This window comes from Paenibacillus hubeiensis (genome assembly GCF_032334105.1).
GTDB lineage: Bacteria > Bacillota > Bacilli > Paenibacillales > Paenibacillaceae > Paenibacillus > Paenibacillus hubeiensis.
This window is the reverse complement of record NZ_JAVYAE020000024.1, coordinates 1-55,304: the sequence shown is the minus strand read 5'-3', so window position 1 is coordinate 55,304 and position 55,304 is coordinate 1. Positions and strand designations below refer to the sequence as shown.

Here is a 55,304-nt window from a genome sequence, read left to right as displayed (position 1 = left end):
CTGATATCGGCAACCCACTTTCCATCCCCGCGCCGGATGGCGACAGGCATCGATCATCATCGTTTAAACCTGATCATTGCCGTGCTGGAGAAAAGGATGGGCATGTTTTTGCAAACGCAAGACGCCTATCTGAACGTGGCGGGCGGAGTCCGTCTGGATGAGCCGGCTGTTGACCTGGCCGTCGCGGTCAGTATAGCATCCAGCTTGCGGGATGTGCCGACCAAGCCGGATGACGTCATTTTTGGCGAAATCGGCCTGACGGGGGAGGTCAGAGCGGTATCGCGTGCAGAACAGCGCGTAAAGGAAGCGGAGAAGCTTGGATTTAAACGGGTCATTTTACCCGAAAAAAGTTTGAAGGGATGGAAGCATCCCCGCGGAATACAGTTGATCGGTGTGAATACTGTGGCAGATGCACTAGCGGTTGCTTTAGATTAGGGGGCATAAGAGATGAAGGATTCGAGCCAACTGGATAAAATGAATGATTTATTAAGGCTGATCGCGCCAGGCACACCGTTCCGGGAAGGGTTGGAGAACGTGCTGCGCGCCAAAACGGGAGCATTGCTGGTCGTCGGCTACAGTCCCGAGGTTATGGAAGTGGTGGATGGAGGATTCTCCATTAATTGCGACTTCTCCCCGAACTATTTGTATGAGCTTGCCAAAATGGACGGCGCCATCATTCTTAGCGAAGATTTGAAGCGCATTTTATATGCCAATACTCAGCTGATCCCGGATTCATCGATCTCGTCCTCAGAGACGGGCATTCGTCACCGGACGGCGGAACGTGTGGCAAAGCAAACGGGAAAACTCGTCGTTTCCATCTCCCAACGGAGAAATATCATTACTCTTTATCAAGGAACGCTGCGATACTCTCTCAAGGAGATCGGAGTCATTTTGACGAAAGCGAATCAGGCCATCCAGACGCTGGAGAAATACAAGGCGGTTCTCACGCAAGCTCTGACGAATCTTAGCGCATCGGAATTCGAAGAGCTGGTGACGATTCCGGAGGTGGTCAATGTCATCCAACGGACCGAGATGGTCATGCGCATCAAAATGGAAATCAAACGTTACATCCACGAGCTTGGCAACGAAGGACGGCTGATTTCGATGCAAATGGAGGAACTGGTCGGCACAACGGAGGAAGAAGCCTGGTTGCTCTATAAGGATTATGCGCGCGACGATAGCGATGAAAAAATCCGCGATATCATTTTGGGATTGAAACGGTTGTCTGACGACGAATTGCTGGACGCGCATCATATCGTGCGTTTGTTAGGTTATCCTTCCTCCGCTGCGACATCCGAAGAATCGGTTGCGCCTCGCGGATTCAGGGTATTGAATAAGATACCTCGTCTTCCCAACGTGATCATTCACAATTTGGTGGAACGGTTCGAACAGCTTCCGCACGTGATCATGGCAACGATCGAAGAATTGGATGAGGTGGACGGCATCGGTGAAGTCCGTGCCCGCACGATCAAGGAAGGCCTGAAACGTCTGCAGGAGCAGATGTTCATTGACAGACAGATGTAACCTTTAACTCCACGGTGCCGTAAACAGGTAAGAATGGAATATTTGAACGTGAATAGGGTTCTGCGAGAATGGTTCCAAGACGATGAGGTGAACAACGATGATAACAAGATTCATTCCGAATCTCTTTACCCTGGGCAATCTGTTTCTTGGAATGATGGCGATTCTGCTGGCAATCAACGAAAGTTACAGCTTGGCTGCCATTATGGTCATCATCGCCATGCTGCTGGATGGTTTGGATGGCAGGGTGGCCCGGGCTCTAGATGCTCAAAGCGACTTCGGGAAAGAATTGGATTCCCTTTCGGACATGGTTTCGTTTGGAGCAGCGCCAGCGCTGATCATGTTCATGGTATCGTTTCAGGACACCCTGCCCATGCTGGCATGGATCGCCACGGCAAGCTTCCCCATCTGCGGCGCGATCCGTCTGGCTCGCTTTAACGTACGTCCCGGAATCCCGGGGTATTTTACGGGTCTTCCGATTCCGGCAGCCGGAGGCGTGCTTGCAACGCTGACGTTGTTCAATAAAGACATCAGTCCGGTCAGCATGATGATTGCCACGCTCTTGTTGTCTTATCTTATGGTCAGCTCCCTCAAGTATCCCAATTTCAAAAAAGTGGGCTTTCCGCGAAAGGCGATATGGATCGCACCCTGGGTTGTATTGCTGGCCGTGGGGATGGCGGTGATGTTCCCGGAGCAGTTATCCAAACTGATTTTTATCCCCTTGGTGTTATACGCACTCTACGGAATGAAACATAACATGCGAACCACCGCGTCCCGAAACCGGGCCAAAAAGCGCAAGGACGAAAAATCCTCCCGGTGATTCCAATTGACGTTGTGCCGTTCATTATTATTGCATAGCCGATCCAAGAAACATGAGAAAAGCACGCATTTTCCGAAAGGAAAGAGGCGTGCTTTTTTGAATTTATTTTCCATGCCACCTAGGTGCCAGGAAATGATTTATGCAAGTGATATTAATTTAACGATTTGCAAGCCGTGTGATCTGTATTTTACTTAAGACAAATTAAACATGCCAAGCGTCGAGCATTTCTGGGACTCGCTTTCGACGACGTCTTCCATGCTAATGTTCAGCAGATTGCAGAGTGCCGACATATAAAACAGGTTGCGGCCCAGTTCGGAGCTGATAACCTCCTTGCAGTTTTCGCACAATTCACCTTCCACATGGGTCTCGAGCAAGGGCGTATTTTGCGCAATATTGCGCTCGGGAGCATACTTCTGCTTGGTGGCGTGCAGTTCAATGCAGCCACACTCGGTAATGGCCTTGGACACGGCACGGTTCACGGAAGCACCGGCTTGTCCCGTTTTGGACAGTACATCAATCAGACTGCGATGACGAAGCAACAGCTCGGAAACCTGATCCTGAAATGCCTGTAAACTTGGCGTACTCATTTTGCCCACTCACCTCGGTTATGAATTGAATTCATTATATGCCAATAATTTACCTCCTTCAACCAAGGATTGCTTCACTTCCAAAAAGTTCTTGTTTAACGGATTAGCAATCCACGAATTGGATCATACTGGATATGAGAAAACATTTGAAGGAGGTGCAGGGGACTTATGTGGAAAAGAGGCATTTTAACTTTTACGGGATTGTGCGGTGCATGGTTTGGTTACACGGCATATCAACTGGCTGGAAAATCGGTCCCTTGGATGGCGGAATGGATTCAATCGGCAGGATTGTTGGGCGCGGGCATAGCGACCATTCTCGGTGCGGTGCTGTTCATCGCATTATGCAGCATTGGAGGAACAATGCTTGCCGCGAAATTGAATCATGGCATTGATGCACTGGCCAAAATTCCGATGAACGAACTGGCTGCTGGTGCAGCCGGCATCCTCACAGGACTTGTCGTTGCGCTGCTGCTCTCCCCGTGCCTGGCATGGTTGGGAACATCCGGGGAAGTGCTTCAGCTGGCTTTGACGATGATCAGTGCGTATTCGGGATATATGCTGGCCATGGCAAAGAAAGAGGATCTGGCAGCCTTCTGGATGTCCGGACGCTGGGGACACGGCGATGGTGCAGAAGAAGAGAGACGGCTCGAGGAGCACAAAATTTTGGATACGAGTGTCATCATCGATGGCCGCATCGCGGATATCTGCAAAACCGGATTCATTGAGGGAACCATCGTCATTCCGGAATTCGTGCTGGAGGAGCTGCAGCATATTGCCGATTCCTCGGATCTGCTCAAGCGTAACCGCGGCCGGCGTGGTCTGGACATTCTGAACAAAATCCAGAAAGAGCTCGACGTTAAAGTTTTGATCTACGAAGGAGATTTCGAAGAGATTTCCGAGGTCGACAGCAAGCTGGTCAAGCTGGCCAAAGTACTGCAGGGCAAAGTGGTAACCAACGATTTCAACCTCAACAAAGTGTGCGAGCTTCAAGGGGTTTCGGTGCTGAACATCAACGACCTTGCCAATGCAGTGAAGCCGGTGGTGCTGCCTGGCGAAGAGATCATGGTACAGATCATCAAGGACGGCAAGGAAAACGGTCAGGGCGTCGCTTATCTGGATGACGGCACCATGATCGTAGTTGAAGGCGGGCGCGATTACATCGGCCTGATGATGGAGGTGCTCGTCACCAGCGTACTGCAGACTTCTGCGGGACGAATGATTTTTGCGAAACCGAAACTGTTGGAAAAAGCCCAATAAAGCGGTATGATGGGTAGTGTGTCGTTTGGCGATAGCCCGAACGCGTCCCGAGGCGCGGGAATATCGATCAGCGATAAACTGACAGACAAGGCAGGGATCGCGGCATGAGGAAAGAATGGGGCGTTGTCGTTGTGGCAGCAGGACGGGGAACCCGAATGGGTACCGATGAGAGCAAGCAGTTTCTGCTGCTGCAGGACAAGCCCGTTTTCATACATACGCTTGAAGTGTTTGCCGCTTTGGACGACATTGGCGAAATCGTGCTGGTGACTGGAGCGGCGGACGTTGAACGCTGCCTGAAATGGGTAAAGGAATATCGTCTGGAATCGCGCGTACGCGTCATCCCCGGAGGGAAGGAGCGGCAACATTCGGTGCATGAAGGCTTAAAAGCTCTGGGCACCGAGTGGGTCCTCGTTCACGACGGGGTTCGTCCTTTTGTGAGCGGGGAACAGATTCGGACTTGCATGCAGGCCGCGATAGACATTGGAGCTGCCGTGCTGGCTGTACCGGTGAAGGATACGATCAAACAAGTCAATGCTGAGGGCATCGTCATTGCAACGCCCGAACGCAGCAGTCTGTGGAGCATTCAGACCCCGCAGGCTTTTCGTCTTTCTTCCCTGCTCCATGCGCACGAGTCGGCGGAACGGGACGGATTTCTGGGAACGGACGATGCCATGCTGGCGGAGCGCCACGGCATGTCCGTCAAAGTTGTGGAAGGCAGTTATACCAATATCAAATTGACTACACCGGAAGATTTGCATTATGCCGCATTTGTGCTGGGGGGAGAGAAGAAACAATGATACGCGTAGGACAAGGGTTTGACGTACACCAACTGGTAGAGGGGCGCCCGTGCATTATTGGCGGAGTCACGATCCCGCATGACAAAGGTTTGCTGGGGCATTCCGATGCCGACGTGCTGCTGCATGCCATCAGCGATGCCATTCTCGGGGCGCTTGCGCTGGGAGACATCGGCAAGCATTTCCCGGATACGGATCCCGAATTCAAGGATGCCGATAGTCTGAAGCTGCTTGAGCATGTATGGAAGCTCGCCAAAGAGCGTGGATACCGTCTGGGTAACATTGATTCGACCATCATTGCCCAGAAGCCGAAAATGGCTCCGTATATCCCTCAAATGGCGGAGATCATTGCCAAGGCGCTTGAAGCGGACGTGGAGCAAGTCAACGTCAAAGCGACGACGACCGAGCAGCTTGGATTCCCAGGCCGAGGAGAAGGCATAGCTGCCCAATCCGTGGTTTGCCTGGTTCGGGGACCCGTGGTATCATCAACGAATTAGAGACGGAGGAGATAGTATGAGCACGGAAGTTCGTGTGCGCTATGCGCCGAGTCCGACGGGGCACCTGCATATCGGGAATGCCCGGACCGCGCTGTTTAACTACTTGTATGCCAAACACAATAACGGAAAATTCATCATCCGTATCGAGGATACGGACGTGAAACGCAACATTGCGGGCGGGGAAGAAAGCCAGCTGAAATATTTGAAATGGCTGGGCATGGATTGGGACGAGAGCATTGATGTGGGCGGCGAATACGGACCGTACCGCCAAACCGAGCGCCTTGACATCTACCGGAAATATACGCAGGAATTATTGGATAAAGGGCTGGCATACCGCTGCTACTGCACGGAAGAAGAACTGGAGCAGGAGCGTGAGGAGCAGACCGCGCGTGGCGAAACGCCGCGTTATTCAGGCAAGCACCGGAACCTGACTCCGGAGCAAATTGAGGCGTTCGAGGCCGAGGGCCGCGTGGCTAGCATCCGTTTCCGCGTACCTGAAGAGCGGGTATACACGTTCGATGACATGGTGAAGGGCACTATTTCGTTTAACAGCAAAGAGAGCGGTGACTTCGTCATCGTAAAAAAAGACGGCATTCCCACGTACAACTACGCCGTTGCCATTGACGATCATCTGATGAAAATCACCCACGTGCTGCGGGGAGAGGATCATATTTCGAACACGCCGCGTCAGCTGATGATTTACGAAGCGCTCGGCTGGGAGCCGCCGATATTCGGCCACATGACGCTGATCGTAGGCGAGAACCACAAAAAGCTGAGCAAACGCGACGAATCCGTCATTCAGTTCATCTCGCAGTATGAAGAGCTCGGTTATTTGCCCGAAGCGTTGTTCAATTTCATTTCCTTGCTTGGCTGGTCTCCGGAAGGGGAAGAGGAAATTTTCTCTCAAGAGCAGCTGATTTCCATTTTCGATACGAAGCGCCTGTCGAAGAGCCCGGCAGTTTTCGATACGAACAAGCTGGCCTACCTGAACAACCATTACATCAAAAATGCCGATCCGGAACGAATTGCCGAAATGGCCATTCCGCATTTGCAAAAAGCGGGCCGCCTTCCGGCCGAATTGTCGTCCGAGCAGCGGGAATGGGCGCACGCGCTTGTACGTTTGTACCAAGAGCAAATGACGGCTGCTTCCGACATCGTGGCCTTGTCTGAGGTGTTTTTCCGCTCGAGCCTGGAACTGGACGAGGAAGCAAGTGCCGTTCTGGCAGAGGAGCAAGTGCCGACCGTGCTGAAGGCTTTTGCCGATAAGGTACAGGACAGCGATGAATTCACGCCAAGCAAAATGGCTGCTTTGATCAAGGAAGTGCAGAAGGAAACCGGGTTTAAGGGCAAACAGCTCTTTATGCCGATTCGTGTAGCGTTGACCGGTCAAACCCATGGTCGCGATTTGAACCAAACGATCGTGCTGCTGGGCAAGGATACGGTCATCGAGCGTCTGCACGCACAGGTTCAAGGCGCGTAACTCGTTTAACATTTTGTGCGTCTGAGGCAAGGAACGTTATTGTCAGTCTCTGTCCTTTTCGCTATAATAGCAACACAAAGGCATAAGTTTTGATTTTAGATGTTTAATTTATGTTAATCATACAAACGGCAAGGACCGGGAGGAGTACGCTGAACCGGACAGCACCAGAGAGGATGGTCCCGTTCGCAGGGTGGTTGAAAAGGCCTGTGAGCGGTGGCTGCGAGCCATCCGCTGTCCGTCAGCCGAATTGCGCCCGTGAGCCGCACAGCCGAATCCGGCCCCGCCTGAGCACGAATAGATCAGGAAAACGTCAGGATAGGTTATGCCGAGTGGTTCCCGTTACCGGACCGCAAGAGGGTTCTTGCGTGCGTTACGCATATTTTGCGTTGCTTACGAAAGAACCAAGCAGAGTGGGACCGCGACCAACGCCTCTGCAGCTTCGGGCTGCAGGGGCGTTTTTTTATTGCACCTGGGAGCGCGGACTCGCGATTATCCTGGGGAAGCCATTAGGGTGCGCGATGGTGGTTCGCTTTAAAAATCCCGGTACACCAATGCATGAGAGAGGATTCGAGCTTGGCGCACGATCATGAAGATCCTGTTTCCTGCGCAAGCGGGAGAACGCAGAACTGAACAAGAGGGGAAGAACATGTTCAAAAAGATCAGATCGGATATTCAGGCGGTATTTGAAAACGATCCGGCGGCGCGCGGTTGGTTTGAGGTGGTGTTTACCTATTCCGGCTTGCACGCCATATGGGCACACCGCATGGCACACGCGTTGTACAAACGGAAATGGTTTTCTTTGGCACGGGTTATTTCGCAAGTCAGCCGCTTTATGACAGGTATTGAGATTCACCCTGGTGCAACGATCGGCGAGCGGTTGTTCATTGACCACGGCATGGGCGTCGTGATTGGCGAAACGTGCGAGATCGGCGATGATGTCGTCATTTACCAGGGGGTGACCCTCGGGGGGACCGGGAAAGAAAAGGGAAAGAGACACCCCACAATTGGCAATAATGTGGTTATCTCGTCAGGTGCAAAGGTGCTGGGTTCATTTCGCGTCGGCGATCAGAGCAATATCGGCGCCAATTCGGTCGTGCTGAAGGAAGTTCCGCCAAATAGTACGGTGGTGGGCATTCCGGGTAAGATCGTCAAACGGGATGGCAAACGGGTGGATCGCTTGAACCAGCAGCTTCCCGATCCGGTCGTTGACTCCTTGCGCAGCATGCAGCAGGAAATCGAACGATTGCGGGACGAAATGCGTACAATGCAATCAGCGCGCGAAACCGAGCGCGAGCGTGATACAATTAACGGGGGAAGCAAAGGTTAATTTGGCGGAGGCTTGCATCGGTTAGGCGGCAGTTGATACGATTGCTCTCCCGTGCCAAAGAACGGTGATTAACGTTCAGAATTTTAGGTTCAGGTTTTATATACGGAAACGGACGAAAGGAAAGTGACTATGACGCTTCATATTTATAATACGATGAGTCGTGCGAAGGAAGAATTTGTTCCCCAAGAGCAGGGGAAGGTAAAAATGTATGTATGCGGCCCGACCGTATATGATTATATTCACATCGGGAATGCCCGGCCGGTGATCTTTTTCGACGCGGTTCGCGGTTATCTTGAACAGATCGGCCATGAAGTGAATTATGTCGTGAATTTTACCGATGTCGACGACAAGCTCATCCGCAAAGCAGAGCAGCTTGGAACGGATGTGCCTCATGTCGCCGAGAAGTTCATCGCGGCGTATTATGAAGACCTTGAAGGATTGGGCATTCCGAGAGCGAGCAGCAATCCGCGCGTAACGGAGAACATGCCGCTTATCATCGATTTTATCCGTGAGTTGGTCGACAAAGGGTATGCCTATGAAAACGGAGGGGACGTCTATTATCGCACGGGCAAGTTCCCCGAGTATGGCAAATTGTCCAAGCAAAACCTGCAAGAGCTGCAGTTCGGCATCCGCATCGGCGTGGATGAGCGCAAGGAACATCCCGAAGATTTCGTGCTTTGGAAGGCTGCGAAGCCGGGAGAGATTTATTGGTCGAGCCCATGGGGAGACGGGCGTCCGGGCTGGCATATCGAATGCTCGGCCATGGCGCGCGAATATTTGGGCGACACGCTTGATATCCATGGCGGAGGACAGGATTTGCAGTTCCCGCACCATGAGTGCGAATGCGCGCAATCCGAAGTGCTGACCGGCAAGCCGCTAGCCAATTATTGGATGCATAACGGCTTTATCCGCATCGATAACGAAAAAATGTCGAAATCGCTCGGGAACGGCGTGTTGGTCAAAGATTTGCGAACACAATACAAACGCGAGGCCATCCGTTATTTCATGTTGTCGACGCATTATCGCAATCCGTTGAACTTTACGGAGGATACGATGGAGCAAGCTCAGAAAAGCGTAGACCGGATCGCGAACGCTGTGGGCAACCTCAAGCACCGCCTGCAGGCCGTGACGGTGGAACGGGAAACTTCGGCGGAGCTGGCAGCCCGCCTGGAACGGATTCGCAGCCAGTATCATGAAAAGATGCAGGACGATTTCAATACGCCTGACGCGATCACGGCATTGTTCGAATGGGCAGCCGAAGCCAATCTTCTGCTGCAGCAGGATGTGGTCAATGCGGGAGACATTCGCGCGCTGCTGGAATTGTTCGCGGAATTGAACGCCGTGCTCCGCCTTTATACGGAAGCGGAGCCGGAGCTTCTGGACGAGGAGATCGAGCGTTTGATCGAAGAGCGCACCGAAGCGCGCAAAGCGAAAAACTGGGCAAGAGCCGATGAAATTCGCGACATTTTGTCGGCAGAAGGCATTTTGCTGGAGGATACGGCACAAGGCATGAGATGGCGGCGCAAATGAGTGAGGGCCTGAAGAAAACGTCCATAGACTCCACCGCTTCCAACGTGGCTGAAACGACTGGACACGACGCGGATCTGCAGGTCGAGCCGGCAGGCGGGGCGGCGGATTCGTCCGGCGGTCGTTCGGCGGAACGCTCGGCCGGGGGCTGGTTCCCGTATCCCCCTTCGCGTCCGGCCCACCTGATTCCTCCGATCGCTCTTGCTTACATCGGCGATGCGGTTTACGAAGTCGCGGTTCGACAATATTTGCTGTCCAAGCCCAATATGCGACCCGCTCATTTGCATCGAAGTGCGACGGGGCTGGTGTCGGCCAAGGCCCAGAGTCGAATTTTGGCAGGCATCGAAAGTTTGCTGAACGAAAAAGAACAGGATATCGTCCGGCAGGGACGCAACGCCAAGTCGGGCAGCGTTCCGAAAAATGCAGACGTGCTCGAGTACAGGCATGCCACGGCGCTGGAATGCCTGATCGGCTATTTGTACAGCAGCGGACAACATGAACGGATGATCGAGTTGATTACACAGGGCATCGAACACGCCCAAAGCTTGACGAAATAAACGGAAAATCAACGAAATGCGCGAAGTTGAGCATGGGGACCGGCTGTCGAATCGGCCCGACCCAACAACTTGGCGCTACAGAGAGGATCGAACGAAGTATGGAAGAAGAATGGATTGCCGGTAAACACTCCGTCACGGAGGCGCTGCGTTCAGGCCGGACCATCAACAAAATATGGATTGCAGATACGGCGCAAAAACATTTGACAGGACCGATCATTGCGGAAGCCAAAAAACTGGGGATCGTTATCCAGCACGTGGACAAACGCAAGCTGGACCAAGCGGTTCCAGGCATTCAGCATCAGGGCGTGGTGGCCCAAGCCGCTCCCTACGCTTACGTCGAAGTAGAAGACATTTTGGCCGCGGCTGCGAAAAAGGACGAGCCTCCTTTCCTGATCTTGCTGGACGAGATTGAAGATCCGCATAACCTGGGTTCCATCCTGCGTACGGCAGACTGCACGGGAGCCCATGGCGTCATTGTGCCCAAACGCCGCTCGGCGGCCGTTACGGCAACCGTGTCCAAAACCTCGGCAGGAGCGGTGGAATACGTGCCTGTAGCCCGGGTCAGCAACCTGGGCCAAACGATTGATCGGCTGAAAGAGGCAGGGGTATGGGTAGTCGGCACGGACGTTGCCGCGACAGAGAACGTGTTTGGCAACGGCGTGTTCACGGGTCCCGTAGCGCTTGTGATCGGAAACGAAAACAAAGGCATGGGCCGGCTCATTCGCGAGAAATGCGACGTGCTCATCAAACTGCCGATGCAAGGCCAGATCAATTCGCTCAACGCTTCGGTAGCTGCGGGCGTTGTCATGTATGAAGTGCTCCGGTCGCGCCAAGCGCAAGGATAACAGCCATGGCTGATTCCCGTGATGTGCTTCTTGTGGACGGGTACAACATGATCGGTGACTGGCCGGAACTGACCCGATTGGCGGAAAGCGGGCTGGAGGAAGCGAGGAATCGGCTTCTTTCCCGCCTTGCGGACTATCAGGCATTTTCCGGCCGCCGGGTCATCGTGGTGTTTGACGCATACCTCGTGCCCGGACTCGGCAAGTCGTATTCCCAGAGCAAGGTTCAGATTTATTTTACCAAGGAAAAAGAGACGGCCGATGAATGCATCGAGAGACTCGTTCGGGAGTTGAGCACGCGAAGACGCCAAATCTACGTAGCTACCAGCGATATGGTGGAACAGCATGTCATTTTCGGTCAGGGAGCGCTAAGGGTATCTGCCAGGGAGCTGCTCATCGAGGTCGAGCAGAATGAAAAAGAACTGCAAAAGCGGCTCGAAGAAGATCAGGCGAAATCCACGCGAAATACGCTTGGGGCCAAGCTGAGTCCCGAAATATTAAAGCAATTCGAACGCTGGCGCCGGGAGTGATCCGGGGAAATTCGGCGATGTCTGGCATAAATTTCAATCTTGAAACTCTTGACAATTATGTTATTCATGATCTTTTTTAGGGACGGCGTGGTTGACGGTGTGAGGTGGCATCATATATACTGTCGGATATTTCATAGAGTAGAGTAACGGGGGTACCTTGCGTTGCAGCCGGAGGGATTGTCTGTGAGTGTCGACCTCAAAGATATCATGTTATCCAAGTATGATTACCAAAGCGACGAAGACATTGTCGAAGCGGTCCGTGAAGGTGAGAGCGAAGCGCTGGAATATCTGATCAACAAATATCGGAATTTCGTACGCGCCAAGGCGAGATCTTATTTTCTGATTGGGGCTGATCGGGAGGACATCATTCAGGAAGGGATGATCGGCCTCTACAAGTCTATTCGGGACTTCAAAGGGGACAAGCTGGCCTCGTTCAAAGCGTTTGCCGAGCTGTGCATTACCAGGCAGATTATTACGGCAATCAAGACAGCGACGCGGCAGAAGCACATTCCGCTGAATTCCTATGTGTCACTTGATAAGCCAATTTATGACGAAGAATCCGATCGTACGTTACTCGACGTAATTTGTGGAACACAGGTTAGCGATCCAGAGGAACTGATCATCAACCAGGAAGAGTTTGTTGGCCTGGAAGACAAAATGTCGGAGATTCTGAGCGACCTGGAACGAAAAGTGCTGATGCTGTATTTGGACGGAAGATCCTATCAGGAAATTGCCGTAGACCTGGATCGGCATGTGAAATCGATTGATAATGCGCTTCAGCGCGTCAAGCGCAAGCTGGAGAAGTATTTGGAAGTTCGTGATCATTGAGCTGGATAAGAAGTTGTCGTTGACGGAAAAGGCTCGGAAGTTGAGTCTTTTTTTGCTTGTCTTTCGTTTAGAAAATTTGAAAATGACTATACTAGTAATCGCTTGGTTCGAGCAGGAGCAGAGGAAAAAAAGGAGAGGTGAAGCGGCTGCGTAACGGCCGGAACTTTTACCAGGTTCTGAAAGGTGATTCTTTCGTTGACATGGAAATACCCTTATGATAAAGTGTTTTAGGTAGGCCTAAATTCGCGGCTTTTTTTTAGGTTCAATTAAGAGACTCTGCTTCAAAGTGGAAGTCTTCGGGAGGTGTACATCATGCGGGTAATTATTACTTTGGCTTGTACAAATTGCAAACAAAGAAATTACACAACGACAAAGAACAAGCGTAATCACCCCGACCGCATGGAGATGAAGAAATTTTGCAAGTTTTGTAACGAGCAGACTTCTCATCGCGAAACCAGATAGTTTTTGGGAGGTGTAGTCGGCGTGAAACGCAGTTTCAAATCTCTGTTTTCCTTTTTCTCCGAAAGCTGGGCTGAACTTAAAAAGGTTCGCTGGCCTAATCGTAAAGAGCTGACCAACTACACATTGATCGTTCTAGGCACTGTTGTGGTTATGACGCTGTTTTTTTGGGTCGTTGATATCGGCATCTCCGCTGTGATCGAAGCGATTATTTAAGAAGGGTCCCAGGTGGCTTGATATGGAAAAAAGATGGTACGTTGTTCATACCTACTCCGGGTATGAGAATAAGGTCAAAGCCAATTTGGAAAGACGCGTAGAGTCCATGGGCATGGAAGACAAAATTTTCCGCGTTCTTGTTCCTATGGAAGAAGAAGTGGTAAACAAGGACGGCAAGAAAAAAACCGTCATGCGTAAAGTTTACCCCGGATATGTTTTGGTGGAAATGATCCAGACGGACGATTCTTGGTATGTTGTTCGCAACACGCCAGGGGTTACGGGATTTGTCGGTTCGACAGGTTCCGGGTCCAAGCCAACCGCCTTGCTGCCCGAAGAAGTGGAACAAATTCTGAAGCATATGGGCATGGTTGAACCGAAGCCGAAAATTGAATTCGATATTAAGGAATCCGTGCGCATCAAAGTGGGTCCTTTTGCGAATTTTGTGGGCTCCGTGGAAGAAATTTTGGTAGACAAAAGCAAGTTGAAGGTTCATGTGAACATGTTTGGACGGGAAACGCCGCTTGAGTTGGAATATACCCAAGTGGAGAAGATATAGCTCTTCAAGTTTCTTGTGGGAGGACCGGAAGGTCCGGTAACCACTATTTCGCAAGGAGGTGTCAATCATGGCAAAAAAGGTAATCAAAATGGTAAAACTGCAAATTCCAGCAGGTAAAGCGAATCCAGCGCCTCCAGTAGGTCCGGCTTTGGGTCAAGCGGGTGTCAACATCATGGCATTCTGTAAAGAGTTCAATGCGCGTACAGCTGATCAAGCGGGATTGATTATTCCTGTTGAAATTACAGTATTCGAGGACCGTTCCTTTACGTTCATCACCAAAACTCCACCAGCAGCAGTCCTGCTGAAAGTTGCGGCGAAAGTCGAAAAAGGTTCCGGCGAACCGAACAAGAAAAAAGTTGCTACCGTTAAACGCGACACAGTTCGCCAAATCGCGGAGCAAAAAATGCCTGACCTGAATGCAGCGAACGTTGAGTCCGCTATGCGTATGGTCGAAGGTACTGCCCGTAGCATGGGTATCACCATCGAAGACTAATTTTTCTTAGGAAACATGGCTTCGTAAAGCCGGCCGATTCGCGGCCGGTCAATGTGGGAGGTATATCCGCTAAAACCACAAAGGAGGAATATAACATGGCTAAACACGGTAAAAAATACCTGGAAGCTGCCAAGCTGATCGACAGCGAAGCAACTTACGAGCCTTCAGAAGCTGTTGAGCTTGTGAAAAAGGCAGCCACTGCTAAGTTCGATGAAACCATCGAAGCTGCAGTGCGTTTGGGCGTAGACCCTCGTAAACAAGACCAGGCTGTACGTGGTGTTGTTGTCCTGCCGCATGGTACAGGTAAAACACAACGCGTATTGGTATTTGCAAAAGGTGACAAAGCGAAAGAAGCGGAAGCGGCTGGCGCGGATTATGTTGGCGATGCAGATATGATCAACAAAATCCAACAAGGCTGGTTCGAATTCGATGTCTGCGTAGCGACACCTGATATGATGAGCGAAGTAGGTAAATTGGGCCGTCTGCTCGGCGGTAAAGGCCTGATGCCTAACCCTAAAGCCGGAACGGTAACTTTCGACGTAACCAAAGCTGTTCAAGAAATCAAAGCTGGTAAAATCGAATACCGTCTGGATCGTGCAGGTCAAATTCATGCACCGATCGGTAAAGCCTCTTTCACTGCAGAGCAACTGAACGAGAACTTGAAAGCTCTCATGGACGCTCTGAACCGTGCTAAACCGGCGGCAGCAAAAGGTGTTTATCTGAAGAACGTTTCTCTTTCTTCCACGATGGGCCCTGGCGCACGCGTGAACGCAGCTGCTTTTAGATAATATCTGTTGACAGACTTGTTCTGTTCTGATATGCTATAAGAGTTGTGAGTCCGAGTGACTGACCGTTGATATTTGAATATGCTTACCGTAGACAGTAGGTGCCTCAGGGCTTAATTTCCTACCGAGGTGTGATTATAGAGCTTAGACTGATTTCGGATCGGTTATGAGTATATATCAAGCCTTCGTGATTCTACGGAGGCTTTTCTTATTGGGATAAGTCCGGTGTGCCGGACGTGAAATTTGACAGGAGGTGTACAGTTTGGCAAATGCAAAAGTGATTCAAGCAAAAGAAGAGTCCGTTGCAGTAATTACGACAAAATTGCGCGAGAGCGCAACGACAGTTGTGGTTGACTACCGCGGATTGAACGTTGCTCAAGTAACTGAGTTGCGTAAGCAACTTCGTGAAGCCGGAATCGAATTCCAAGTGCTGAAAAACACGTTGCTTCGCCGTGCGACTGCTGCAGCAGAACTGACTGAACTCGATAGCGTTCTGACAGGTCCTACTGCGATTGCATTCAGCGGAGAAGACGCTGTGGCTCCAGCCAAAATTCTGAACGACTTCGCTAAAAAGAACGACAAGCTGGAACTTAAAGGTGGAGTTGTTGAAGGTCGCGTAGTGGGTGTAGAGGAAGTCAAAGCGCTGGCAGAACTGCCATCCCGCGAAGGTCTCCTTTCCATGCTCCTCAGCGTGCTTCAAGCGCCAGTGCGCAACTTCGCGCTTGCGGTTAAAGCTGTTGCAGAAAAAGAAGAGCAAGGCGCGTAAGCTTCTTGATCTGAATGCTGCTTAAGCGGTAATGAAATAAAAAAATCTAAACTATATATGGAGGTTCAATCATGAGCAAAGAGCAAATCTTGGAAGCAATCAAAGGCATGACTGTACTGGAACTGAACGATCTCGTTAAAGCAATCGAAGAAGAATTCGGCGTAACTGCTGCAGCTCCAGTAGCTGTTGTAGGCGGCGGCGCTGCTGCAGCTGAAGCTGAGCAATCCGAATTCGACGTAATCCTGGCTAACGCTGGTGCGTCCAAAATCAACGTAATCAAAGCAGTTCGCGAAATTACAGGTCTGGGCCTGAAAGAAGCGAAAGAAGTAGTAGACAACGCTCCAAAAGCGCTGAAAGAAAAAGTAAGCAAAGAAGAAGCTGAATCCATCAAAGCTAAATTGGAAGAAGCAGGCGCTACAATCGAAGTTAAATAATTTAGCTTATTCTAGCTAACATTATTAAACAAAACAACAAACCCCTTGAACTACTTCAAGGGGTTTGTTGCTGTAATTGTACATGGAAAGCGAGTGAGGACATGTCCAATCATTATTATTCGGATAAACCGCAAGTGGCGCATGACAGAAAAGTGAATGAATCGCTGCTGCGCGGGTTTGGAATGCGGTTCGTTTCGGACGCAGGGGTGTTTTCCAAAAACGGAATTGATTATGGCAGCAGAGTATTGATCGATGCGATGGAATTGCCTGCAGGTGCGCTTGTCTTGGATGTTGGCTGCGGATATGGGCCGATCGGGCTCACGGCAGCAAAGCTTGTGCCGAATGGACATGTCACCATGATTGATATCAACGAGAGAGCGGTTGAGCTTTCCAAGGAAAATGCACGGGCGAATGGCGTTGCCAATGTTACGGTGATGCAAAGCAATCTACTTGCTGAAGTGGAGAGAACGGATTTTGACGTCATTCTGACCAATCCGCCCATCCGAGCCGGCAAAGACACGGTTCATGCTATTTTTGAGCAGGCGTACGATCATTTGAAGATGGGTGGTTCACTATGGGTGGTCATTCAGAAAAAGCAAGGAGCGCCGTCGGCCAAGGCTAAACTGGAGTCTTTGTTTGCAAGGGTGGAAGAGGTTACGAAGGACAAAGGTTATCGCATTTTTAAAGCTACAAAGGACGAAGTGGTGGTTTCATAATCTTTTCTTCGTTTTTTGTAAAGTAAGCAGGCATAAGATTTTTTAGCAATAGGACTATTGACTTGAAAAACCAGTCGTGGTATTATTATAAAATGTCAGTATTAAGATGCCCTACTTGGCTTTAGCTAACTAAAAATGTCCACCTTTTTTGCGCCGAACGGGCATATTATGCCTACGTTTGGCGTATAATATGTACATTTTGGGCAAACTGGGGATAAGTATGATTGGCAAGATATCCACCGAATACAAGGTTGCTCTTTTTTCGAACGACATTCGAGTAAGGGCTTTTCTTTATTTGTGGATGCATTGCTTTGCTCTGTATGTGTACCATTATAAGGTTACAAACAGAGGTTCGCAACGAAATTTTTATGTGAGTAGACATTGAGGGGTGAGTTTAAGTTGGCAGGACATCTTGTTCAATATGGTCGACGCACTCGGCGCAGTTATGCACGAATTAACGAGATACTCGAAGTTCCGAACCTGATTGAAATCCAACAAAAATCTTACGATTGGTTTTTGGAGGAAGGGTTGCGCGAAATGTTCCAGGATATCTCGCCGATCCAGGATTTCACAGGCAACTTGATTTTGGAATTTATCGATTACAGTCTCGGTGAACCGAAGTATACAGTAGACGACGCCAAAGAGCGTGACGTTACTTATGCAGCACCGCTTCGGGTCAAAGTCCGGCTCATTAATAAGGAAACCGGCGAAGTCAAAGAGCAGGAAGTATTCATGGGAGATTTCCCGCTGATGACCGAAACCGGCACATTTATTATTAATGGTGCGGAACGGGTTATTGTCAGCCAGTTGGTTCGCTCTCCTAGCGTTTACTTCAGCACAAAAGTAGATAAAAACGCCAAAAAAACGTATACCGCTACAGTGATTCCTAACCGTGGCGCTTGGCTGGAACTTGAGATGGACGCGAAGGACATCGTTTACGTCCGGATCGACCGCACACGCAAAATACCGGTGACGGTTCTGCTGCGTGCACTTGGTTTCGGCACAGACGCTGAGATTCTGGATCTTCTCGGTAATGACGAATATATTCGCAACACACTGGACAAAGACAACACGGATTCCACGGAGAAAGCACTCATCGAGATTTACGAGCGTCTCCGTCCGGGCGAGCCGCCAACGCTGGATAACGCGAAAAGCTTGCTCGTAGCGCGCTTCTTTGATCCAAAACGTTATGACCTCGCCAACGTAGGTCGTTACAAAATCAACAAAAAGCTTCACATCAAAAACCGCTTGTTCAACCAGCGTCTTGCGGAGTCCTTGATCGATACGGACACTGGCGAGATCATCGCTGAAGCGGGCCAAATGGTAGACCGCCGCTTGTTGGATGAAATTATGTCCTACCTTGAGAAAAGCGTCGGGTTCCGCACATACCATGTGGCAAACGGTGTATTGGATGCCAATGATATTCCGGTACAGACGATTGATGTATTCTCTCCGATTGAAGACGGCAAAGTAGTCAAGCTGATTGCTAATGCGAACATCGATAAATCGGTTAAAAACATCACGCCTGCGGACATCATCTCGTCCATCAGTTACTTCCTGAACTTGTTGCATGGCATCGGAAGCACGGATGACATCGACCATCTGGGTAACCGTCGCTTGCGTTCCGTGGGCGAGCTCTTGCAGAACCAATTCCGCATCGGTCTTTCCCGTATGGAACGCGTTGTGCGCGAGAGAATGTCCATCCAGGACGCTAACGTGATCACGCCGCAGGCTTTGATCAACATCCGTCCGGTCATTGCATCGATTAAAGAGTTCTTCGGTAGCTCTCAGTTGTCGCAGTTTATGGATCAAACGAACCCGCTGGGTGAGTTGACGCATAAACGTCGTCTGTCCGCACTCGGACCGGGCGGTTTGACGCGTGAGCGTGCCGGCATGGAAGTCCGTGACGTCCATCCATCCCACTATGGCCGGATGTGTCCGATCGAGACGCCGGAGGGACCGAACATCGGTTTGATCAACTCCCTGTCGACATTTGCCCGCGTGAACGAATATGGCTTCATCGAAGCGCCGTATCGTTGGGTTGACCCGAAAACAGGCGTAGTCACGGAGCAAATCGACTACCTGACGGCAGACGAAGAAGATAACTACGTTGTCGCTCAGGCGAATGCGAAGTTGAACGAGGACGGAACGTTTGCCGAAGAGTCGATCATCGTGCGTTACAACAAACAGTCGGATAACATCCTGACGATGCCGAGCGAGCGCGTTGACTACATGGACGTATCTCCGAAGCAGGTCGTATCCGTTGCGACGGCGCTCATTCCGTTCCTTGAGAACGATGACTCCAACCGCGCGTTGATGGGATCCAACATGCAGCGTCAGGCCGTTCCTTTGCTCGTGCCTAAAGCTCCGCTTGTCGGAACGGGTATGGAACACAAAGCCGCAAAAGATTCCGGTGTATGTATTGTTTCCAAATACGACGGGATTATCGAACGTTCTTCTGCCAATGAAATCTGGCTCCGTCGCATAGAAGCGATCGATGGCCAAGAGGTCAAGGGCGATATCGTTAAATATAAATTACACAAATTTATGCGTTCCAACCAAGGAACATGCATTAACCAACGTCCAATCGTCAAACGCGGCGACGTCGTCAAAGCGGGAGATATCCTTGCTGACGGACCATCCACGGAAATGGGCGAATTGGCACTGGGCCGCAACGTAGTCGTTGCCTTCATGACTTGGGAAGGTTACAACTACGAGGATGCGATCCTGCTGAGCGAAAAACTCGTGAAGGAAGATGTGTACACTTCCATCCATATCGAGGAATACGAGTCCGAGGCACGTGATACGAAGCTTGGACCGGAAGAAATTACGCGTGACATCCCGAACGTCGGCGAAGAGGCTCTTCGCAATCTGGATGAGCGCGGAATTATCCGCATCGGTGCCGAAATCGCAGCCGGCGACATCCTGGTTGGTAAAGTAACGCCTAAAGGCGTAACGGAACTGACTGCCGAGGAACGCCTCTTGCATGCGATCTTTGGTGAGAAAGCACGTGAAGTTCGTGACACTTCCCTGCGCGTACCTCATGGTACGGACGGTATCGTAGTCGACGTTAAAGTGTTTACACGCGAAAACGGCGACGAGTTGCCTCCAGGCGTTAACCAGCTGGTCCGTGTCTATATCGCTCAGAAACGTAAAATCTCTGAGGGTGACAAAATGGCCGGACGTCACGGTAACAAAGGGGTCGTGGCACGTATTTTGCCTGAAGAGGATATGCCGTTCCTGCCGGACGGTACTCCGGTACAGATCGTTCTTAACCCGCTGGGCGTACCATCGCGGATGAACATCGGTCAGGTGCTTGAGGTCCATCTTGGTATGGCTGCGATGCAGCTGGGTATTCACGTGGCAACGCCTGTATTCGACGGAGCGAAGGAGTATGACGTCTTCGATACGATGGAAGAAGCAGGCATGCAGCGCAATGGTAAAACGGTTCTGTACGACGGCCGCACGGGAGAACGCTTCGAACGTGAAGTTACGGTCGGTGTCATGCACATGATCAAACTGGCGCACATGGTTGATGATAAAATCCATGCCCGTTCCACAGGTCCTTACTCTCTGGTTACGCAGCAACCGCTGGGCGGTAAAGCCCAATTCGGTGGCCAGCGTTTCGGGGAGATGGAGGTTTGGGCGCTTGAAGCCTACGGCGCAGCCTACACGCTTCAAGAAATCCTGACCGTCAAATCCGATGACGTTGTAGGTCGTGTGAAAACGTATGAGTCCATCGTCAAAGGCGAGAACGTTCCGGAACCGGGTGTTCCTGAATCGTTCAAAGTTTTGATCAAAGAGCTGCAAAGCTTGGGTATGGACGTCAAAATCCTGAGCGAAGACGAACAGGAAATTGAAATGAAAGAAATCGACGATGAAGATGACGCTGCGAACGACAAACTCAGCCTCAACCTCGAGGGTGCAGAGGTCGGAGCGGAATAATCGCCTTCGGGCATAGCTGACCGGCGTTTTTTCATCAGGCTCGCGTCTTTCTCCGGCTTCGGCCGGGGAGGGCGTAACCTAGAATACAGGACTTGGTTAAGGAGGGTTGCTCCTTGTTGGACGTCAACAATTTCGAATACATGAAGATCGGGCTTGCTTCCCCTGAAAAAATTCGTTCTTGGTCCCGCGGAGAAGTGAAGAAACCGGAAACGATCAACTATCGTACGTTGAAACCGGAAAAAGAAGGGCTGTTCTGCGAAAAGATTTTTGGCCCTACGAAAGACTGGGAATGTCATTGCGGTAAATACAAACGCGTTCGTTATAAAGGCGTCGTCTGTGACCGTTGTGGCGTTGAAGTAACACGTGCGAAAGTACGTCGCGAACGGATGGGGCATATCGAGCTTGCTGCTCCGGTATCGCATATCTGGTACTTCAAAGGTATTCCAAGCCGTATGGGTCTTGCTTTGGATATGTCTCCAAGATCTCTTGAGGAGATTATTTATTTTGCATCTTATGTAGTAACCGATCCAGGAGAAACTCCACTGGAGAAAAAACAACTGCTGTCCGAGAAAGAATATCGCAGCTACCGTGAAAAATACGGATATGGATTCCAGGCCGGCATGGGTGCAGAGGCAGTCAAAAAACTGCTTCAAGACCTTGATGTGGAAAAAGAGCTCGACTTCCTGAAAGAAGAGCTTCGCACTGCGCAAGGACAACGCCGCAACCGTGCAATCAAACGTTTGGAAGTCATTGAAGCTTTCCGCAATTCCGGCAATAAGCCTGAGTGGATGATCATGGATGTTCTTCCAGTGATCCCGCCAGAACTTCGTCCAATGGTACAGCTGGACGGCGGACGTTTCGCAACGTCTGACCTCAATGACCTGTATCGCCGTGTAATCAACCGTAACAACCGTCTGAAACGCCTGTTGGATCTTGGCGCACCGGACATTATCGTGCAAAACGAAAAACGGATGCTTCAGGAAGCGGTTGACGCATTGATCGACAACGGCCGTCGCGGACGCCCGGTAACGGGTCCTGGTAACCGTCCTTTGAAATCCCTCAGCCACATGCTGAAAGGTAAACAAGGACGTTTCCGTCAAAACTTGCTCGGTAAACGTGTTGACTACTCCGGTCGTTCGGTTATCGTCGTAGGACCTTACCTGAAAATGTATCAGTGCGGTCTGCCTAAAGATATGGCGCTTGAACTGTTCAAGCCTTTCGTGATGAAAGAGCTTGTGAATAAAGGGCTTGCCCACAACATCAAGAGCGCTAAACGCAAAGTCGAACGCGTAAGCCCGGAAGTTTGGGACGTTCTTGAAGAAGTCATTAAAGAGCATCCGGTTCTGCTCAACCGTGCCCCTACGCTTCACCGTCTTGGTATTCAAGCATTTGAACCGATTCTGGTTGAAGGTAAGGCAATTCGTCTTCACCCGCTCGTATGTACGGCGTATAATGCCGACTTTGACGGTGACCAGATGGCCGTGCACGTTCCTTTGTCTGCGGAAGCTCAAGCAGAAGCGCGGATTCTGATGCTTGCATCGGGCAACATTTTGAACCCGAAAGACGGTAAACCGGTTGTTACCCCTTCCCAGGATATGGTCCTCGGTTCTTACTACCTGACCATGGACAACAAGGAAGAAAAGGGAACAGGCATGATTTTGCGTACGGTGAATGAAGCTGTATCCGCATATCAACGCGGTACTGCAGGTTTGCATGCACGCGTGGCTATTCCTGTTAAAGCACTGGGCAAAACAAGCTTCACGGAGAAACAACAAGAGGCGATGCTGCTGACAACGGTCGGCAAAATCATCTTTAACGAAATTTTCCCTGCGAGCTTCCCGTATATCAACGATGCTACACGTGCTAACCTTTATCAAGGTACTGCGGAGCACTCGTTTGTATATGAGAAAGGTGCCGATCTGAGAGAAGCAATCATGAATGCTCCTCAGGCTGGCGGTGTCGGAAAAGAGTATCTCGGTTCGATCATCGCGCGTTGTTTCGAAATTTATCACACAACGGAAACAGCCGTTATTCTGGATAAAATCAAACAACTCGGATTTACGTATTCGACCCGTGCCGGTATTACCGTGGCCGTGTCGGACGTTGTCGTGCCTGATGAAAAAATCGATATTCTCAAGCAGTCCGAAGAAAAAGCCCAAATCGTTACGAATCAGTACCGCCGCGGTCTGATCACGAACGAAGAGCGCTATGACCGCATCATCGATATCTGGTCGAAATCGAAAGACGATATCACCGATATCCTGATGAAGTCGATGGACCGTTACAATTCCATCATGATGATGGTTGACTCCAAAGCGCGGGGTAACAAATCGCAGATCACCCAGCTGGGCGGTATGCGTGGTCTGATGGCCAACCCATCCGGCCGGATTATCGAACTCCCAATCAAATCGAACTTCCGTGAAGGTCTGACGGTACTCGAGTACTTTATCTCGACGCACGGTGCCCGTAAAGGTTTGGCTGATACGGCCCTTCGTACAGCGGACTCCGGTTACTTGACTCGTCGTCTCGTAGACGTAGCCCAAGATGTCATCGTACGCGAAGACGATTGCGGTACGGATAAAGGCTTCACTGTTAGCCGTATCCAGGACGGCAAAGAGGTTATCGAGGATCTCTATGACCGTATCGAAGGCAGATACTGCTTTGAGACGGTTCGTCATCCGGAAACGAATGAAATCATTGCGCACCGCAATGAATTGATCGATTCCGATAAAGCGGAAGCGATTGTCAAAGCGGGCGTAACGAAACTGCAAATCCGCTCCGTACTCAGCTGCCGTGCTCGTCATGGTGTCTGCAAAAAATGTTACGGTCGCAACCTGGCGACAGGTAAACATGTGGAGATCGGGGAAGCAGTCGGTATTATCGCTGCACAATCCATTGGTGAGCCAGGAACCCAGTTGACGATGCGTACATTCCACACCGGTGGTGTAGCCGGAGACGATATCACGCAAGGTTTGCCGCGTATCCAAGAGCTCTTCGAAGCCCGTAACCCTAAAGGTCAGGCCACGATCAGTGAGATTGACGGTGTCGTTAAAGAGATCCGCGAGGCGAAAGATCGTCGCGAGATCGAAATCCAAGGTGAAGCGGAGTCCAAAGTATACTCGGTTACCTATGGTTCCCGTGTGCGCGTAAGCGAAGGCATGGAGATCGAAGCGGGCGACGAGTTGACGGACGGTTCCATCGATCCGAAAGAAATGCTGCGCATCAAAGGCGTACGTGGCGTGCAGAACTACATTTTGCAGGAAGTACAGCGCGTATACCGTAACCAGGGTGTAGAAATCAACGATAAACACGTTGAAGTCATGATCCGTCAAATGCTGCGCAAAATCCGCATCGTAGATGCAGGGGACACCAACTTGTTGCCAGGATCGTTCGTGGATACCCACGAGTACGAAAAAGCAAACAAAGCGGCATTCCTCAGCAACAAAGAGCCAGCGGTTGCCAAACCGATCCTGCTCGGGATCACCAAAGCATCCCTGGAGACCGATTCCTTCCTGTCCGCGGCATCCTTCCAGGAGACGACACGTGTCCTGACAGATGCAGCGATCAAAGGAAAAGTCGATCAGTTGCTCGGTCTGAAAGAAAACGTAATTATCGGTAAACTGATTCCTGCAGGTACGGGTATGAACCGTTACCGCAGCATCGAGTTTGCCGGTCCGGAAGACGGCGAATCTTCGGTAGAAGAGCTGGAGCCGGTATCCGTAGATTAATCGCTTTTTCTAGCACCTGAACAAAGAAATAGAGTTTTGGGCATCAGGGGATGACGGCATGAGCGTGCCTATACGTCCTCTGATGCTGCAAACTTTATGATAAATGTTTGTGATTAGCATTGACAATGCTTGCGCTAGATGCTAATATATCAAAGGTGCGTGAGCAGATGATTGTATTTGATCCAATTTCGGAGGAATGTACGATGCCTAATGAAAAAGGTCTGCAAGATGCTCATGTCAAGATTGGTACCAAACAGACCATGCGGATGGTTCAGTCAGGAATGGCTTCCGAAGTCTATGTGGCTGAGGATTGCGATCCGCAGCTTACTTCCAAAATCATCGCTTTGTGCGAAGAGCACAATGTCAAGTACACGAAAGTGGACACGATGAAAAATCTCGGCAAGGCATGCGGGATTGGAGTAGGGGCAGCGATGGTAGCTGTCGTTAAATAATGTTAGGAACGTTTTTGTCAGGGAACATTTTTATGGATTCTCAAAGGCAAAAACTTTTCATTTGTCTTTTTATGAACCGCCTGGGTCTGTGGGCTTAGAGTAAAGGTTTATAAAGAAACATGAATAATTGAGGAAGGGGGTGGCAATCACATGCCAACTATTAACCAACTGGTTCGTAAAGGACGCCAAGCTAAAATCTACAAGTCCAAATCGCCAGCCTTGCAAAAAGGGTTCAACGCTCTGAAACGTGAAGCTACTAACATCAGTGCCCCACAAAAACGTGGTGTCTGCACTCGTGTAGGTACAATGACTCCGAAAAAACCGAACTCCGCGCTTCGTAAATACGCTCGTGTTCGCTTGACGAACCGCGTAGAGGTGACGGCTTACATTCCGGGTATCGGACATAACTTGCAAGAGCACAGCGTTGTGCTGATCCGTGGCGGTCGTGTAAAAGACCTTCCGGGGGTACGTTATCACATCGTTCGTGGCGCTCTTGATACTGCAGGCGTGAACAACCGTATGCAAGCTCGTTCCAAATACGGCGCGAAACGTCCAAAAGCTAAAAAAGCCTAATTGAAGAATAGCGGCAATCTCGGCATGATTCTGGCTGCTGCCAGATAAGCCGGATTAGCCGAACAAGAAAGAAAGGGGGATATCCATGCCACGCAAAGGTCCAGTTACGAAAAGAGACGTGTTGCCAGATCCGGTATACAACAGCAAGTTGGTTACTCGTTTGATCAACCGCATCATGCTCGACGGAAAACGCGGTGTTGCTCAAAGCATCCTGTACAATGCGTTCAAGTTGATTCAAGAACGTACGGGTAATGACCCGATGGAAGTATTTGAAGCAGCAATCAAAAATATCATGCCAGTCCTGGAAGTTAAAGCTCGCCGTGTCGGCGGTGCCAACTACCAAGTACCAATCGAGGTAAAACCAGAGAGACGTACTTCCCTGGGATTACGTTGGCTCGTGAACTACTCCCGCAACCGCGGTGAGAAAACGATGGAAGAGCGTTTGGCGGCTGAGATCATCGACGCTTCCAACAACACAGGCGCTTCCGTTAAAAAACGCGAAGACACGCACAAAATGGCTGAAGCGAACAAAGCGTTTGCTCACTACCGTTGGTAGGATTCAGTTCATACTAAAAACTTCAATTTTGAAGGGAGACCCATTTCATGGCAAGAGAGTTCTCCTTGAAAAATACACGTAATATCGGGATCATGGCTCACATTGACGCGGGTAAAACCACTACAACTGAGCGGATCTTGTTCTACACAGGCCGTACGCACAAAATCGGTGAAGTTCACGAAGGCGCTGCGACAATGGACTGGATGGAACAGGAACAGGAGCGCGGGATCACGATTACTTCCGCTGCGACTACCGCTTCTTGGAAAAACCACCGCGTCAATATCATCGATACCCCGGGACACGTTGACTTCACTGTTGAAGTTGAACGTTCCCTTCGTGTATTGGACGGAGCAGTAGGTGTATTCAGTGCGAAAGAAGGCGTTGAGCCTCAGTCCGAAACCGTATGGAGACAGGCTGACCGTTATGGCGTACCTCGGATCGCATATGTAAACAAAATGGATATCATCGGTGCCGACTTCTTGAACGTTGTTGCTGACATGCGTGATCGCCTTCAAGCGAACGCTGTTGCAATCCAACTGCCAATCGGCGCGGAAAATGATTTCAAAGGCATCATCGATATCATTGAGCAAAAAGCTCATATGTACCAGGATGACCTGGGACAAAATATCGATGTTGTGGACGTTCCTGCGGAATTCGCTGACCAAGTCGAAGAACTCCGTAACGAACTGATCGAGCGCGTTGCAGAACTCGACGAAGATTTGACGATGAAATACCTGGAAGGCGAAGAGATCACAGTTGATGAGATCAAAGCCGCTCTCCGTAAAGGTGTAGTCGAAGTTAAAATCTTCCCGGTTATCTGTGGTTCCTCGTACCGCAACAAAGGTGTTCAGCTGATGCTGGATGCCGTAATCGACTTCTTGCCAGCTCCAGTTGACGTACCGGACATCAAAGGTGTTCTGGAAGACGGAACTGAAGCGGTTCGTAAATCTTCTGATGAAGAGCCATTCTCCGCATTGGCTTTCAAAATCATGACAGACCCTTACGTTGGTAAGTTGACGTTCTTCCGTGTTTACTCCGGCGTACTTCAATCCGGTTCTTACGTATTGAACGCTACTAAAGGTAAACGCGAACGTATCGGCCGTATCCTTCAAATGCATGCGAACAGCCGTCAAGAGATCACTGAAGTTTACTCCGGTGATATCGCAGCTGCCGTAGGTTTGAAAGATACTGGTACAGGTGATACACTGTGTGATGAGAAACATCCGGTTATCCTGGAGTCCATGAACTTCCCTGATCCGGTAATCGAAATCGCCGTAGAACCTAAAACTAAAGCTGACCAAGATAAAATGGGTGTTGCTCTCGGTAAGTTGACTGAAGAGGATCCAACTCTTCGCGCACATACTGATGAAGAAACAGGCCAAACCATCTTGGCTGGTATGGGTGAGCTTCACCTTGATATCATCATCGACCGTATGCGTCGTGAGTTCAAGGTTGAAACGACTGTGGGTAAACCGCAAGTAGCTTACCGCGAAACATTCCGTGCGCCAGCTCGGGTCGAAGGTAAATTCGTTCGTCAGTCCGGTGGTCGTGGTCAATACGGTCACGTATGGGTTGAGTTCGAACCTCTCGAGCCAGGTACAGGTAACCAATTCGACAGCAAAATCGTCGGTGGTTCCGTTCCTAGAGAGTATATCGCACCAGCTTTGGCAGGGATCGAAGAGCAAATGAAAAATGGTGTCATTGCAGGCTTCCCGGTAGTAGACGTTAAAGCTACCATCGTGGATGGTTCTTATCATGATGTCGATTCCAACGAGATGGCGTTTAAAATCGCCGGTTCGATGGCACTGAAAGCGGCGAAAGATAAAGCACAACCAGCACTGCTTGAGCCAATCATGAAAGTTGAAGTAACCGTTCCGGAAGAGTACATGGGTGACGTTATGGGTATGTTGAATTCCCGTCGTGGCCGCATTGAAGGTATGGATTCCCGTGGTGGAGCCCAAATCATCCGTGCTAAAGTACCTTTGTCCGAAATGTTCGGATACTCTACAACTCTTCGTTCCGGTACGCAAGGACGCGGCGTGTTCTCGATGGAGCTTTCTCACTACGAAGAAGTTCCTAAATCGATCGCTGAAGAAATCGTATCCAAGAACAAAGGCGGCGAATAGTTTCTCCACATCAGGTGAACGTGTGCTCACGGCTCTATGAGCGTGTGAGTCCATACCACCTGATGCAAACATAAATCAAATTATTATAAGGAGGCCACGTTCAAATGGCAAAGGCTAAATTCGAACGTAATAAACCACACGTTAACATTGGTACTATCGGTCACGTTGACCATGGTAAAACAACTCTGACTGCTGCAATCACTACTGTATTGTCCAAAACTTACGGTGGCGCAGCGATCGCTTTTGATCAAATCGACAAAGCTCCAGAAGAGCGCGAACGCGGTATCACAATCTCCACAGCACACGTTGAGTACGAAACTGACGCTCGTCACTACGCTCACGTTGACTGCCCAGGTCACGCCGACTATGTTAAAAACATGATCACTGGCGCGGCTCAAATGGACGGAGCGATCCTGGTTGTATCCGCAGCTGACGGCCCAATGCCACAAACTCGCGAACACATCCTGTTGTCCCGCCAAGTAGGCGTTCCTTACATCGTCGTATTCTTGAACAAATGCGACATGGTTGAAGACGAAGAGTTGCTTGAACTGGTTGAAATGGAAGTTCGCGACCTGTTGAACGAATATGAGTTCCCAGGCGATGACACTCCAATCACTCGCGGTTCCGCTCGTGAAGCTCTGCAAAACCCAGAAGGTCCTTGGGCTGAAAAAATCGTTGAGATGTTCAAAGAAATCGATACTTACATCCCAACTCCAGAGCGCGACACTGAAAAACCATTCTTGATGCCAGTCGAGGACGTATTCTCCATCACTGGTCGTGGTACAGTTGCTACTGGCCGCGTAGAGCGTGGTACAGTTAAAGTCGGCGACGAGGTTGAAATCGTTGGTATCCACGAAGAAACTAAAAAATCCGTCGTTACGGGCGTTGAAATGTTCCGTAAATTGCTGGATTCCGCTCAAGCGGGTGACAACATCGGCGCATTGCTGCGTGGTGTTGACCGTACTCAAATCGAGCGCGGACAAGTATTGTCCAAACCGGCTTCCGTTAAGCCACACACTGAGTTCACAGCTCAAGTTTACGTCCTGACTAAAGAAGAGGGTGGACGTCACAAACCTTTCTTCACAGGATATCGTCCACAATTCTATTTCCGTACAACTGACGTAACAGGTATCATCAACCTGCCAGAAGGTACTGAAATGGTAATGCCAGGCGACAACATCACAGTAACTGTACAACTGATCGCTCCAATCGCGATCGAAGAAGGTACTCGCTTCGCGATCCGCGAAGGTGGCCGTACAGTTGGTGCCGGTGCGGTAGCAACAATCCAAAAATAATTCGGCTTCTTGCTGAATGATTATATGTAACATTGTACTGGAACGAGTAACGCTGTACTGGAACGAAGCTTCGGAAAAGAGTTCTTTATCCGATATCGGGTAAAGAACTCTTTTGTTTTATGAGTCGGAACGGGCGTCAGGAAATAACAGCAAACATTGACGAGAAGAAACGGTAAAGGCAACAGGCATAGCAAATGAACATTTGAATGAGTTGTTTCTGCAAAGAATTATTCTTTTAAATGTATTTCTTAAATATGCTTGCAATACGCCTATCTTTTCTGTATAATAATGAATGTTGTTCTGAGACGTTGCGATGATGTGAGAGGTTACTGACACACCCGGCCCCTTTGCCATGGGAGGGTGGTCGGAAAATTTTCACGGAGTATGTCCGATACCAAATTGGGCGATAGAAGGAGGGACTAAAATGGCAAAGCAAAAAATTCGTATTCGTTTGAAAGCTTACGACCACAGAATTCTTGATCAATCCGCGGAGAAAATTGTTGAAACAGCAAAACGTTCCGGTGCTGGTGTATCCGGTCCGATTCCGCTTCCGACTGAAAAACAAATCATTACTATTCTTCGTGCGGTGCACAAGTACAAGGATTCTCGGGAACAGTTCGAGCAGCGTACACATAAACGTTTGATCGACATCGTTAACCCGACTCCACAAACTGTGGATGCCTTGATGCGCTTGGATCTGCCGTCCGGTGTAGATATCGAAATCAAACTGTAATAGATGAAATAAATCTCATGTACAAAGGAAAAGAGGTGTCAACATGAAAGGTATCTTAGGAAAAAAACTTGGAATGACTCAAGTGTTTACGGCTGAAGGTAATGTTATTCCTGTAACAGTTATCGAAGCAGGACCTTGTGTTGTTTTGCAAAAGAAAGATCTTGAGAATGATGGCTACGAAGCAATTCAAATCGGCTATGCTGACAAGAAAGAGAAAAATGCTAACAAGCCAGAAGCAGGGCACGCCAAAAAAGCGAACACTGCCCCTAAGCGCTACGTTCGTGAACTTCGCGGAATCAACCTTGCGGATTATGAAGTTGGCCAAGAGTTGAAAGCTGATATTTTCGCAGAAGGCGAGTTTGTTGACGTAACGGGTATTTCCAAAGGTAAAGGTTTTGCCGGCGTAATCAAACGTTGGGGACAAAGCACTGGTCCTATGTCTCACGGTTCGCGTTACCACCGTGGTCCGGGTTCCATGGGTTCCATCCAAGCGAACCGCGTTCCTAAAGGTAAACACTTGCCAGGACACATGGGTCATGAAACAGTAACGATCCAACGTCTTGAAGTTGTTAAAGTCGACGCTGAGCGTAACGTTCTGCTCGTTAAAGGCTCCATCCCAGGACCTAAAAACAGCTTCGTGAATGTTAAAGAAACGGTGAAAAAATAACCACTAAAGAAAGGAGGAACACGAAATGCCAAAAGTAGCAGTTTACAATGTTGAAGGTAGCCAAGTTGGCGAAGTAGAATTGAATGATGCAGTATTCGGTATCGAGCCGAACGTGCATGTTCTTCACGATGCAGTATTGCTGCAACGCGCTTCCCTGCGTGCGGGTACTCACAAAGTAAAAGGACGTTCCGAAGTCCGTGGCGGTGGACGTAAGCCTTGGAAACAAAAAGGTACAGGTCGCGCTCGTCAAGGTTCGATTCGTTCTCCACAATGGAAAGGCGGCGGTATCGTATTTGGTCCGACTCCTCGGAGCTATGCGTTCAAACTGCCTAAAAAAGTTCGTCGTTTGGCGATCAAATCGGCTCTTTCTTCCAAAGTTGTCGACAAAGACATTATCGTATTGGACGCTCTTGCACTGAGCACGCCAAAAACCAAAGAATTTGTTAACATTCTGAGCAAACTGAATGTTGACCGCAAAGCTTTGATCGTAGCTCCTAGCTTCGATGATAATGTTGCACTTTCCGCACGGAATATTCCAGGCGTGAAATTCGTTGCAGCTGACGGCATTAATGTTCTTGACGTGCTCGCGCACGACAAACTGATCATTACGAAGGAAGCAGTTCAGAAGGTAGAGGAGGTGCTCGCGTAATGAAGGATCCTCGTGATATTATCAAACGTCCGATTATTACGGAACGTACTGCTGACATGATGAACGACTTGAAATATGTATTTGAAGTCGATATCCGTGCAAACAAAACCGAGGTAAAAAAAGCTGTAGAAGCGATCTTTGGCGTGAAAGTGAAAAACGTGAACACTCTTCGTGTTCCGGCGAAACCAAAACGCTATGGCCGTTACAGTGGTTACACTTCCGAGTGGAAAAAAGCGTTCGTTACGCTGACTTCGGACAGCAAATCGCTTGAGTTCTTTGAAACTGTTTAATTGATCTTGCTAAAGTAAGGAGGGAAAACTCGTGCCAATCAAAAAGTATAAACCGACATCCCCGGCAAGACGGAATATGTCCGTATCGACATTTGAGGAAATCACCACAAATCAGCCGGAGAAATCGTTGCTCGCTCCTTTGAGTAAAAAGGCAGGCCGCAACAACCAAGGTAAAATTACGGTTCGTCACCACGGTGGTGGACACAAACGTAAATACCGTATCATTGACTTCAAACGGACCAAAGATGGAATACCGGGCCGCGTTGCTACAATCGAGTACGATCCAAACCGTACTTCGAACATCGCCCTGATCCACTATGCTGATGGTGAGAAACGTTACATCATCGCGCCTAAAGGTCTGAAAGTTGGCGATCAAGTGTTCTCTGGACCAGAAGCCGACATCAAAATCGGTAACGCGCTCCCATTGGAAAACATTCCAGTAGGTACCGTTATCCACAACATCGAGTTGAAACCAGGTAAAGGCGGACAGTTGGTTCGTGCTGCTGGTACAGAAGCTCAATTGCTCGGTAAAGAAGAAAAATACGTTTCCGTTCGTCTCTCTTCCGGAGAAGTTCGCCGTATTCTGAAAGTTTGCCGTGCAACAATCGGTTCCGTAGGTAACGAAGACCACGAGCTCGTGAAAATCGGTAAAGCCGGTCGTAGCCGTTGGTTGGGTCAACGTCCTGAAGTTCGCGGGGTAGTAATGAACCCTAACGATCACCCTCACGGTGGTGGTGAAGGCCGCGCTCCAATCGGACGTAAATCGCCTATGTCTCCATGGGGTAAACCAACTCTTGGTTACAAAACGCGTAAGAAAAACAAAGCTTCTGATAAATACATCATCCGTCGCCGCACGAAGTAATACACACTGTGCATAACTTCGTGAGGCATCTACGGATGCATAATAGCAACGGTTGAAGGGAGGATTTTACCATGAGTCGCAGTTTGAAAAAAGGGCCTTTTATTGATGGCTACCTGCTCAAAAAAGTAGAAGACATGGACGCTTCCGGCAAGAAACTTGTCATCAAAACGTGGTCCCGTCGTTCTACAATTTTCCCGCAATTCATCGGACATACATTTGGCGTTTACGATGGTCGTAAACACGTGCCGGTTTATGTTACTGAGGATATGGTCGGACACAAACTGGGTGAGTTCGCTCCAACCCGTACGTACAAAGGCCATACAGATGACGATAAGAAAACAAGAAGATAAATTGATTATCTCTAACGTTTGAGAGGAGGTTACACAATGGAAGCAAAAGCACATGCTAAGTTTATCCGCATTGCTCCTCGTAAAGTTCAACTCGTTGTTGACTTGATTCGCGGCAAGCAAGTTGGTGAGGCGGTTGCCATTCTTCGCCATACTCCGAAATCCGCTTCTCCGGTTGTTGAGAAATTGCTCAACTCGGCGATTGCGAATGCGGAACACAACTACTCTATGGATGTTAATAACTTGGTTGTTTCTCAAGTGTTCGTAAACCAAGGACCGACAATGAAACGTTTCCGCCCTCGTGCAATGGGACGTGCAAGTCGTATTAACAAACGTACTAGCCACATCACTTTGGTGGTATCTGAAAAATAGAAGGAGGGAAAACGTGTGGGCCAAAAGGTAAATCCAGTCGGACTTCGTGTCGGTATTATTCGTGACTGGGAATCGAAATGGTATGCAGGCAAGGACTTCGGTGATCTCTTGTTGGAAGACGTGAAGATTCGTGAATTCCTTAAAAATAAACTGAAAGACTCCGCTGTATCTCGCATCGAAATCGAGAGAGCGGCAAACCGTGTGAACGTAACAATCCACACCGCGAAACCAGGTATGGTTATCGGTAAAGGTGGTTCGGAAGTTGAAAATCTGCGTGGTCAAATCACCAAAATCGCAGGTGGCAAAAAAGTTCACATCAACATCTCTGAAATCAAAAACCAAGACCTGGACGCAGTCCTCGTTGCTGAAAGCATTGCACAACAACTGGAACGCCGTGTTTCTTTCCGTCGTGCTCTGAAACAAGCAATTCAAAGAACTATGCGCTCCGGTGCTAAAGGGATCAAAACTCAAGTGGGCGGACGTCTTGGCGGTGCTGAGATCGCACGTTCGGAAGGCTACAGCGAAGGAACTGTTCCACTGCATACGCTTCGTGCCGACATCGACTACGGTACAGCTGAAGCTCATACTACTTACGGTCGTCTGGGCGTAAAAGTATGGATCTATCGTGGAGAGGTTCTTCCTACGGCTAAGAAACAAGCTGCTAAGGAAGGAGGCAACTAATCATGTTGGTACCAAAACGTGTAAAACACCGTAAGCAACAACGCGGTCACATGAAAGGCCAAGCTAAAGGCGGAACTACGCTGAACTTCGGCGAATACGGTCTGCAAGCAACGGAACCAGCTTGGATTACTAACCGTCAAATCGAAGCGGCTCGTATCGCGATGACTCGTTATATCAAACGTGGCGGTAAAGTATGGATCAAAATTTTCCCTGATAAACCGATCACTCAAAAGCCTCTCGAGGTTCGTATGGGTAGCGGTAAAGGTAACGTAGAAAAATGGGTAGCAATTGTGAAACCAGGCAAGATCATGTTCGAACTTGCTGGCGTACCAGAAGAAGTTGCTCGTGAAGCAATGCGTCTGGCTGCTCACAAACTGCCGATCAAAACGAAGTTTGTGAAACGTGAAGAAGTGGGTGGTGAAGCAAATGAAAGCAACTGAATTTCGCAACCTAACCTCTGCTGAAATCGAGCAAAAGATTGCCGGATTTAAAGAAGAACTCTTTAATCTGCGCTTTCAACTTGCTACCGGTCAGCTGGATAACCCGACTCGGATCCGTGATGTGCGGAAAGAAATAGCTCGTGCTAAAACCATTATCCGTGAAAGAGAACTGGGAATCGGTTAATATCGACCGGATGGATATTCCGTCCGTGATCAGGAAGGAGGCCAACAATGAGCGAAGAACGTAACGCACGTAAAGTGCAAATCGGTAAAGTGGTTAGTGACAAAATGGACAAAACAATCGTTGTTGCTGTAGAAACTTACAAAAAACACGACTTGTACCATAAACGCATTAAATACACAAAAAAATTCAAAGCGCATGACGAAGAAAACACTGCGAAAATCGGTGACACCGTGAAAATCATGGAAACTCGTCCGCTTTCGAAAGATAAACGCTGGAGACTGGTTGATGTCGTTGAAAAAGCGGTTATCATCTAATGACTCGGCAGCATAGCTGAAAGGAGGAAAACTAAATGATTCAACCATTTACACGTTTGGCTGTAGCCGACAACTCTGGTGCGAAGGAACTGATGTGTATCCGTGTACTGGGTGGTACGGGACGTCGTACAGCTCAAATCGGCGATCTGATCGTTTGCTCTGTAAAACAAGCAACACCAGGCGGCGTTGTCAAAAAGGGTGATGTAGTAAGAGCGGTTGTCGTTCGTACGAAACGTTCTGTACGTCGTAAAGACGGTTCCTACATCGGCTTTGACGAAAACGCAGCGGTTGTTGTCAAAGAAGACAGAAGCCCGCGCGGAACACGTATTTTCGGACCTGTTGCTCGTGAACTTCGCGAGAAGGATTTCATGAAAATCGTTTCCTTGGCTCCAGAAGTTATCTAATAGCTTAGCTCGTGATGTGAGAAACAGGAGGTGTACGAAATGCCAAGAGTGAAAAAAGTTCTGGAATCCCATAACAACAAACTTCACGTGAAAAAGGAAGACACAGTTATGGTGATCAGCGGTAAAGACAAAGGCAAAAAAGGCCGTGTCATCGCTGCTTATCCTCGTGAGAACCGCGTCCTTGTGGAAGGTGTGAACATGGTGAAAAAACACCAGAAGCCTAACCAACAAAACCCGCAAGGCGGCATCATCGAGAAAGAAGCTCCGATTCATGTTTCCAACGTGATGCATATCGATCCAAAGAGCGGAAAAGTAACCCGTATCGGTTACAAAGTATTGGATAACGGTAAAAAAGTTCGCGTTGCAAAACGTTCCGGAGAAATCATCGACTAATCGAACCGATCAAGAAAGGAGGGCTATGATTCATGGCATCAAGAATGAAAGAACGTTACCTGAACGAAATCACTCCTGCTTTGGTGCAGAAGTTTAACTATACGACGGTAATGCAAGTGCCGAAAATCGAGAAAGTTGTAATCAACATGGGTGTGGGCGATGCAGTCCAAAACTCCAAAGTGTTGGATTCGGCTGTAAACGATTTGCAGCTGATCGCAGGTCAAAAACCTGTAATCACTCGTGCGAAAAAATCTATCGCAGGTTTCAAACTGCGTGAGAACATGCCAATCGGTGTGAAAGTAACGCTGCGCGGTGAGCGTATGTACTACTTCCTCGATAAATTGTTCAACGTAACTTTGCCACGCGTCCGCGACTTCCGCGGTGTGTCCAGCAAAGCGTTTGACGGCCGTGGTAACTACACTCTGGGTCTGAAAGAGCAATTGATCTTCCCAGAGATCGAGTACGATAAAGTAGACAAAGTTCGCGGTATGGACATTGTTATCGTAACTACTGCAAAAACTGACGAAGAGTCCCGCGAGTTGCTTACGCAACTGGGAATGCCTTTCGTAAAATAAGTTGACGTAACGTTTCCGGGTGTCTGGAAAGACTCCCTTTTCTCCGAAATTATTTAGGAGGTGTCAGGCTAAGTGGCAAAAACTTCGATGAAAGTTAAACAACAACGCACACCTAAGTTCAAAGTACGTGCTTATACACGCTGTGAGCGTTGCGGACGTCCACACTCGGTGCTGCAGAAGTTCAAAATTTGCAGAATTTGCTTCCGTGAATTAGCTTATAAAGGCCAGATTCCTGGCGTGAAAAAAGCAAGCTGGTAAAAAGTTCTGAACGGGAAGGAGGTTAACTCACAATGACTATGTCTGATCCAATTGCAGATATGCTTACTCGTATTCGTAACGCGAACACGGTTCGTCACGAAACGGTAGAAATGCCTGCTTCGACGATGAAAAAACAAATCGCTGACATTCTGAAGCGTGAAGGTTTCATCCGTGATGCAGAATATATCGATGATAACAAACAAGGGATTATCCGTGTTTTCCTGAAATACGGACAAAACAACGAGCGCGTTATCTCTGGTCTGAAAAGAATCAGTAAACCAGGTCTTCGTGTTTACACGAAGAGCAACGAAGTACCTCGCGTACTTGGCGGTCTCGGAATCGCGATCATCTCGACATCCAAAGGTGTTATGACGGACAAAGAAGCTCGTCAAGCAAAAGCCGGCGGCGAAGTCGTATGCTACGTTTGGTAATATAACGTCACAAGATAGGAGGTGCAACATATGTCCCGTATTGGTCGCAAACCAATCACTGTACCAAGTGGTGTAGACATCACTTTGGAAAACTCCGTTATTACGGTTAAAGGTCCAAAAGGAACGTTGACTCGTGAACTTCACAAAGACATGAAGGTCACAGTTGAAAACAACGAAATTACAGTTGTGCGTCCTTCCGACAACAAAACTCACCGTTCCCTGCACGGAACTACGCGTAGCGTTGTAAACAACATGGTGAGTGGCGTAACTGAAGGTTTCGCAAAATCTCTGGAACTGGTTGGGGTCGGATATCGTGCAAGCAAATCCGGAGATAAAATCGTACTGAACGTTGGATACTCCCACCCGGTTGAAATCACTCCGGAAGCGGGAATCGAATTCGAAGTTCCTTCGAATACGAAAATCATCGTTCGCGGGATCGACAAAGAGCGCGTAGGTGCTTACGCTGCTAAAATCCGTTCCGTTCGTGAACCTGAGCCGTACAAAGGTAAAGGTATTAAATATGAAGGCGAGCGTATCATCCGTAAGGAAGGTAAAGCCGGTAAGAAGAAATAAGATTTCTCTTACCGCCTTTGCGCGGCTTTCGGCTTGCTTGCTTCTCGTGTATCTAATATACCCCGTGGCTTCATCTCTGAAGCCTGCGAGGTAACCTGAAAGGAGTGAAATCCAGAGATGATTACGAAACAGGATAAAAACAAGGCACGTCTGAAAAGACATCTGCGCGTTCGTAAGAAAATCCAAGGAACGGCAGCGCGTCCTCGTTTGAACGTTTTCCGTTCTGGTAAACATATTTACGCTCAAATCATCGATGACGTAGCTGGTGTAACGATCGCTTCCGCGTCTACTGTAGACAAAGAACTGAGCAGCGACATCAAAAACGGCGCATCTGTTGAGTCTGCTCGTAAAGTTGGCGAACTCGTCGCTAAACGTGCGAAAGACAAAGGTGTATCGAACATCGTATTTGACCGTAGCGGTTATCTGTACCATGGTCGCATCGCAGCATTGGCTGAAGCGGCTCGTGAAGCAGGACTTGAGTTTTAAGATATTTTTCAAAAGGAGGTTAACGACTTGTTGCGTGTAGATCCGAATACTTTGGAACTGACTGAAAGAGTTGTAAATATTAATCGCGTAGCTAAAGTAGTAAAAGGCGGACGTCGTTTCAGCTTCAGCGCACTGGTTGTTGTCGGTGACGGCAATGGCTGGGTTGGAGCTGGTATCGGTAAAGCAGGCGAAGTACCTGACGCGATTCGCAAAGGTATCGAAGATGCTAAGAAAAATCTGATCCACGTACCACTCGTAGGAACTTCGATTCCTCACTTGGTAACTGGTAAATTCGGCGCAGGACGCGTTCTGTTGAAACCAGCTGCTGAAGGTACTGGAGTTATCGCCGGCGGTCCGGTTCGTGCGGTTCTCGAGCTGGCTGGTGTGGGCGACATTTTGACAAAATCTCTGGGTTCTTCGAATTCCATGAACATGGTCAATGCGACTTTGGAAGGTTTGTCCCGTTTGAAACGTGCTGAAGATGTTGCAAAACTGCGCGGCAAATCCGTCGAAGAGCTTCTGGGTTAAGGAGGGGAATCTCATGGCTAAATTGGAAATTACCCTCGTCCGCAGCTTGATCGGACGTCCGGAGACGCAAAGAACAACTGTGAAAACATTGGGCTTGCGCAAAATCAACAGCAAAGTGGTTCAAAACGACAATCCTGCCATTCGTGGTATGATCAACAAAGTAAGCCACCTGGTTTCTGTTAAAGAAATCGAGGCTTAAGACGGGTAAATCCCACAAATCTTTAAGGAGGTGCAACGAACGATGAAGTTACATGAGCTTTCCCCAGCTCCTGGATCCCGCAAAGAGCGCAAACGCGTAGGTCGCGGTCCAAGTAGCGGTACGGGTAAAACATCAGGTCGCGGTCACAAAGGACAAAACGCTCGTTCCGGCGGTGGTGTGCGTCCGGGCTTCGAAGGTGGACAAAATCCATTGTATCGTCGCTTGCCAAAACGCGGTTTCGTAAACCCAACTCGCAAAGAATATGCGGTTGTGAATATTGAAGACCTGAACAGTTTTGCTGCGGGTACTGAAGTAACTCCAGAATTGCTGCTGACAAACGGCGTTGTTAAAAACGCTAAGTCCGGCATCAAAATTCTGGGTAACGGCGAAGTCACTGTACAGTTGACTGTTAAAGCTAACAAGTTTTCTCAATCTGCGGTGGAGAAAATTGAAGCTGCCGGCGGTAAAACCGAGGTGATTTAATGTTCAAGACCCTAAAGAATATCTGGCGGGTTGAAGATCTGCGCAAAAGGGTATTATTTACCCTTTTTGTCCTGATCATTTATCGCATCGGATCGTTCGTTCCTGTACCGGGAGTTGACAAAGCAGTTTTTGAAGCAACAAACTCTGCAGGTAAGGAAATTTTTGGGCTGCTTAATACGTTCTCGGGTGGAGCGCTGTTCCAGTTCTCGATTTTTGCACTCGGGATCGTACCTTACATTACAGCATCGATTATCGTGCAGCTGCTGTCCATGGACGTCATTCCTAAATTGACAGAATGGGCTAAGCAGGGCGAGCAGGGTAAGAAAAAATCGGCACAGCTTACGCGTTACCTAACGGTAGCTTTGGCATTGATTCAAGCGTTTGGTACTTCGATCGGATTCAATCGCTTGTACAATACTCAAATGATACCGAATGCAACCTTTGCAGATTATATCCTGATCGCAATTGTTCTTACAGCGGGTACATCATTCCTGATGTGGCTTGGTGAGCAGATCACCGAGAAGGGCATCGGAAACGGGATTTCGATTTTGATCTTTGCAGGTATCCTGGCAACAGCGCCTAACATTATCAAACAAACCATCGAGTCCGATTTCATCCAAGCTGATCAATTGTTTATGAACATCCTGAAAGGTGTAATCATTGCAATCGTGATTGTATTGATTATCATGGGGGTCATTTACATTCAGCAGGCGATTCGGAAAATTCCGGTTCAATATGCCAAACGCGTTGTAGGCAACAAAATGTACGGTGGACAGAATACTCACATTCCGCTGAAGATTAATGCAGCTGGTGTAATTCCTGTCATCTTTGCTTCGTCACTGCTGATGTTCCCTACGATCATCGCAAACTTCTGGGCTGACCGTGCTTGGGCACAATGGATCGGAGCCAACCTGACAACGCACAAACCACTCGGTATGGTATTGTATGTTGTCATGATCTTTGGTTTCACCTTCTTCTATACTTTCGTACAGATGAATCCGCAGCAGATGGCTGATAACATGAAAAAGAACGGCGGTTACATCCCAGGCATTCGCCCGGGGAAAGCAACTGAGAAATATTTGACCCGCGTCATGACTCGTTTGACAATGGCCGGAGCCATCTTCTTGGCTGTCATTTCCGTACTGCCTGTAATCTTGGGCGCACTTTCTGGTTTGCCTCAATCCGCGCAAATTGGAGGAACTTCCCTCCTGATCGTTGTCGGTGTTGCGCTGGATACGATGAAGCAAATCGAAAGCCAATTGATCAAACGCCACTACAAAGGTTTTATCAATAAATAGGCAATAGGTACCGGTCAAGCTAACATTTACTTGCCCGGCACCTATTGTGCTGTTTGTTGATGTAGGGTAGTCTTGGAGGGAGTGACATAACGTGAACATCCTATTCATGGGCCCTCCGGGGGCAGGAAAAGGAACGCAAGCAGACGTCATCGTGAAAGAGTTCGGTATTCCCCATATCTCAACAGGCGATGCATTTCGCCTCGCGATTAAACAGGGAACTCCCATTGGCCTGAAAGCCAAGGAATACATGGATCAAGGTTTGCTCGTACCGGATGATGTGACCATCGGCATCGTTGAAGAACGTTTGCAGCAGCCTGATTGCAAGGAAGGTTTTCTCTTGGATGGATTTCCAAGAACCCTTTCCCAAGCAGAAGCGCTGGATGGCATTCTGGAACGTTTGAACTCTGGTCTGGATCATGTCATCAATCTGAAAGTAGACCGCAACAAGCTGCTGGCTCGTCTTACCGGACGCCGGATTTGCAAAAATTGCGGAGCTACTTATCATGTCGTGTTTAATCCGCCTAAGCAGGAAGGTATTTGTGATAAATGCGGAGGCGAGTTATACCAACGCTCGGATGATAACGAGGAGAGCGTAGGCACACGCCTTGACGAATATATCAACAAAACAGCACCACTCCTCACGTTCTATGAGAACAAGGATCTCCTTCGCCAAATTGACGGAGAGCAAGAGATCGAACAGGTTTCTCAAGAAATCGTGTCCTTGTTGCGGGGTTAATTGAATGATCATTGGTAAGTCAGAAACGGAACTGGGCTTGATGAGGGAAGCAGGGAGGATTGTTGCGGAAACGCATCGGCTCCTGGCAGAGCATATCGCTCCCGGAATTACGACTGGTGAACTTGACCATATGGCCGATCAATATATCCGTAGTCAAGGAGCTGTGCCGTCTTTCAAAGGTTATAACGGTTTTCCTGCCAGTGTGTGCGCTTCAGTCAATGAAGAGTTGGTGCATGGATTTCCCGGCAAACGCAAGTTGAACGAAGGCGATATCGTTACGTTTGACATTGGCGCGCAGTACCAGGGGTATCATGGAGATTCTGCCTGGACTTATCCAGTCGGCCGTATTTCCGAAGAAGCCGAGCGTCTTCTGGACGTTACCGAGGCTTCGTTATACGCAGGTCTGGCGCTGGTTAAACCGGACGTTCGCTTGTTTACAATATCTCATGCGATTCAAAAATATATCGAGGATGCAGGCTTTTCAGTTGTTCGCGAATATACCGGTCACGGCATAGGCGCAGAGCTGCACGAAGATCCTGATATTCCGAACTACGGTCTCCCTGATCGGGGACCACGGCTCAAAGCGGGCATGGTGCTGGCCATTGAGCCGATGGTTAACGCAGGCAAACGGTATGTGAGAACATTGGAGGATAATTGGACCGTCGTCACAGTAGATGGCTCATTATGCGCCCACTTTGAACACACCGTGGCAGTTACGCCCGATGGCATGGAAATTTTCACAAAACTGAATGCGTAGGTGATAAGGCATGAACAATACCTCTACTCCGCAGCTCGGTCAACTTGTGAAGATCCGTAAAGGCCGCAATGCGGACCAAGCCGCAGTAATTGTTGCTATCGCGGACAGCAGGTTCGTATATATTGCGGATGGAGACAAACGTAAGTTTGATCAGCCCAAGAAGAAAAATATTCTTCATCTGGAGCTCCAGCCGATGATTAGCAGCGAGGTCGTAAACAGTTTAAACGAGAGTGGGCGGGTGACGAACGGAAAGCTGCGCTATGCGGTGCATTCGTTTCTGGAATCCACCAACATTCAAGCTGAAGAGAAAGGAGACTGAATTATGGCCAAGGAAGATGTCATTGAAGTGGAAGGTACCGTCCTTGAACCGCTTCCGAACGCGACGTTCAAGGTTGAGCTTGAGAATGGTCACCAAATTCTCGCTCACGTTTCCGGCAAGTTGCGGATGCACTTCATCCGGATCCTGACTGGAGACAAAGTGGTTGTACAGTTATCGCCTTATGACTTGACAAAAGGTCGCATAACTTACCGTAAATAGTTGTAGACAGTTGCAATGAACTGTGAAGCTTATGAGCGGGTTTTGCCCGGCAAAACTTGCGAAAGCTTCGAAGCCGGTTTTACAATGGTAAAACCAGGTCAATGCTTACGAAGAGAGTTTTGCTAAGCAAAACTTTGAGGAGGTAATTCACATGAAGGTAAGACCTTCGGTCAAACCGATTTGCGAAAAATGCAAAGTCATTCGCCGCAAAGGGAATGTAATGGTTATCTGTGAAAATCCGAAACACAAACAAAAACAAGGTTAATGAAGGGGGTGTAGCGTAAAATGGCACGTATAGCTGGTGTGGATTTGCCACGTGATAAGCGCGTTGAGATCGCCTTGACTTATATTTTCGGAATCGGTAAAACGACTTCCCAGAAAATTCTGAGCTCTACAGGCATCAATCCGGACACTCGTGTTCGTGATTTGACGGAAGATGAAGTCAGCAAATTGCGTGAAAGTATCGACAAAGAGGTCAAAGTAGAAGGTGACCTGCGTCGTGAAATCTCTTTGAATATTAAACGTTTGACGGAGATCGGATGTTACCGTGGAGTTCGTCATCGTCGTGGTCTGCCTGTTCGCGGACAACGTACGAAAACGAATGCCCGTACTCGTAAAGGTCCTCGTCGTACTGTAGCGAACAAGAAGAAATAATAAGGGGGGATAAGAGAAAATGGCTAAACCGAAAAAAGTCGTACGTACTAAACGTCGTGACCGTAAAAATATTGAATCTGGCGTGGCACATATCCGCTCCACGTTCAATAACACCATCGTTACCATTACGGATCCTCACGGAAACGCAATTTCGTGGGCAAGTTCCGGCGGCCTCGGATTCAGAGGTTCCCGTAAATCGACTCCGTTTGCTGCACAAATGGCTGCTGAGACTGCTGCCAAAGCTGCAATGGAACATGGTATGAAAGCCGTTGAGGTTATGGTTAAAGGACCAGGCGCTGGCCGTGAAGCTGCGATCCGCTCTTTGCAAGCCGCTGGTCTTGAAGTTAACCTGATCAAAGACGTGACTCCAGTCCCGCATAACGGATGCCGTCCTCCAAAACGTCGTCGTGTCTAATGAGATTTGCCCCTGCGTGTGGTATAAAAACCGTGCAATCTGCTAATAATGGTTGTTTAGGCATACTACTACATGTTTTCGCAAGAGAAGGTAAATGTTTCATAGAGGACCGACGTTTTGAAGGAGGGGTATTGCAGTGATTGAAATCGAAAAGCCGAAAATTGAGACGGTAAACGTCAACGATGATGGCACCTATGGGAAATTCGTAGTAGAACCGCTGGAGCGCGGGTACGGTACGACGCTGGGCAACTCGCTTCGCCGTATTTTGCTCTCCTCGCTGCCGGGTGCGGCAGTGTCTTCGGTTCAAATCGATGGCGTTCTACATGAATTTGCTACAGTTCCTGGCGTAATGGAAGATGTGACGGAAATTATCCTGAACCTGAAAGCTTTGTCGCTGAAGATTCATTCGGACGAGGAGAAAGTGCTCGAGATTGATGCTGAAGGCGAAGGAGTTGTAACGGCAGGAGACATTCGTGCGGATTCCGACGTGGAGATCCTTAACCCGGATCTGCATATCGCTACGCTTGGACCAGGTTCGAGACTTCATATGCGTATTTTTGCCAATCGCGGTCGCGGCTACGTCCAGGCAGATCGGAACAAACGCGATGACCAGCCGATCGGCGTCATCCCTGTCGATTCGATCTTTACCCCGATCAGTCGCGTCAATTATGCCGTGGAAAATACGCGTGTCGGCCAGGTAACCAACTATGACAAGCTCACGTTGGAAGTTTGGACTGACGGAAGTATTCGTCCGGAAGAGGCTGTAAGCCTTGGCGCTAAAATTTTGACCGAGCATCTGATGCTCTTCGTAGGTCTTACAGACGAAGCGAAAGACGCAGAGATCATGGTTGAAAAAGAAGAAGACAAAAAAGAAAAAGTGCTCGAAATGACGATCGAAGAGTTGGATCTCTCTGTTCGTTCCTACAATTGCCTCAAACGTGCCGGCATCAACACGGTACAAGAGCTGACCACGAAAACGGAAGAAGACATGATGAAGGTGCGCAACCTGGGTCGCAAGTCTTTGGAAGAAGTTCAAGAGAAGCTCGAGGAATTGGGACTGGGACTTCGTACAGAAGAATAACCAGCCGAGTGCTTGTGTGGAGGAGGGAAAACAATGGCATACCAAAAGTTGGGCCGTAACTCCAGCGCGCGTAAAGCTTTGTTCCGCGATCTGGTAACCGACCTGTTCTTGTACGAACGCATTCAGACAACTGAGGCTAAAGCAAAAGAGGTTCGCTCTATTGCTGAAAAACTGATCACGAAAGCGAAGCAAGGTGATCTTCATGCCCGCCGTCAAGTGGCAGCTTACGTTCGTCGCGAAACAATCGATGGAGAGCAAGATGCAATCCAAAAACTGTTTAGCGAACTGTCCACTCGTTACGCTGAGCGTCCAGGCGGATACACTCGTATCCTGAAACTGGGACCTCGTCGTGGTGACGCAGCTCCTATGGTTTACCTGGAACTGGTAGACCGCGCGTAAAAACAGATGGGATAAGAAAGGGGACAGAATCTGAGGATTTTGGATCATCCCTTTTTTTCTCTTCATTTCGGATTCCGCGCTGTAATTGAAGCTCCGAAAGGGGCTTCTTTTGCTGTTCGGGACAGGAACAGGCTTAGTATGGAACAAAGGTGAGGTAATGATGCGCAACTTGTGTATGACGTTGACCTATGACGGTACGGCTTATTACGGCTTCCAGTCGCAGCCGGACGGGAATACGATCCAGGATTATATTGAAAAGGCCATCTTTGAGCTAACCGGAGAAAAGGTCAAGATTACAGGCTCCGGCAGGACCGATGCAGGCGTTCACGCCCGCAGGCAAATTTTCAATTTCCACACGTCTTCCCAAATTCCGGTGGAACGATGGTGCGTAGCGTTAAACTCCCGTTTGCCTTCCGACATTGTCGTGATCGATGCGATCGAGGTGCCGCTTGATTTTCACTCCCGATATGAGGCGAAAAGAAAAACGTACCGCTATACCATCAATGCGAACCAATTCGCGGATGTGTTCAACAGGAGGCTGCAATACCATCACCATGCAAAGCTGGATATCGCGGCCATGCAGGAAGGGTTGCGTCATTTTATAGGGACGTATGATTTTACGACCTTCGCTTCGAGGCACTCGCAGAAGGATAACCATGTCCGTTCCATATACGACGCCTGGCTTGAGGTGGATCGTTCCATGTGCAGAGATAACCCGCGTGATCAAGGTGTGATTCACATTTATGTGACCGGTAACGGTTTTTTGCAGCATATGGTCCGAATCATGGTGGGCACGCTGCTGCAGATCGGAGAGGGCAAGCGGAAAGCCTCTGATGTGCCAAAGATGATTGCTGCGTGCGATCGTGCTGCTGCAGGTCCTACTGCGGTAAGTCACGGTTTGATGTTATGGGATCTGGAATACAAGAAAGAATAAATTTGGTTTACGAAACTGCAATTTATACTTGCGATTTTGTCCCTTATCCTGTAATATAAAAGTTGTGTTTTCTTAATGGCTTTCCCACAGCCCCAATTAAGATCTGCACAATGAACAACTATCCATCAACACCTAAAGTTATAACTTAACGAACGAAGATAAATGAAAATGATGATTGGAAACAATTAAGGAGGAACTATTCATGCGTACCACGTACATGGCGAAGCCAAACGAAGTTGAGCGCAAATGGCACATCATTGATGCTGAAGGCAAAACGCTCGGACGCCTGGCAAGCGAAGCAGCTGCATTGATCCGCGGCAAACATAAGCCACAATTCACTCCACATGTGGATACTGGTGATTTCGTTATCATCATCAATGCGGAGAAAATCGTATTGACTGGTAAAAAAATGTCCGATAAAAAATACTACCGTCACTCGATGCACCCAGGTGGTTTGAAAGTAACTACTGCTGAAGAGATGGTTAAAAACAAACCTGAACGTATGTTGGAATTGGCTGTTCGCGGCATGCTTCCTAAAACTCGCATGGGCGAGCAAATGAAGCTGAGACTCAAAGCGTACAGAGGCACAGAGCATCCACATGCAGCACAAAAACCAGAAGTTTACGAACTTCGCGGTTAATTAAAAGGAGGACAGTTTCATGGCACAAGTACAATACTATGGGACAGGTCGTCGTAAACATTCGGTAGCTCGTGTTCGTCTCGTACCGGGTGAAGGACGCATTGTCATCAATAAACGTGATATCAATGAATACTTCGGTTTGGAAACTCTTAAACTGATCGTAAAACAACCACTGACTTTGACTGAAACATTGAACAACTACGATGTTCTGGTTATCGCTCATGGTGGCGGAATCTCCGGTCAAGCCGGTGCAATCCGTCACGGGATCTCCCGTGCTCTGCTGAAAGCAGATCCGGAGTACCGTGCATCCCTGAAAAAAGCTGGATTCCTGACTCGTGACCCACGCATGAAAGAACGTAAAAAATACGGTCTCAAAGCGGCTCGTCGCGCTCCTCAGTTCTCCAAACGTTAATTTGTACGACAAAAGCCTTTGGCCTATGGCCAGAGGTTTTTTTTATCTTTCAAAGGAAGGCACAGATTTAATGAATGGATGAAGGGAAAGGGGCTGCAACCATGATTTAACTGTCGTTAAATTCATAATGGATGAAAGTCATCAGGATTTCTTATGGATTTCATCAGCATTACTTAGAGATGACGACAGAATACAGGACATTTCAGGCTTGCATTTTATTCCCTTAATTTCGATCTGATATGAAGCGTGGAACGTTTTAGTCTGAAAGGATGTATGATGAACAATTCGTAAAGCCTTGCTCCAGCAACGCCTTTGAATGCAGCTGTTCGAAATGCGCTCCCTTTAGTCAGGACCTGCGTTTGCACTTTTTTTCGCTGGCAATGTAAAACTGATGAAAGCTGCAGCTGAAGTGAATAAAAATAACAGCCCTTAACAGGCGTTGGAGGGCCATTTTTGCCAAATGTCAGGCATTGACAATGCCAATGAAAGATTTATACTATGTATAATTCATATTTGTTTAGTCGGTTTTATGTTTTTTGAAAAGCAGATTGGGGGGATATTCAATCATGAATTTGTTCGAAAAGGAAGAGCTTGCGCGCACGAAGGCCGAGGAGTTGGAGAACGCAAGTCCCGAGGATATAATTCGTTACGCGATCGAGACATTTCCGAACATTACGTTTGCATGCAGCTTCGGTGCAGAAGACGTTGTGCTTGTAGACATGCTGCAAAAGATCAGCCCGTCTACGGACATTTTTTATTTAGATACCGATTTTCACTTTAAGGAAACGTATGAGACTCGCGATAAACTGAAAGAGCGGTATAATCTTGACTTTGTTCGTGTTTCCCCTAAAATTACGCCAGAGGAACAAGCTGCACAGCATGGGGATGAGTTATGGAAATCTGACCCGAATGCGTGCTGCAACATCCGTAAAGTAGAACCGCTGACTCGGATTTTGTCCCAGTACGATGCATGGATTACAGGAATTCGACGGGACCAGGCACCTACACGCGCCAATGCGAAGAAGGTAGAATACGATTTGAAATTCGGGCTGATGAAATTCAATCCGATTGCCCATTGGACTTCCGATGATGTCTGGGAATACATCCGTGCGAACAATGTCATTTACAATCCGCTTCATGATCAGAACTATCCAAGCATCGGCTGCGAACATTGCACCCGTCAGGTCATGCCTGGCGAAGATCCACGTGCGGGCCGCTGGTCCGGAAACGAGAAAACAGAGTGCGGGCTGCACAAATAACCATATTCGATACAGCGAGCTGACAAGATAACTACGATTCTGCCTCATGGAGGTACGCTGGTACAGCGTGTCGCACAAGGAGAAGAACGTGAACAATTGCTGCGGGACAGCGAGAAACTGACCATGAAGGTGTAGGCGACTACTACGGCACGTATGAAGCACAAGAGATTTTCTCGAACTTTACGGCTGAAGAATTGGGCATTACGCCATTGTTCTTGAACATAGCTTCTTTTGCACCAAATGCAGCAACATGGCATCGAGCAAAACGTGCCCGCACGACAAATCACAGCATCTGACGCTGTCTGGCACAAAAGTGCGTGGTTTGCTCCGTAACGGAGAGTGCCCTCCACTGGAATTACGTGTTCTGAGGTCGCCAAGATCCTGATCGAAGAAATGACGGACCAAGTAAGCGTCTAGCGCTCAGGGGTATATTTGTCCACCTTGTCCCATATAGATGATTAGAGTCATTTATATGGGACGAGGTGGTTTTTTGTATGCGTAAAAAGGTGGGTAAACATTTCGTATTGTGGATTCGTTTACGCACGGTCAAACGGCTCTTATTCAGTCTGTGCCTTCTTGCCATGTTTGTAGCGGTAGTCTCTTATGAACTCCCTTCTGCCAAAACGTCGGGATACTGGAGCTTGCCTTTGGCCGGCAAAGTCATTGCCATTGATGCAGGACATGGAGGACCGGATGGAGGGGCCGTAAGCAAGCAGGGGGTCATCGAGAAAGATATTAACCTGTCCATCGCCCTGTATGTTCGTGACTACTTGCAGCAAGCTGGCGCGTTGGTAGTCATGACCAGGGAGATTGATCAGGACTTGGCTTCCCCGGACACCAAGGGATACTCCAAACGTAAAACGGAGGACCTCAAGCAGAGGGTTAGACGGATTGAGGATAAGCAGGCAGACCTCTTTATCAGCATTCATATGAACAGCGTTCCTTCCAACCGGTGGAGCGGGGCGCAGGTGTTCTATACACCTAACCACCCTGACAATGAAGCATTGGCCAATCTGTTGCAGTCCGAGATTATTCGCAATCTCGAAAACACCGACCGGATCGCCAAAACGGTGAATACGGTGTATCTTTTGCAGGCACTGAAAATTCCTTCCGCCCTAGTAGAGGTTGGTTTCTTGTCGCACCCTGAGGAAGCACGACTGCTTGCAGATGAGAACTATCAGCGGAAGGTCGCCGCATCCATCTATAACGGCATCTTGCGGTACTCGTCCGGGGAAAGGCCCAAAAGGTAGCCACAGGCGAGAATGAGAGTGGTATAATTAAGGCAGCATATTTAAATACATGCCAATAGATAAAGCTGAGGTGCTGTCTGATGATGTTATCAAAGGAACAGATCCTTGAACTATTGCAGCCTTTGCAAGAGCCACAACTGGGCGTTAGTTTGACGGAGCTGCAATGGATTCGAGATGTCATGGTAAAGGAACATCATGTGTCCCTCACCATCGTAACGCTGGACAATAAGCCGGAGGACACAGAAACTCTTCGTGATGCTGTACAAGCCATTTTATTGCAGCATGGGATCGAGGATGTACATATCCGGCTCCGTGCGGCATCCGAGCACGAACGGGATAAGGTATTGGGGGAATCTTCTATACCGGAAGAGGAGGATGAAGTCCTTGTAAAAGGCCATGCAGCCGGACTTGACGGCCATGAATTGCTTGACCCGGAATCCGGAGTACGCTTCATTGCAATTGCAAGCGGCAAGGGTGGCGTGGGGAAATCAACCGTTACGGTGAATTTGGCGACAGCGCTTGCACGGCAAGGCAAGAAGGTAGGGGTGATCGATGCGGATATCTACGGTTTCAGTGTGCCGGACATGATGGGCATCGAGGAATACCCTGTCGTGGAGGATGGCGTTATCCAGCCTGTTGAACGGTTTGGCGTCAAAGTGATGTCCATGGGATTTTTCATCCGGGAGAACAATCCTGTAATTTGGCGGGGTCCCATGCTTGGACGCATGTTACGGCAGTTCTTTACCGACGTGAATTGGGGAGAACTGGATTATATGTTGCTGGACCTGCCGCCTGGAACCGGCGACGTGGCTCTGGACGTTCATCAGATGCTGCCGCAGAGCAAAGAAATCATCGTCACGACGCCTCATGCCACCGCTGCATTTGTAGCAGCCCGTGCGGGAGCGATGGCGATTCAGACCAATCACGAACTGCTCGGCGTTGTGGAGAATATGGCTTACCACGAGTGCGGCAAATGCGGGGAAAAAGAATACATATTCGGTCGTGGCGGGGGCGGACAGCTTGCTGAAAGCCTGCACACCAAACTGCTTGCCCAGATTCCGCTTGGCTCACCGGATAACCACGTCTCAGAGCCGGATTTCTCGCCATCGGTATTCAAGGCGGATACGCGTATTGGAGCTCTGTATGATGAGGTTGCCCAATTGATCGATAACGAGTTCTGAAGACTAAAAAGGAAAGCTCGCATCCATGAAGGGTGCGAGCTATTGTTGAATCAGCATTTCCGCTAAAGCCCAGGCTGATCGATTGCTTTCTGATCATTACAATCCGTACCCCAATTAAAGCGAGCCGAGTTCGACGTCTTTCATAACAAAATATATGTGGATGATGTCCTGCCCCGTTGTTATAAACGTTTGTTTCGCTGTCTTATGAACCTTGGCCGCCGCCGCCACCACCGTCGCCGCCGCCGCCTCCATCTTTCCCGCCGTCGCCGCTATCTTGACCTTGGCCGCTTTGGCCTTCCTGCTTCTGTTGTCCGCCGCTTTCGACTTTCGGCTGCAACTCATCCTGCACAACCTTTTTGAGCAGTGTTAACACTTCCATGCGGAAAAGCGGATTTTGCATTACTTCCTGCATAACCGTCATGGTTTGTTTACGGTATTCGGGTGTTTTCGTCATGTCCATGAACATTTTGGACACCTCGGGGGACTTCATGATGTCCTCGATCGACTTTTGGTACGTAGGGTCTTTAATAAGCTGCATATGAAGCTGCTTGCTTTGCGCATTGACCACTTTGGCGAATTCTCCCGCAAATTGCGGATCCGTCATGATCTTTTCAAATTCCTTCTGGTACTCCGGAGCCGTAATTGTATCCTTCACCGCGATGCGGATCTGCTCTGAGGATTGCGCAGGCATCAGCATTTTCATGCCGATCGTCCCTGTTCCTCCTCCGCCTTGGCCAGAACCTTGTGTTCCCCCGGCCCCAGAAGAGCTTTGGCCAGTTATGGCCTCCTCCACGGCTTTTTTGCCTTCATCGCTTTTGAGAATATCGACGACCATTGTTTTCATCTCTTTATAACTGCCCTGGGGGGCCGAATAATTCTGATCTGAACCACAGCCCGCCAGTGCGACGGAGAGGCCCAGCATAACGCCGCAAAGCTGCCATAAAGGCCGTTTCATAGGCATAATCCCTCCTTGATGAGATACTGGATGTAGTATGTGATAAGCGCCTTCGAAATATGTTGGCCGATGATGGTTTTTTACTGTGAAGGTTGGTAAAATAAACAATCGGGGGGTGGAAAACATTTGAATTTGCGTAAATGGTTGTTTCTGTTTTGGACAGCCCTGCTGATTGGGGCAGTTGGTTCCCTCTTTACCGGTATTGCTATGATGTTGTTCAACGGGGAGAGGACGAATGGTCTCGCCGATATTCTGCTTTATCTCCTCATACTGCTCGGCTCGGGCGTAATGATTAGCGTTTATTCGCAAATGGGTTTTTTCGCTTATCTGATCTTGAATTACATGGGCAAAGGCGTTTTCCCTAAACGTGCCTGGCAAATCATTCAAATTGTGCTAACCATATTTGCGCTGCTGGATGTCATGTTTTTGCGGTTGTTTGTCGCAGGGGGGCAAGAAAGATTGTCGGACGTTGTGCTCGGCATCATCATTTTGGCGGCGGCAATTGTTACCGCTTACGTAAAGGTGAAGCAAACCCACATTTCCGCGCTGGTGCCTACGCTATTTTTCATGATTGCAGCAACGATCGTGGAAACAATCGGCGTACTCCGCATCGATGTTAATGCAGCCACCGTGTTTATTGTCGTTCCATTGCTTCTGTGCAATGCATACCAGATCCTGCTGCTGCACAGACTTGTGGAGGGGCAGGGATTAGCTCAGCCGATAAGCAGTAAAGGCAGAAGTCCTAAAATTGAAGCATAAAGCAGTCGATAAACGTATATGGATACATGACAAAAGAGCTAACCGGGTTAGCTCTTTTCGTTTGGCCTTTCGGGCGGTTACTGAGAAATGGCTTGATCGCGAACTTCAGATCCCTTAACGTTGGAATGGTTCAGCAGTTCGGACACGGTGGCAAACTCGTAGCCTTGTTGGCGCAGTTTGGCGATAATGGCAGGAAGCGCTTCATGCGTTTGTTTGGAAGAATCGCTTGCATGAAGTAGAACGATGTCTCCGGGGTGGGCTTTGCTGACAACGCGGTCCACAATGGTCTGTGCACCTGGATTCTTCCAGTCGAGGGAATCCGTATCCCACTGCACCACCTGGTAGTTCAGACTGCTCGCGACCTGGAGCACACGTTTGTCAAAATCGCCATTCGGCAGACGCAGGAGGTTTGGTTCTTTTCCCGTCAAATCGGTTAAAATGCTGTGAGCTGTCATAATTTGTTTGCGAATCTCTTCTTCCGTCATTCTGCTGTAGTTGTCGTGTTTGTGGCCATGACTGCCGATTTCGTACCCTGCATCTTTGATTGCACTGACGATTTCAGGATGTGTTTTGCTCCAAGGAGATGATAGAAAGAAGGTTGCTTTCTGCACGTTGTTCTCTTTGAGCACTTTTAGGATCGGTTCTGTGCGTTTGTCGCCCCAACTGATGTCAAAGGTAAGAGCGATCACTTTTTTCTCGGTGGGCACACTATACACAGCAGATGGCGTGTCCTCCGAAAATACGGAAACGTCCCCGGTTTCCAAATAGATGATTCCAATCGCAAACACGGCAGCAGCCAGCACGATCAGATACCGTTTGATTTTTTTGCCGCTGAATACATAGAACGAGTTCATTTCGCTAAGCGCCCCTCTCCCCTAAGAAATGCTTGTTTACTTTTCAATGTATGCTCGTACCGCCCAGTTATTCTTTAAGCCGGAAGGTTGTTTACGTACAAATTCGAAAAAAATAGAATCCGCAGGAGGTATTCATGTTTAAATTCAGCACCTTTCTAGAAGGTATGGGCTCCATTCGGAGCGCGATTTTATGGTCGTTCATATTGTTTGCCGCAGGAATCGGTATTGGGTGGATCAGTACGGGAGCGCTTGAAGATGTGTTATTGGGGCAGATCAGGGGCTTGCGCGAAGCCAGTGAGCAATTGGAGCAAGGGGGCAACGTGCAGTGGAACTTCTTCTTGTTCATTTTCTTCAACAATGCCATTAAAAGTGTGCTGGTCATATATGCCGGTATTTTCTTTGGAATATTGCCAGTGGTTTTTCTCCTGATTAATGGGATGGTGATCGGATTTCTCGTTAATGTTACGACGAGTAATGGTGCAAGTCTGTTCGATATCGTTGTTAAAGGATTGCTGCCTCATGGCATTATCGAAATACCTGTAATTATTATTGCCTGCGCATTTGGGCTGAAATTTGGCGGATTGGCGCTGCGTAGTTTGATTCAGCTTGGCGGCCAGAAACGTCAACAGACCGGTCTGCAATGGGCACAATTTCTGCGTATGACGATAGCCGCTTCATGTTGGATCGTTATTCTGTTATTTATTGCCGCCATTATAGAGAGCACGATTACGTATAGCATTGTGCGTGGATAAATTTGTATGCAATTACATTCATAATTTTTCTGAAAGTTGACCATAACAATAAAACGGGTGCCAGCAGTTACAATAAATCTTCAGTGAGGAACGGCAACCGCTGCTGACGCCGCGTTGTCAAATAGAATGCCTTTGTTTGCGGGAAAGGCGAGAGATGACATAACTATCCATATGCTGAAAAAGGAGAACTCTAATGCTGGGTATGCTGTTTAACGATAAGGAATGCAAGGAATTGGACTATGTTTTACGCAAAGAGCTGGATGAAATGCTTTTTGACTTAAGTGATCACCGACTTGACCAGGAAATCAAATACGCGATTGCAAGCCGATACAAAACGGTGTTCCGCATGTATGCAAGGTTCGCACCTCCCAAAGAGTTGTCCAAATATGCGAGAGGCGGCAAGGTTAAAAATTTCAAATCATGAAGCTTAAGAGCAGGGGAAATAGTTTCACGGTTTTATCAGGCAGGCGGAGGTGTTTGCACAGGATCGTAGGGCACGCCTCCGTATATATAAAGTTTTTTGGAGAAGCAGGGAAGAAATATTCCGAAAAGGGTTGACCTTTGGCGGAGCATATGATAAATTAACATTCGTTCCTTTTTAGGAATTCGTTTTTCTAGCAAGATGATTTTCTATGAAAAATAGAAGAAAAAAAGTTCTTGCAAAGAAGTTTTGAATGTGTTATATTATAAAAGTAGCCGCTGAAAAACAGCGAGGGCGAATATAACGAAGTTTGATCTTTGAAAACTGAACAACGAGTGAGTAATGCGAAGGTTTTTGGTACATGTCGTATGACTGTATAAAAACCGGAGCGACATGGAGATATTTTATCTCGTCAGATTCAAAATGAGCTAATCGCTCTTTTCAATACCTCAGATGATTTTCATCACGATTAA

Annotated in this window: 71 protein-coding genes, 1 pseudogene and 1 other annotated feature (1 of these 73 running past the window's edge); of the genes and pseudogenes, 69 read left to right on the top strand and 3 right to left on the bottom strand. The window is 48.7% G+C overall.

Annotation, left to right across the window (positions count from 1 at the left end; all coding sequences use genetic code 11):
* The 3 genes from radA to pssA form a co-directional block, all read left to right on the top strand.
* Positions 1–435 carry the 3' end of a DNA repair protein RadA gene (gene radA / locus RSX24_RS30945; RefSeq protein ID WP_236421371.1) on the top strand. 933 nt of this gene lie to the left of the window's left edge, so 435 of the gene's 1,368 nt are visible here — the last part of the coding sequence; the start codon falls outside the window, past its left edge; it ends in the stop codon at positions 433–435.
* Between the two features lie 12 nt (positions 436–447).
* The gene (gene disA, locus RSX24_RS30940; RefSeq protein ID WP_236421372.1) at positions 448–1,524 is read left to right on the top strand and encodes a DNA integrity scanning diadenylate cyclase DisA; all 1,077 of its coding nucleotides are present in this window, start codon (positions 448–450) and stop codon (positions 1,522–1,524) included.
* Between the two features lie 97 nt (positions 1,525–1,621).
* The gene (pssA, locus tag RSX24_RS30935; RefSeq protein WP_343262754.1) at positions 1,622–2,341 is read left to right on the top strand and encodes a CDP-diacylglycerol--serine O-phosphatidyltransferase; all 720 of its coding nucleotides are present in this window, start codon (positions 1,622–1,624) and stop codon (positions 2,339–2,341) included.
* Positions 2,342–2,532: 191 nt separating this feature from the next.
* Here the strand turns inward: pssA and RSX24_RS30930 are convergent, their stop codons facing one another.
* Positions 2,533–2,928: a nucleoside triphosphate pyrophosphohydrolase family protein gene (locus tag RSX24_RS30930; protein WP_236421374.1), complete on the bottom strand. Its 396-nt coding sequence runs from the start codon at positions 2,926–2,928 to the stop codon at positions 2,533–2,535.
* Between the two features lie 168 nt (positions 2,929–3,096).
* On the opposite strand from RSX24_RS30930, the gene RSX24_RS30925 reads away from it, so the two are divergent.
* The 63 genes and pseudogenes from RSX24_RS30925 to salA all read left to right on the top strand — a co-directional run bounded on the left by RSX24_RS30925 (position 3,097) and on the right by salA (position 51,090).
* Positions 3,097–4,185 (top strand): PIN/TRAM domain-containing protein, encoded by a 1,089-nt coding sequence (locus RSX24_RS30925; RefSeq protein WP_236421375.1) that lies wholly within the window; start codon positions 3,097–3,099, stop codon positions 4,183–4,185.
* A 104-nt stretch (positions 4,186–4,289) separates the two neighbouring features.
* On the top strand, positions 4,290–4,982 hold the full coding sequence (ispD, locus tag RSX24_RS30920; RefSeq protein WP_343262753.1) for a 2-C-methyl-D-erythritol 4-phosphate cytidylyltransferase: 693 nt from the start codon (positions 4,290–4,292) through the stop codon (positions 4,980–4,982).
* A complete protein-coding gene (ispF, locus tag RSX24_RS30915) occupies positions 4,979–5,476 on the top strand; it encodes a 2-C-methyl-D-erythritol 2,4-cyclodiphosphate synthase (RefSeq protein ID WP_236421377.1) in 498 nt (165 codons plus the stop codon). The genes ispD and ispF overlap by 4 nt, the downstream gene beginning before the upstream one ends.
* Positions 5,477–5,492: 16 nt before the next feature.
* A complete protein-coding gene (gene gltX / locus RSX24_RS30910) occupies positions 5,493–6,956 on the top strand; it encodes a glutamate--tRNA ligase (RefSeq protein ID WP_236421378.1) in 1,464 nt (487 codons plus the stop codon).
* Between the two features lie 646 nt (positions 6,957–7,602).
* Positions 7,603–8,283, top strand: a complete 681-nt coding sequence (gene cysE, locus RSX24_RS30905) for a serine O-acetyltransferase (protein ID WP_236421379.1) — start codon at positions 7,603–7,605, stop codon at positions 8,281–8,283.
* A gap of 129 nt (positions 8,284–8,412) precedes the next feature.
* Complete coding sequence (gene cysS, locus RSX24_RS30900; protein WP_343262752.1) at positions 8,413–9,813, top strand: cysteine--tRNA ligase; 1,401 nt, start codon at positions 8,413–8,415, stop codon at positions 9,811–9,813.
* A 179-nt stretch (positions 9,814–9,992) separates the two neighbouring features.
* Complete coding sequence (locus RSX24_RS30895; RefSeq protein WP_236421430.1) at positions 9,993–10,367, top strand: Mini-ribonuclease 3; 375 nt, start codon at positions 9,993–9,995, stop codon at positions 10,365–10,367.
* 98 nt (positions 10,368–10,465) lie between these two features.
* A complete protein-coding gene (gene rlmB / locus RSX24_RS30890) occupies positions 10,466–11,212 on the top strand; it encodes a 23S rRNA (guanosine(2251)-2'-O)-methyltransferase RlmB (protein ID WP_339274795.1) in 747 nt (248 codons plus the stop codon).
* A gap of 5 nt (positions 11,213–11,217) precedes the next feature.
* Positions 11,218–11,739 carry an NYN domain-containing protein gene (locus tag RSX24_RS30885; RefSeq protein ID WP_343262750.1) on the top strand — a complete coding sequence of 174 codons (522 nt, stop codon included), beginning with the start codon at positions 11,218–11,220 and terminating at the stop codon, positions 11,737–11,739.
* Positions 11,740–11,922: 183 nt separating this feature from the next.
* Positions 11,923–12,567, top strand: coding sequence for an RNA polymerase sporulation sigma factor SigH (gene sigH / locus RSX24_RS30880; protein WP_236421383.1), 645 nt, complete (start codon positions 11,923–11,925; stop codon positions 12,565–12,567).
* 312 nt (positions 12,568–12,879) lie between these two features.
* Positions 12,880–13,029 carry a 50S ribosomal protein L33 gene (rpmG, locus tag RSX24_RS30875; RefSeq protein ID WP_072735843.1) on the top strand — a complete coding sequence of 50 codons (150 nt, stop codon included), beginning with the start codon at positions 12,880–12,882 and terminating at the stop codon, positions 13,027–13,029.
* A 21-nt stretch (positions 13,030–13,050) separates the two neighbouring features.
* Positions 13,051–13,242, top strand: a complete 192-nt coding sequence (secE, locus tag RSX24_RS30870; protein WP_236421384.1) for a preprotein translocase subunit SecE — start codon at positions 13,051–13,053, stop codon at positions 13,240–13,242.
* Positions 13,243–13,264: 22 nt separating this feature from the next.
* Entirely contained in the window at positions 13,265–13,798 is a 534-nt protein-coding gene (gene nusG, locus RSX24_RS30865) for a transcription termination/antitermination protein NusG (protein ID WP_236421385.1), read from the top strand.
* A gap of 67 nt (positions 13,799–13,865) precedes the next feature.
* The gene (gene rplK / locus RSX24_RS30860) at positions 13,866–14,291 is read left to right on the top strand and encodes a 50S ribosomal protein L11 (RefSeq protein ID WP_236421386.1); all 426 of its coding nucleotides are present in this window, start codon (positions 13,866–13,868) and stop codon (positions 14,289–14,291) included.
* 95 nt (positions 14,292–14,386) lie between these two features.
* Positions 14,387–15,079: a 50S ribosomal protein L1 gene (rplA, locus tag RSX24_RS30855; protein ID WP_236421387.1), complete on the top strand. Its 693-nt coding sequence runs from the start codon at positions 14,387–14,389 to the stop codon at positions 15,077–15,079.
* A 67-nt stretch (positions 15,080–15,146) separates the two neighbouring features.
* Positions 15,147–15,294: a sequence feature (ribosomal protein L10 leader region), on the top strand.
* Positions 15,295–15,338: 44 nt separating this feature from the next.
* Positions 15,339–15,842 carry a 50S ribosomal protein L10 gene (gene rplJ / locus RSX24_RS30850; protein WP_236421388.1) on the top strand — a complete coding sequence of 168 codons (504 nt, stop codon included), beginning with the start codon at positions 15,339–15,341 and terminating at the stop codon, positions 15,840–15,842.
* Positions 15,843–15,913: 71 nt separating this feature from the next.
* Positions 15,914–16,276, top strand: a complete 363-nt coding sequence (rplL, locus tag RSX24_RS30845; protein ID WP_236421389.1) for a 50S ribosomal protein L7/L12 — start codon at positions 15,914–15,916, stop codon at positions 16,274–16,276.
* A 101-nt stretch (positions 16,277–16,377) separates the two neighbouring features.
* Complete coding sequence (locus RSX24_RS30840; protein ID WP_236421390.1) at positions 16,378–16,992, top strand: class I SAM-dependent methyltransferase; 615 nt, start codon at positions 16,378–16,380, stop codon at positions 16,990–16,992.
* 399 nt (positions 16,993–17,391) lie between these two features.
* Positions 17,392–20,937, top strand: coding sequence for a DNA-directed RNA polymerase subunit beta (gene rpoB, locus RSX24_RS30835; protein ID WP_236421391.1), 3,546 nt, complete (start codon positions 17,392–17,394; stop codon positions 20,935–20,937).
* Positions 20,938–21,050: 113 nt separating this feature from the next.
* The gene (gene rpoC, locus RSX24_RS30830; protein ID WP_236421392.1) at positions 21,051–24,665 is read left to right on the top strand and encodes a DNA-directed RNA polymerase subunit beta'; all 3,615 of its coding nucleotides are present in this window, start codon (positions 21,051–21,053) and stop codon (positions 24,663–24,665) included.
* 203 nt (positions 24,666–24,868) lie between these two features.
* Positions 24,869–25,117 carry a ribosomal L7Ae/L30e/S12e/Gadd45 family protein gene (locus tag RSX24_RS30825; RefSeq protein WP_236421393.1) on the top strand — a complete coding sequence of 83 codons (249 nt, stop codon included), beginning with the start codon at positions 24,869–24,871 and terminating at the stop codon, positions 25,115–25,117.
* A 150-nt stretch (positions 25,118–25,267) separates the two neighbouring features.
* The gene (gene rpsL / locus RSX24_RS30820) at positions 25,268–25,690 is read left to right on the top strand and encodes a 30S ribosomal protein S12 (RefSeq protein ID WP_236421394.1); all 423 of its coding nucleotides are present in this window, start codon (positions 25,268–25,270) and stop codon (positions 25,688–25,690) included.
* A gap of 85 nt (positions 25,691–25,775) precedes the next feature.
* Positions 25,776–26,246, top strand: a complete 471-nt coding sequence (gene rpsG, locus RSX24_RS30815; protein ID WP_007432586.1) for a 30S ribosomal protein S7 — start codon at positions 25,776–25,778, stop codon at positions 26,244–26,246.
* Positions 26,247–26,293: 47 nt separating this feature from the next.
* A complete protein-coding gene (gene fusA, locus RSX24_RS30810; RefSeq protein ID WP_236421395.1) occupies positions 26,294–28,372 on the top strand; it encodes an elongation factor G in 2,079 nt (692 codons plus the stop codon).
* Positions 28,373–28,476: 104 nt separating this feature from the next.
* Positions 28,477–29,667: an elongation factor Tu gene (gene tuf, locus RSX24_RS30805; RefSeq protein WP_236421396.1), complete on the top strand. Its 1,191-nt coding sequence runs from the start codon at positions 28,477–28,479 to the stop codon at positions 29,665–29,667.
* 424 nt (positions 29,668–30,091) lie between these two features.
* On the top strand, positions 30,092–30,400 hold the full coding sequence (gene rpsJ / locus RSX24_RS30800) for a 30S ribosomal protein S10 (protein WP_017692074.1): 309 nt from the start codon (positions 30,092–30,094) through the stop codon (positions 30,398–30,400).
* Positions 30,401–30,443: 43 nt separating this feature from the next.
* Positions 30,444–31,067 (top strand): 50S ribosomal protein L3, encoded by a 624-nt coding sequence (gene rplC, locus RSX24_RS30795; protein ID WP_236421397.1) that lies wholly within the window; start codon positions 30,444–30,446, stop codon positions 31,065–31,067.
* Positions 31,068–31,092: 25 nt separating this feature from the next.
* The gene (gene rplD / locus RSX24_RS30790; RefSeq protein WP_236421398.1) at positions 31,093–31,716 is read left to right on the top strand and encodes a 50S ribosomal protein L4; all 624 of its coding nucleotides are present in this window, start codon (positions 31,093–31,095) and stop codon (positions 31,714–31,716) included.
* A complete protein-coding gene (rplW, locus tag RSX24_RS30785; RefSeq protein ID WP_236421399.1) occupies positions 31,716–32,006 on the top strand; it encodes a 50S ribosomal protein L23 in 291 nt (96 codons plus the stop codon). Before rplD ends, rplW begins: the two co-directional genes overlap by 1 nt.
* Before the next feature lie 31 nt (positions 32,007–32,037).
* Entirely contained in the window at positions 32,038–32,868 is an 831-nt protein-coding gene (gene rplB, locus RSX24_RS30780) for a 50S ribosomal protein L2 (protein ID WP_236421400.1), read from the top strand.
* A gap of 71 nt (positions 32,869–32,939) precedes the next feature.
* Positions 32,940–33,218 carry a 30S ribosomal protein S19 gene (gene rpsS / locus RSX24_RS30775; RefSeq protein ID WP_236421401.1) on the top strand — a complete coding sequence of 93 codons (279 nt, stop codon included), beginning with the start codon at positions 32,940–32,942 and terminating at the stop codon, positions 33,216–33,218.
* Positions 33,219–33,254: 36 nt separating this feature from the next.
* Positions 33,255–33,587 (top strand): 50S ribosomal protein L22, encoded by a 333-nt coding sequence (gene rplV / locus RSX24_RS30770; protein ID WP_236421402.1) that lies wholly within the window; start codon positions 33,255–33,257, stop codon positions 33,585–33,587.
* 15 nt (positions 33,588–33,602) lie between these two features.
* Positions 33,603–34,268, top strand: coding sequence for a 30S ribosomal protein S3 (gene rpsC, locus RSX24_RS30765; RefSeq protein ID WP_236421403.1), 666 nt, complete (start codon positions 33,603–33,605; stop codon positions 34,266–34,268).
* A gap of 2 nt (positions 34,269–34,270) precedes the next feature.
* On the top strand, positions 34,271–34,708 hold the full coding sequence (gene rplP / locus RSX24_RS30760) for a 50S ribosomal protein L16 (protein ID WP_236421404.1): 438 nt from the start codon (positions 34,271–34,273) through the stop codon (positions 34,706–34,708).
* Entirely contained in the window at positions 34,695–34,892 is a 198-nt protein-coding gene (gene rpmC, locus RSX24_RS30755) for a 50S ribosomal protein L29 (RefSeq protein WP_236421405.1), read from the top strand. The genes rplP and rpmC overlap by 14 nt, the downstream gene beginning before the upstream one ends.
* A 47-nt stretch (positions 34,893–34,939) precedes the next feature.
* A complete protein-coding gene (gene rpsQ, locus RSX24_RS30750) occupies positions 34,940–35,206 on the top strand; it encodes a 30S ribosomal protein S17 (RefSeq protein ID WP_236421406.1) in 267 nt (88 codons plus the stop codon).
* A gap of 35 nt (positions 35,207–35,241) precedes the next feature.
* Positions 35,242–35,610 (top strand): 50S ribosomal protein L14, encoded by a 369-nt coding sequence (gene rplN / locus RSX24_RS30745; protein WP_236421407.1) that lies wholly within the window; start codon positions 35,242–35,244, stop codon positions 35,608–35,610.
* A gap of 39 nt (positions 35,611–35,649) precedes the next feature.
* The gene (gene rplX, locus RSX24_RS30740; RefSeq protein WP_090924672.1) at positions 35,650–36,003 is read left to right on the top strand and encodes a 50S ribosomal protein L24; all 354 of its coding nucleotides are present in this window, start codon (positions 35,650–35,652) and stop codon (positions 36,001–36,003) included.
* 32 nt (positions 36,004–36,035) lie between these two features.
* Positions 36,036–36,578, top strand: coding sequence for a 50S ribosomal protein L5 (rplE, locus tag RSX24_RS30735; protein WP_236421408.1), 543 nt, complete (start codon positions 36,036–36,038; stop codon positions 36,576–36,578).
* A gap of 72 nt (positions 36,579–36,650) precedes the next feature.
* Positions 36,651–36,836, top strand: a complete 186-nt coding sequence (locus RSX24_RS30730) for a type Z 30S ribosomal protein S14 (RefSeq protein WP_013312154.1) — start codon at positions 36,651–36,653, stop codon at positions 36,834–36,836.
* A gap of 32 nt (positions 36,837–36,868) precedes the next feature.
* Complete coding sequence (rpsH, locus tag RSX24_RS30725) at positions 36,869–37,267, top strand: 30S ribosomal protein S8 (RefSeq protein ID WP_236421409.1); 399 nt, start codon at positions 36,869–36,871, stop codon at positions 37,265–37,267.
* Between the two features lie 30 nt (positions 37,268–37,297).
* Positions 37,298–37,840 (top strand): 50S ribosomal protein L6, encoded by a 543-nt coding sequence (gene rplF / locus RSX24_RS30720; protein ID WP_236421410.1) that lies wholly within the window; start codon positions 37,298–37,300, stop codon positions 37,838–37,840.
* Between the two features lie 117 nt (positions 37,841–37,957).
* A complete protein-coding gene (rplR, locus tag RSX24_RS30715) occupies positions 37,958–38,326 on the top strand; it encodes a 50S ribosomal protein L18 (protein ID WP_236421411.1) in 369 nt (122 codons plus the stop codon).
* A gap of 30 nt (positions 38,327–38,356) precedes the next feature.
* The gene (gene rpsE, locus RSX24_RS30710) at positions 38,357–38,854 is read left to right on the top strand and encodes a 30S ribosomal protein S5 (RefSeq protein WP_236421431.1); all 498 of its coding nucleotides are present in this window, start codon (positions 38,357–38,359) and stop codon (positions 38,852–38,854) included.
* A gap of 13 nt (positions 38,855–38,867) precedes the next feature.
* Positions 38,868–39,053 (top strand): 50S ribosomal protein L30, encoded by a 186-nt coding sequence (rpmD, locus tag RSX24_RS30705; RefSeq protein WP_236421412.1) that lies wholly within the window; start codon positions 38,868–38,870, stop codon positions 39,051–39,053.
* 42 nt (positions 39,054–39,095) lie between these two features.
* Positions 39,096–39,536, top strand: a complete 441-nt coding sequence (rplO, locus tag RSX24_RS30700; protein WP_236421413.1) for a 50S ribosomal protein L15 — start codon at positions 39,096–39,098, stop codon at positions 39,534–39,536.
* Positions 39,536–40,834, top strand: a complete 1,299-nt coding sequence (gene secY, locus RSX24_RS30695) for a preprotein translocase subunit SecY (RefSeq protein WP_236421414.1) — start codon at positions 39,536–39,538, stop codon at positions 40,832–40,834. Before rplO ends, secY begins: the two co-directional genes overlap by 1 nt.
* 91 nt (positions 40,835–40,925) lie before the next feature.
* The gene (locus tag RSX24_RS30690; RefSeq protein WP_236421415.1) at positions 40,926–41,570 is read left to right on the top strand and encodes an adenylate kinase; all 645 of its coding nucleotides are present in this window, start codon (positions 40,926–40,928) and stop codon (positions 41,568–41,570) included.
* Between the two features lie 4 nt (positions 41,571–41,574).
* Positions 41,575–42,327, top strand: coding sequence for a type I methionyl aminopeptidase (gene map, locus RSX24_RS30685; protein WP_339274787.1), 753 nt, complete (start codon positions 41,575–41,577; stop codon positions 42,325–42,327).
* A gap of 10 nt (positions 42,328–42,337) precedes the next feature.
* A complete protein-coding gene (locus RSX24_RS30680; protein WP_236421417.1) occupies positions 42,338–42,646 on the top strand; it encodes a KOW domain-containing RNA-binding protein in 309 nt (102 codons plus the stop codon).
* A gap of 3 nt (positions 42,647–42,649) precedes the next feature.
* Complete coding sequence (infA, locus tag RSX24_RS30675) at positions 42,650–42,865, top strand: translation initiation factor IF-1 (RefSeq protein WP_017692098.1); 216 nt, start codon at positions 42,650–42,652, stop codon at positions 42,863–42,865.
* A gap of 151 nt (positions 42,866–43,016) precedes the next feature.
* On the top strand, positions 43,017–43,130 hold the full coding sequence (gene rpmJ / locus RSX24_RS30670) for a 50S ribosomal protein L36 (RefSeq protein WP_003333770.1): 114 nt from the start codon (positions 43,017–43,019) through the stop codon (positions 43,128–43,130).
* A 20-nt stretch (positions 43,131–43,150) separates the two neighbouring features.
* Positions 43,151–43,519: a 30S ribosomal protein S13 gene (gene rpsM / locus RSX24_RS30665; protein ID WP_095293406.1), complete on the top strand. Its 369-nt coding sequence runs from the start codon at positions 43,151–43,153 to the stop codon at positions 43,517–43,519.
* Positions 43,520–43,538: 19 nt separating this feature from the next.
* Entirely contained in the window at positions 43,539–43,934 is a 396-nt protein-coding gene (rpsK, locus tag RSX24_RS30660) for a 30S ribosomal protein S11 (RefSeq protein WP_017692100.1), read from the top strand.
* A gap of 136 nt (positions 43,935–44,070) precedes the next feature.
* Positions 44,071–45,015 (top strand): DNA-directed RNA polymerase subunit alpha, encoded by a 945-nt coding sequence (locus RSX24_RS30655; RefSeq protein WP_236421418.1) that lies wholly within the window; start codon positions 44,071–44,073, stop codon positions 45,013–45,015.
* A gap of 33 nt (positions 45,016–45,048) precedes the next feature.
* Positions 45,049–45,414 carry a 50S ribosomal protein L17 gene (gene rplQ, locus RSX24_RS30650; protein ID WP_236421419.1) on the top strand — a complete coding sequence of 122 codons (366 nt, stop codon included), beginning with the start codon at positions 45,049–45,051 and terminating at the stop codon, positions 45,412–45,414.
* 160 nt (positions 45,415–45,574) lie between these two features.
* Entirely contained in the window at positions 45,575–46,348 is a 774-nt protein-coding gene (gene truA / locus RSX24_RS30645; RefSeq protein WP_236421432.1) for a tRNA pseudouridine(38-40) synthase TruA, read from the top strand.
* Positions 46,349–46,550: 202 nt separating this feature from the next.
* Entirely contained in the window at positions 46,551–46,988 is a 438-nt protein-coding gene (rplM, locus tag RSX24_RS30640) for a 50S ribosomal protein L13 (RefSeq protein WP_236421420.1), read from the top strand.
* Between the two features lie 19 nt (positions 46,989–47,007).
* A complete protein-coding gene (gene rpsI / locus RSX24_RS30635; RefSeq protein WP_236421421.1) occupies positions 47,008–47,400 on the top strand; it encodes a 30S ribosomal protein S9 in 393 nt (130 codons plus the stop codon).
* 566 nt (positions 47,401–47,966) lie between these two features.
* A complete protein-coding gene (locus RSX24_RS30630; RefSeq protein ID WP_339274785.1) occupies positions 47,967–48,659 on the top strand; it encodes a phosphoadenylyl-sulfate reductase in 693 nt (230 codons plus the stop codon).
* A gap of 95 nt (positions 48,660–48,754) precedes the next feature.
* A pseudogene (locus RSX24_RS30625) lies at positions 48,755–49,044 on the top strand (hypothetical protein).
* 109 nt (positions 49,045–49,153) lie between these two features.
* Entirely contained in the window at positions 49,154–49,909 is a 756-nt protein-coding gene (cwlD, locus tag RSX24_RS30620) for an N-acetylmuramoyl-L-alanine amidase CwlD (RefSeq protein ID WP_236421423.1), read from the top strand.
* Between the two features lie 83 nt (positions 49,910–49,992).
* Positions 49,993–51,090 (top strand): iron-sulfur carrier protein/transcriptional regulator SalA, encoded by a 1,098-nt coding sequence (gene salA, locus RSX24_RS30615; RefSeq protein WP_339278488.1) that lies wholly within the window; start codon positions 49,993–49,995, stop codon positions 51,088–51,090.
* 202 nt (positions 51,091–51,292) lie between these two features.
* On the opposite strand, the gene gerD is transcribed toward salA, so the two are convergent.
* Positions 51,293–52,045: a spore germination lipoprotein GerD gene (gerD, locus tag RSX24_RS30610; RefSeq protein ID WP_236421424.1), complete on the bottom strand. Its 753-nt coding sequence runs from the start codon at positions 52,043–52,045 to the stop codon at positions 51,293–51,295.
* A gap of 126 nt (positions 52,046–52,171) precedes the next feature.
* Here gerD and RSX24_RS30605 point away from each other — a divergent pair, with 126 nt between their 5' ends.
* Positions 52,172–52,804 (top strand): KinB-signaling pathway activation protein, encoded by a 633-nt coding sequence (locus RSX24_RS30605; protein ID WP_343262749.1) that lies wholly within the window; start codon positions 52,172–52,174, stop codon positions 52,802–52,804.
* Between the two features lie 77 nt (positions 52,805–52,881).
* Here RSX24_RS30605 and pdaB read toward each other — a convergent pair whose 3' ends face one another.
* Positions 52,882–53,658, bottom strand: coding sequence for a polysaccharide deacetylase family sporulation protein PdaB (gene pdaB / locus RSX24_RS30600; RefSeq protein WP_236421426.1), 777 nt, complete (start codon positions 53,656–53,658; stop codon positions 52,882–52,884).
* A 134-nt stretch (positions 53,659–53,792) separates the two neighbouring features.
* Between pdaB and RSX24_RS30595 the strand changes: the two genes are divergently transcribed.
* Positions 53,793–54,410, top strand: a complete 618-nt coding sequence (locus tag RSX24_RS30595; RefSeq protein WP_343262748.1) for a stage II sporulation protein M — start codon at positions 53,793–53,795, stop codon at positions 54,408–54,410.
* Positions 54,411–54,603: 193 nt separating this feature from the next.
* A complete protein-coding gene (locus RSX24_RS30590) occupies positions 54,604–54,834 on the top strand; it encodes a hypothetical protein (RefSeq protein ID WP_236421428.1) in 231 nt (76 codons plus the stop codon).
* Positions 54,835–55,304: the final 470 nt, after the last annotated feature.

Coding starts and splice junctions, on each gene's coding strand:
- rpsQ (WP_236421406.1), top strand. CDS start 34,940: ATGAGCGAAGAACGTAACGCACGTAAAGTGCAAATCGGTAAAGTGGTT.
- RSX24_RS30825 (WP_236421393.1), top strand. CDS start 24,869: ATGCCTAATGAAAAAGGTCTGCAAGATGCTCATGTCAAGATTGGTACC.
- gltX (WP_236421378.1), top strand. CDS start 5,493: ATGAGCACGGAAGTTCGTGTGCGCTATGCGCCGAGTCCGACGGGGCAC.
- RSX24_RS30885 (WP_343262750.1), top strand. CDS start 11,218: ATGGCTGATTCCCGTGATGTGCTTCTTGTGGACGGGTACAACATGATC.
- ispF (WP_236421377.1), top strand. CDS start 4,979: ATGATACGCGTAGGACAAGGGTTTGACGTACACCAACTGGTAGAGGGG.
- rpsM (WP_095293406.1), top strand. CDS start 43,151: ATGGCACGTATAGCTGGTGTGGATTTGCCACGTGATAAGCGCGTTGAG.
- rplM (WP_236421420.1), top strand. CDS start 46,551: ATGCGTACCACGTACATGGCGAAGCCAAACGAAGTTGAGCGCAAATGG.
- pssA (WP_343262754.1), top strand. CDS start 1,622: ATGATAACAAGATTCATTCCGAATCTCTTTACCCTGGGCAATCTGTTT.
- rpmG (WP_072735843.1), top strand. CDS start 12,880: ATGCGGGTAATTATTACTTTGGCTTGTACAAATTGCAAACAAAGAAAT.
- rpsL (WP_236421394.1), top strand. CDS start 25,268: ATGCCAACTATTAACCAACTGGTTCGTAAAGGACGCCAAGCTAAAATC.
- map (WP_339274787.1), top strand. CDS start 41,575: ATGATCATTGGTAAGTCAGAAACGGAACTGGGCTTGATGAGGGAAGCA.
- rpmC (WP_236421405.1), top strand. CDS start 34,695: ATGAAAGCAACTGAATTTCGCAACCTAACCTCTGCTGAAATCGAGCAA.
- rplN (WP_236421407.1), top strand. CDS start 35,242: ATGATTCAACCATTTACACGTTTGGCTGTAGCCGACAACTCTGGTGCG.
- rpsG (WP_007432586.1), top strand. CDS start 25,776: ATGCCACGCAAAGGTCCAGTTACGAAAAGAGACGTGTTGCCAGATCCG.
- tuf (WP_236421396.1), top strand. CDS start 28,477: ATGGCAAAGGCTAAATTCGAACGTAATAAACCACACGTTAACATTGGT.
- RSX24_RS30590 (WP_236421428.1), top strand. CDS start 54,604: ATGCTGGGTATGCTGTTTAACGATAAGGAATGCAAGGAATTGGACTAT.
- disA (WP_236421372.1), top strand. CDS start 448: ATGAAGGATTCGAGCCAACTGGATAAAATGAATGATTTATTAAGGCTG.
- infA (WP_017692098.1), top strand. CDS start 42,650: ATGGCCAAGGAAGATGTCATTGAAGTGGAAGGTACCGTCCTTGAACCG.
- RSX24_RS30930 (WP_236421374.1), bottom strand. CDS start 2,928: ATGAGTACGCCAAGTTTACAGGCATTTCAGGATCAGGTTTCCGAGCTG.
- secY (WP_236421414.1), top strand. CDS start 39,536: ATGTTCAAGACCCTAAAGAATATCTGGCGGGTTGAAGATCTGCGCAAA.
- RSX24_RS30630 (WP_339274785.1), top strand. CDS start 47,967: ATGAATTTGTTCGAAAAGGAAGAGCTTGCGCGCACGAAGGCCGAGGAG.
- rplP (WP_236421404.1), top strand. CDS start 34,271: ATGTTGGTACCAAAACGTGTAAAACACCGTAAGCAACAACGCGGTCAC.
- rplW (WP_236421399.1), top strand. CDS start 31,716: ATGAAGGATCCTCGTGATATTATCAAACGTCCGATTATTACGGAACGT.
- rplD (WP_236421398.1), top strand. CDS start 31,093: ATGCCAAAAGTAGCAGTTTACAATGTTGAAGGTAGCCAAGTTGGCGAA.
- rplC (WP_236421397.1), top strand. CDS start 30,444: ATGAAAGGTATCTTAGGAAAAAAACTTGGAATGACTCAAGTGTTTACG.
- nusG (WP_236421385.1), top strand. CDS start 13,265: ATGGAAAAAAGATGGTACGTTGTTCATACCTACTCCGGGTATGAGAAT.
- RSX24_RS30680 (WP_236421417.1), top strand. CDS start 42,338: ATGAACAATACCTCTACTCCGCAGCTCGGTCAACTTGTGAAGATCCGT.
- fusA (WP_236421395.1), top strand. CDS start 26,294: ATGGCAAGAGAGTTCTCCTTGAAAAATACACGTAATATCGGGATCATG.
- rpmJ (WP_003333770.1), top strand. CDS start 43,017: ATGAAGGTAAGACCTTCGGTCAAACCGATTTGCGAAAAATGCAAAGTC.
- ispD (WP_343262753.1), top strand. CDS start 4,290: ATGAGGAAAGAATGGGGCGTTGTCGTTGTGGCAGCAGGACGGGGAACC.
- rpmD (WP_236421412.1), top strand. CDS start 38,868: ATGGCTAAATTGGAAATTACCCTCGTCCGCAGCTTGATCGGACGTCCG.
- rpsJ (WP_017692074.1), top strand. CDS start 30,092: ATGGCAAAGCAAAAAATTCGTATTCGTTTGAAAGCTTACGACCACAGA.
- pdaB (WP_236421426.1), bottom strand. CDS start 53,658: ATGAACTCGTTCTATGTATTCAGCGGCAAAAAAATCAAACGGTATCTG.
- rlmB (WP_339274795.1), top strand. CDS start 10,466: ATGGAAGAAGAATGGATTGCCGGTAAACACTCCGTCACGGAGGCGCTG.
- rplV (WP_236421402.1), top strand. CDS start 33,255: ATGGAAGCAAAAGCACATGCTAAGTTTATCCGCATTGCTCCTCGTAAA.
- rplX (WP_090924672.1), top strand. CDS start 35,650: ATGCCAAGAGTGAAAAAAGTTCTGGAATCCCATAACAACAAACTTCAC.
- rplO (WP_236421413.1), top strand. CDS start 39,096: ATGAAGTTACATGAGCTTTCCCCAGCTCCTGGATCCCGCAAAGAGCGC.
- rplQ (WP_236421419.1), top strand. CDS start 45,049: ATGGCATACCAAAAGTTGGGCCGTAACTCCAGCGCGCGTAAAGCTTTG.
- rplL (WP_236421389.1), top strand. CDS start 15,914: ATGAGCAAAGAGCAAATCTTGGAAGCAATCAAAGGCATGACTGTACTG.
- RSX24_RS30925 (WP_236421375.1), top strand. CDS start 3,097: ATGTGGAAAAGAGGCATTTTAACTTTTACGGGATTGTGCGGTGCATGG.
- rplK (WP_236421386.1), top strand. CDS start 13,866: ATGGCAAAAAAGGTAATCAAAATGGTAAAACTGCAAATTCCAGCAGGT.
- rplR (WP_236421411.1), top strand. CDS start 37,958: ATGATTACGAAACAGGATAAAAACAAGGCACGTCTGAAAAGACATCTG.
- cwlD (WP_236421423.1), top strand. CDS start 49,154: ATGCGTAAAAAGGTGGGTAAACATTTCGTATTGTGGATTCGTTTACGC.
- cysE (WP_236421379.1), top strand. CDS start 7,603: ATGTTCAAAAAGATCAGATCGGATATTCAGGCGGTATTTGAAAACGAT.
- rpsS (WP_236421401.1), top strand. CDS start 32,940: ATGAGTCGCAGTTTGAAAAAAGGGCCTTTTATTGATGGCTACCTGCTC.
- rpsH (WP_236421409.1), top strand. CDS start 36,869: ATGACTATGTCTGATCCAATTGCAGATATGCTTACTCGTATTCGTAAC.
- cysS (WP_343262752.1), top strand. CDS start 8,413: ATGACGCTTCATATTTATAATACGATGAGTCGTGCGAAGGAAGAATTT.
- truA (WP_236421432.1), top strand. CDS start 45,575: ATGCGCAACTTGTGTATGACGTTGACCTATGACGGTACGGCTTATTAC.
- gerD (WP_236421424.1), bottom strand. CDS start 52,045: ATGAAACGGCCTTTATGGCAGCTTTGCGGCGTTATGCTGGGCCTCTCC.
- RSX24_RS30840 (WP_236421390.1), top strand. CDS start 16,378: ATGTCCAATCATTATTATTCGGATAAACCGCAAGTGGCGCATGACAGA.
- rpsK (WP_017692100.1), top strand. CDS start 43,539: ATGGCTAAACCGAAAAAAGTCGTACGTACTAAACGTCGTGACCGTAAA.
- salA (WP_339278488.1), top strand. CDS start 49,993: ATGTTATCAAAGGAACAGATCCTTGAACTATTGCAGCCTTTGCAAGAG.
- rplF (WP_236421410.1), top strand. CDS start 37,298: ATGTCCCGTATTGGTCGCAAACCAATCACTGTACCAAGTGGTGTAGAC.
- rpsI (WP_236421421.1), top strand. CDS start 47,008: ATGGCACAAGTACAATACTATGGGACAGGTCGTCGTAAACATTCGGTA.
- rplA (WP_236421387.1), top strand. CDS start 14,387: ATGGCTAAACACGGTAAAAAATACCTGGAAGCTGCCAAGCTGATCGAC.
- rplE (WP_236421408.1), top strand. CDS start 36,036: ATGGCATCAAGAATGAAAGAACGTTACCTGAACGAAATCACTCCTGCT.
- RSX24_RS30595 (WP_343262748.1), top strand. CDS start 53,793: ATGTTTAAATTCAGCACCTTTCTAGAAGGTATGGGCTCCATTCGGAGC.